At 61.2% G+C, this 57297-nt stretch carries 54 protein-coding genes, 1 tRNA gene and 2 pseudogenes (2 of these 57 cut by a window edge); 24 read left to right on the top strand and 33 right to left on the bottom strand.

The features are described from left to right. The 4 genes from ISX84_RS15570 to ISX84_RS15555 all read left to right on the top strand — a co-directional run. Positions 1–55: the end of a DM13 domain-containing protein gene (locus ISX84_RS15570; RefSeq protein ID WP_195821288.1), read on the top strand. Its footprint begins 332 nt before the window's first position; 55 of the gene's 387 nt are visible here — the last part of the coding sequence; the start codon falls outside the window, past its left edge; the stop codon is at positions 53–55. Positions 56–127: 72 nt separating this feature from the next. Next, positions 128–1102 carry a DMT family transporter gene (locus ISX84_RS15565; RefSeq protein WP_195821338.1) on the top strand — a complete coding sequence of 325 codons (975 nt, stop codon included), beginning with the start codon at positions 128–130 and terminating at the stop codon, positions 1100–1102. A 17-nt stretch (positions 1103–1119) separates the two neighbouring features. Then, positions 1120–1719, top strand: a complete 600-nt coding sequence (cobO, locus tag ISX84_RS15560; protein WP_195821287.1) for a cob(I)yrinic acid a,c-diamide adenosyltransferase — start codon at positions 1120–1122, stop codon at positions 1717–1719. A gap of 40 nt (positions 1720–1759) precedes the next feature. Continuing rightward, a complete protein-coding gene (locus ISX84_RS15555) occupies positions 1760–2371 on the top strand; it encodes a DUF6434 domain-containing protein (protein WP_195821286.1) in 612 nt (203 codons plus the stop codon). On the opposite strand, the gene ISX84_RS15550 is transcribed toward ISX84_RS15555, so the two are convergent. Then, positions 2372–3940 (bottom strand): alkaline phosphatase D family protein, encoded by a 1569-nt coding sequence (locus ISX84_RS15550; protein WP_299860235.1) that lies wholly within the window; start codon positions 3938–3940, stop codon positions 2372–2374. Between the two features lie 134 nt (positions 3941–4074). After that, positions 4075–4944, bottom strand: a complete 870-nt coding sequence (locus ISX84_RS15545; protein WP_195821285.1) for a branched-chain amino acid aminotransferase — start codon at positions 4942–4944, stop codon at positions 4075–4077. A gap of 170 nt (positions 4945–5114) precedes the next feature. Between ISX84_RS15545 and ISX84_RS15540 the strand changes: the two genes are divergently transcribed. The 5 genes from ISX84_RS15540 to dxs all read left to right on the top strand — a co-directional run bounded on the left by ISX84_RS15540 (position 5115) and on the right by dxs (position 9527). Next, complete coding sequence (locus tag ISX84_RS15540) at positions 5115–5627, top strand: MarR family winged helix-turn-helix transcriptional regulator (RefSeq protein WP_195821284.1); 513 nt, start codon at positions 5115–5117, stop codon at positions 5625–5627. Further along, complete coding sequence (locus ISX84_RS15535) at positions 5624–6325, top strand: response regulator (protein WP_195821283.1); 702 nt, start codon at positions 5624–5626, stop codon at positions 6323–6325. The genes ISX84_RS15540 and ISX84_RS15535 overlap by 4 nt, the downstream gene beginning before the upstream one ends. A gap of 146 nt (positions 6326–6471) precedes the next feature. Beyond that, positions 6472–6714: an exodeoxyribonuclease VII small subunit gene (locus ISX84_RS15530; RefSeq protein ID WP_195821282.1), complete on the top strand. Its 243-nt coding sequence runs from the start codon at positions 6472–6474 to the stop codon at positions 6712–6714. A 2-nt stretch (positions 6715–6716) separates the two neighbouring features. Then, on the top strand, positions 6717–7586 hold the full coding sequence (locus ISX84_RS15525; RefSeq protein WP_195821281.1) for a polyprenyl synthetase family protein: 870 nt from the start codon (positions 6717–6719) through the stop codon (positions 7584–7586). Between the two features lie 9 nt (positions 7587–7595). Next, positions 7596–9527: a 1-deoxy-D-xylulose-5-phosphate synthase gene (dxs, locus tag ISX84_RS15520; protein ID WP_195821280.1), complete on the top strand. Its 1932-nt coding sequence runs from the start codon at positions 7596–7598 to the stop codon at positions 9525–9527. Positions 9528–9530: 3 nt separating this feature from the next. Here the strand turns inward: dxs and ISX84_RS15515 are convergent, their stop codons facing one another. The 8 genes from ISX84_RS15515 to ISX84_RS15480 all read right to left on the bottom strand — a co-directional run bounded on the left by ISX84_RS15515 (position 9531) and on the right by ISX84_RS15480 (position 18245). Continuing rightward, positions 9531–10148 carry an exopolysaccharide biosynthesis protein gene (locus ISX84_RS15515; protein ID WP_326838747.1) on the bottom strand — a complete coding sequence of 206 codons (618 nt, stop codon included), beginning with the start codon at positions 10146–10148 and terminating at the stop codon, positions 9531–9533. Next, on the bottom strand, positions 10111–10989 hold the full coding sequence (locus tag ISX84_RS15510) for an SDR family oxidoreductase (RefSeq protein WP_195821279.1): 879 nt from the start codon (positions 10987–10989) through the stop codon (positions 10111–10113). Before ISX84_RS15510 ends, ISX84_RS15515 begins: the two co-directional genes overlap by 38 nt. Before the next feature lie 41 nt (positions 10990–11030). Beyond that, entirely contained in the window at positions 11031–12284 is a 1254-nt protein-coding gene (locus ISX84_RS15505) for a glycosyltransferase family 4 protein (protein ID WP_195821278.1), read from the bottom strand. Positions 12285–12353: 69 nt separating this feature from the next. After that, on the bottom strand, positions 12354–13133 hold the full coding sequence (locus ISX84_RS15500) for a carnitinyl-CoA dehydratase (protein ID WP_195821277.1): 780 nt from the start codon (positions 13131–13133) through the stop codon (positions 12354–12356). Next, positions 13108–15168 carry an acetate--CoA ligase family protein gene (locus tag ISX84_RS15495; RefSeq protein WP_195821276.1) on the bottom strand — a complete coding sequence of 687 codons (2061 nt, stop codon included), beginning with the start codon at positions 15166–15168 and terminating at the stop codon, positions 13108–13110. Before ISX84_RS15495 ends, ISX84_RS15500 begins: the two co-directional genes overlap by 26 nt. Before the next feature lie 56 nt (positions 15169–15224). Next, a complete protein-coding gene (locus tag ISX84_RS15490; RefSeq protein ID WP_195821275.1) occupies positions 15225–16388 on the bottom strand; it encodes an acyl-CoA dehydrogenase family protein in 1164 nt (387 codons plus the stop codon). Positions 16389–16498: 110 nt separating this feature from the next. Beyond that, positions 16499–17515 carry a sterol desaturase family protein gene (locus ISX84_RS15485; RefSeq protein WP_195821274.1) on the bottom strand — a complete coding sequence of 339 codons (1017 nt, stop codon included), beginning with the start codon at positions 17513–17515 and terminating at the stop codon, positions 16499–16501. Next, on the bottom strand, positions 17505–18245 hold the full coding sequence (locus ISX84_RS15480) for a class II aldolase and adducin N-terminal domain-containing protein (RefSeq protein ID WP_229884356.1): 741 nt from the start codon (positions 18243–18245) through the stop codon (positions 17505–17507). The genes ISX84_RS15485 and ISX84_RS15480 overlap by 11 nt, the downstream gene beginning before the upstream one ends. Before the next feature lie 114 nt (positions 18246–18359). Between ISX84_RS15480 and ISX84_RS15475 the strand changes: the two genes are divergently transcribed. Next, the gene (locus ISX84_RS15475; RefSeq protein ID WP_229884330.1) at positions 18360–19232 is read left to right on the top strand and encodes a LysR substrate-binding domain-containing protein; all 873 of its coding nucleotides are present in this window, start codon (positions 18360–18362) and stop codon (positions 19230–19232) included. A gap of 22 nt (positions 19233–19254) precedes the next feature. Here the strand turns inward: ISX84_RS15475 and ISX84_RS15470 are convergent, their stop codons facing one another. Next, positions 19255–19674 (bottom strand): VOC family protein, encoded by a 420-nt coding sequence (locus ISX84_RS15470; RefSeq protein WP_195821273.1) that lies wholly within the window; start codon positions 19672–19674, stop codon positions 19255–19257. A 50-nt stretch (positions 19675–19724) separates the two neighbouring features. On the opposite strand from ISX84_RS15470, the gene ade reads away from it, so the two are divergent. From ade to ISX84_RS15450, 4 genes are all read left to right on the top strand, one after another. After that, the gene (gene ade / locus ISX84_RS15465; RefSeq protein WP_195821272.1) at positions 19725–21527 is read left to right on the top strand and encodes an adenine deaminase; all 1803 of its coding nucleotides are present in this window, start codon (positions 19725–19727) and stop codon (positions 21525–21527) included. Next, complete coding sequence (locus ISX84_RS15460) at positions 21524–22987, top strand: AMP nucleosidase (protein WP_195821271.1); 1464 nt, start codon at positions 21524–21526, stop codon at positions 22985–22987. The genes ade and ISX84_RS15460 overlap by 4 nt, the downstream gene beginning before the upstream one ends. Before the next feature lie 140 nt (positions 22988–23127). After that, positions 23128–23415, top strand: coding sequence for an HU family DNA-binding protein (locus ISX84_RS15455; RefSeq protein WP_195821270.1), 288 nt, complete (start codon positions 23128–23130; stop codon positions 23413–23415). 338 nt (positions 23416–23753) lie between these two features. Beyond that, on the top strand, positions 23754–24320 hold the full coding sequence (locus tag ISX84_RS15450; protein ID WP_195821269.1) for a flavodoxin domain-containing protein: 567 nt from the start codon (positions 23754–23756) through the stop codon (positions 24318–24320). On the opposite strand, the gene ISX84_RS15445 is transcribed toward ISX84_RS15450, so the two are convergent. Next, positions 24317–24907: an ATP-dependent Clp protease proteolytic subunit gene (locus ISX84_RS15445; RefSeq protein WP_195821268.1), complete on the bottom strand. Its 591-nt coding sequence runs from the start codon at positions 24905–24907 to the stop codon at positions 24317–24319. The genes ISX84_RS15450 and ISX84_RS15445 overlap by 4 nt on opposite strands. Before the next feature lie 178 nt (positions 24908–25085). Between ISX84_RS15445 and ISX84_RS15440 the strand changes: the two genes are divergently transcribed. Together ISX84_RS15440 and ISX84_RS15435 are read left to right on the top strand one after the other, a co-directional pair. Next, entirely contained in the window at positions 25086–25955 is an 870-nt protein-coding gene (locus ISX84_RS15440) for a DMT family transporter (RefSeq protein WP_195821267.1), read from the top strand. Between the two features lie 74 nt (positions 25956–26029). Continuing rightward, entirely contained in the window at positions 26030–27013 is a 984-nt protein-coding gene (locus ISX84_RS15435; protein WP_195821266.1) for a GlxA family transcriptional regulator, read from the top strand. A 2-nt stretch (positions 27014–27015) separates the two neighbouring features. On the opposite strand, the gene ISX84_RS15430 is transcribed toward ISX84_RS15435, so the two are convergent. Continuing rightward, a complete protein-coding gene (locus tag ISX84_RS15430) occupies positions 27016–27537 on the bottom strand; it encodes a glutathione peroxidase (protein ID WP_195821265.1) in 522 nt (173 codons plus the stop codon). A gap of 137 nt (positions 27538–27674) precedes the next feature. Here ISX84_RS15430 and msrB point away from each other — a divergent pair, with 137 nt between their 5' ends. From msrB to ISX84_RS15415, 3 genes are all read left to right on the top strand, one after another. Beyond that, positions 27675–28124, top strand: coding sequence for a peptide-methionine (R)-S-oxide reductase MsrB (gene msrB, locus ISX84_RS15425; RefSeq protein WP_195821264.1), 450 nt, complete (start codon positions 27675–27677; stop codon positions 28122–28124). Next, positions 28121–28633 carry a peptide-methionine (S)-S-oxide reductase MsrA gene (gene msrA / locus ISX84_RS15420; protein WP_195821263.1) on the top strand — a complete coding sequence of 171 codons (513 nt, stop codon included), beginning with the start codon at positions 28121–28123 and terminating at the stop codon, positions 28631–28633. The genes msrB and msrA overlap by 4 nt, the downstream gene beginning before the upstream one ends. 108 nt (positions 28634–28741) lie before the next feature. Then, on the top strand, positions 28742–30823 hold the full coding sequence (locus ISX84_RS15415; RefSeq protein WP_195821262.1) for a methyl-accepting chemotaxis protein: 2082 nt from the start codon (positions 28742–28744) through the stop codon (positions 30821–30823). 5 nt (positions 30824–30828) lie between these two features. On the opposite strand, the gene ISX84_RS15410 is transcribed toward ISX84_RS15415, so the two are convergent. The 9 genes from ISX84_RS15410 to ISX84_RS15370 form a co-directional block, all read right to left on the bottom strand. After that, a complete protein-coding gene (locus ISX84_RS15410) occupies positions 30829–32835 on the bottom strand; it encodes a hydantoinase/oxoprolinase N-terminal domain-containing protein (protein WP_195821261.1) in 2007 nt (668 codons plus the stop codon). Positions 32836–32899: 64 nt separating this feature from the next. Then, positions 32900–33940, bottom strand: coding sequence for a tRNA epoxyqueuosine(34) reductase QueG (queG, locus tag ISX84_RS15405; protein WP_195821260.1), 1041 nt, complete (start codon positions 33938–33940; stop codon positions 32900–32902). Between the two features lie 21 nt (positions 33941–33961). Then, complete coding sequence (gene fzlA, locus ISX84_RS15400; RefSeq protein ID WP_195821259.1) at positions 33962–34627, bottom strand: FtsZ-binding protein FzlA; 666 nt, start codon at positions 34625–34627, stop codon at positions 33962–33964. Positions 34628–34683: 56 nt separating this feature from the next. After that, positions 34684–35412, bottom strand: a complete 729-nt coding sequence (mtgA, locus tag ISX84_RS15395; RefSeq protein ID WP_195821258.1) for a monofunctional biosynthetic peptidoglycan transglycosylase — start codon at positions 35410–35412, stop codon at positions 34684–34686. Positions 35413–35463: 51 nt separating this feature from the next. Continuing rightward, entirely contained in the window at positions 35464–39996 is a 4533-nt protein-coding gene (gene gltB / locus ISX84_RS15390) for a glutamate synthase large subunit (protein WP_195821257.1), read from the bottom strand. After that, positions 39996–40475, bottom strand: a complete 480-nt coding sequence (locus tag ISX84_RS15385; RefSeq protein ID WP_229884329.1) for a GFA family protein — start codon at positions 40473–40475, stop codon at positions 39996–39998. Before ISX84_RS15385 ends, gltB begins: the two co-directional genes overlap by 1 nt. Beyond that, a complete protein-coding gene (locus ISX84_RS15380) occupies positions 40472–40900 on the bottom strand; it encodes a GFA family protein (RefSeq protein ID WP_326838746.1) in 429 nt (142 codons plus the stop codon). The genes ISX84_RS15385 and ISX84_RS15380 overlap by 4 nt, the downstream gene beginning before the upstream one ends. Continuing rightward, positions 40893–41591 (bottom strand): hypothetical protein, encoded by a 699-nt coding sequence (locus tag ISX84_RS15375; protein ID WP_195821256.1) that lies wholly within the window; start codon positions 41589–41591, stop codon positions 40893–40895. Before ISX84_RS15375 ends, ISX84_RS15380 begins: the two co-directional genes overlap by 8 nt. 70 nt (positions 41592–41661) lie before the next feature. Continuing rightward, the gene (locus tag ISX84_RS15370) at positions 41662–43095 is read right to left on the bottom strand and encodes an NAD(P)-dependent oxidoreductase (protein ID WP_195821255.1); all 1434 of its coding nucleotides are present in this window, start codon (positions 43093–43095) and stop codon (positions 41662–41664) included. Between the two features lie 222 nt (positions 43096–43317). Between ISX84_RS15370 and ISX84_RS15365 the strand changes: the two genes are divergently transcribed. Then, on the top strand, positions 43318–44121 hold the full coding sequence (locus ISX84_RS15365; RefSeq protein ID WP_195821254.1) for an undecaprenyl-diphosphate phosphatase: 804 nt from the start codon (positions 43318–43320) through the stop codon (positions 44119–44121). On the opposite strand, the gene ISX84_RS15360 is transcribed toward ISX84_RS15365, so the two are convergent. Next, positions 44118–45101 carry a complex I NDUFA9 subunit family protein gene (locus ISX84_RS15360; protein WP_195821253.1) on the bottom strand — a complete coding sequence of 328 codons (984 nt, stop codon included), beginning with the start codon at positions 45099–45101 and terminating at the stop codon, positions 44118–44120. The two genes, ISX84_RS15365 and ISX84_RS15360, sit on opposite strands and share 4 nt — an antisense overlap. A 221-nt stretch (positions 45102–45322) precedes the next feature. Between ISX84_RS15360 and ISX84_RS15355 the strand changes: the two genes are divergently transcribed. Both ISX84_RS15355 and ISX84_RS15350 read left to right on the top strand, forming a co-directional pair. After that, positions 45323–45408, top strand: a tRNA-Leu gene (locus ISX84_RS15355). A 586-nt stretch (positions 45409–45994) separates the two neighbouring features. Further along, a pseudogene (locus ISX84_RS15350) lies at positions 45995–46300 on the top strand (integrase core domain-containing protein); the annotation flags it as partial. Between the two features lie 7 nt (positions 46301–46307). Here the strand turns inward: ISX84_RS15350 and ISX84_RS15345 are convergent. Continuing rightward, a pseudogene (locus ISX84_RS15345) lies at positions 46308–46514 on the bottom strand (transposase); the annotation flags it as partial. 447 nt (positions 46515–46961) lie between these two features. Continuing rightward, positions 46962–47888, bottom strand: a complete 927-nt coding sequence (locus ISX84_RS15340) for a 3-keto-5-aminohexanoate cleavage protein (protein WP_326838745.1) — start codon at positions 47886–47888, stop codon at positions 46962–46964. Positions 47889–48269: 381 nt separating this feature from the next. Between ISX84_RS15340 and yghU the strand changes: the two genes are divergently transcribed. After that, entirely contained in the window at positions 48270–49142 is an 873-nt protein-coding gene (gene yghU, locus ISX84_RS15335; RefSeq protein WP_195821251.1) for a glutathione-dependent disulfide-bond oxidoreductase, read from the top strand. Between the two features lie 33 nt (positions 49143–49175). Here yghU and ISX84_RS15330 read toward each other — a convergent pair whose 3' ends face one another. The 8 genes from ISX84_RS15330 to ISX84_RS15295 form a co-directional block, all read right to left on the bottom strand. Beyond that, complete coding sequence (locus ISX84_RS15330; RefSeq protein ID WP_195821250.1) at positions 49176–50861, bottom strand: ABC transporter permease; 1686 nt, start codon at positions 50859–50861, stop codon at positions 49176–49178. Between the two features lie 20 nt (positions 50862–50881). Next, the gene (locus tag ISX84_RS15325) at positions 50882–51751 is read right to left on the bottom strand and encodes an alpha/beta fold hydrolase (protein ID WP_195821249.1); all 870 of its coding nucleotides are present in this window, start codon (positions 51749–51751) and stop codon (positions 50882–50884) included. Positions 51752–51762: 11 nt separating this feature from the next. Continuing rightward, positions 51763–52962 carry a phenylacetate--CoA ligase family protein gene (locus tag ISX84_RS15320; RefSeq protein WP_195821248.1) on the bottom strand — a complete coding sequence of 400 codons (1200 nt, stop codon included), beginning with the start codon at positions 52960–52962 and terminating at the stop codon, positions 51763–51765. Position 52963: 1 nt separating this feature from the next. Next, positions 52964–53347, bottom strand: coding sequence for a cupin domain-containing protein (locus tag ISX84_RS15315; RefSeq protein WP_195821247.1), 384 nt, complete (start codon positions 53345–53347; stop codon positions 52964–52966). 18 nt (positions 53348–53365) lie between these two features. Then, the gene (locus ISX84_RS15310) at positions 53366–54202 is read right to left on the bottom strand and encodes an ABC transporter ATP-binding protein (RefSeq protein ID WP_195821246.1); all 837 of its coding nucleotides are present in this window, start codon (positions 54200–54202) and stop codon (positions 53366–53368) included. A 60-nt stretch (positions 54203–54262) separates the two neighbouring features. After that, positions 54263–55546: an ABC transporter substrate-binding protein gene (locus ISX84_RS15305; protein ID WP_195821245.1), complete on the bottom strand. Its 1284-nt coding sequence runs from the start codon at positions 55544–55546 to the stop codon at positions 54263–54265. 102 nt (positions 55547–55648) lie between these two features. Continuing rightward, a complete protein-coding gene (locus tag ISX84_RS15300; RefSeq protein WP_195821244.1) occupies positions 55649–56725 on the bottom strand; it encodes a branched-chain amino acid ABC transporter permease in 1077 nt (358 codons plus the stop codon). Then, positions 56726–57091, bottom strand: coding sequence for a GFA family protein (locus ISX84_RS15295; RefSeq protein WP_195821331.1), 366 nt, complete (start codon positions 57089–57091; stop codon positions 56726–56728). It lies immediately after the preceding gene. Positions 57092–57256: 165 nt separating this feature from the next. Here ISX84_RS15295 and ISX84_RS15290 point away from each other — a divergent pair, with 165 nt between their 5' ends. Then, on the top strand, positions 57257–57297 hold the beginning of the coding sequence (locus ISX84_RS15290; RefSeq protein WP_195821243.1) for an SHOCT domain-containing protein. 298 nt of this gene lie beyond the right edge of the window; only the first 41 of its 339 coding nucleotides appear in the window; its start codon is at positions 57257–57259; its stop codon lies off the right edge, out of view.

The raw sequence follows: 57297 nt of genomic DNA, 5'->3' as shown, positions 1-57297 counted from the left end.
CTACATCTGGTGCCTCAAGTTCTCCGTGCCGCTGGGCGTTGCCCCGCTGAGCTAACGGCCCTGCATGGATCAAGCGGGCCGTGCAGGTGCGCTTGATCTTTCCAGCCCGGAGGCGCAAGAGGGCCATATGGCCCAGGACATGACCCAACACAGACCTGGCCGCGCAATTGCATTGAAGCTTTGCGCGGTCTTTCTGTTCATGGTCATGGCGGCCATCATCAAGAGCGTATCAAGCGAGGTGCCGCCGGGCGAAGCCGTTTTCTTTCGCTCCCTCTTTGCCATTCCGATCATTGCGATATGGCTGGCACAGCGCGGGCAACTGCGCGAAGGGCTCATTCCGTCGAACCTCATGGGCCATGTCTGGCGCGGCGTCTTTGGCACCTCGGCCATGGGATTGACCTTTGCGGGCCTCGGGCTGCTGCCCCTGCCCGAGGTTACCGCCATCGGCTACGCAACGCCGATGTTTGCGGTGATCTTTGCCGCCCTGTTTCTGGGCGAACGCATCCGCGTGATCCGTCTCTCAGCGGTTGCTCTTGGCCTAATCGGGGTGATGATCGTAATCGCCCCGCGTCTCAGCATCGGGGCCGATGAGATGTCCCGCGCTGCCACCTTTGGCGCGATCCTGGTGTTGATCGCGTCGGTTCTGCGCGCCCTGGTGCAAATCCACGTCCGTCGCCTTGTGCAGACGGATCACACGGCGGCCATCGTCTTTTACTTCTCGGCGACCGCGACCTGTCTCGCGCTGTTATCTGCCCCCATCGGATGGATTGTCGATCATCCCGCCTTTGTCTGGGTCTGGCCGGAACGCTCTGTCGTCCTGTTGCTGATCACCGCCGGGCTGATCGGCGGTGTGGCCCAGATCATGGTCACCTCGTCCTACCGCTTTGGCGGCGCCTCAATGCTCGCCCCCTTCGACTATGCCTCGATGATCTTTGCCAGCCTCATCGGCTATGTGGCCTTCAACGAGGTGCCTACGGGGCCGATTCTGCTCGGCTCTGCCCTTGTCATTTCCGGCGGTATCCTGATTATCTGGCGCGAACGCCAGCTGGGGCTCGACCGCAGCAAGTCCAAACCCAATCAAACGCCTCCAGGCACCCCCTGACACCAAGGAATAACCTCATGTCGGACACGCAGGACCACAAAGAGAAGATGAAAGCCGTGCAGGCCAAGCAGCGCGCCAAGGTGGCCGAGGCACAGGATCCCGAACGCGGGCTTGTTCTGGTGCACACCGGCAAGGGCAAGGGCAAATCCTCCAGCGCCTTTGGCGTTGTGATCCGGGCGCTGGGATGGAAGCAGAAGGTTGGTGTCGTCCAGTTCATCAAGGGTAAGTGGATCACCGGTGAAAAGAGGTTTTTCGATCAGCTGGGCGACGTGACCTGGCACACGATGGGCGAAGGTTTCACCTGGGACACGCAGGACAAGGACCGCGACATCGCCGCAGCCGAGGCGGCCTTTGCCAAGGCGGTCAATATGATGGAAAGCGGCGAGTTTGACCTCATTGTTCTCGATGAAATCAACATCGCGCTGCGGTACGACTATCTGGATGTGCACAAGGTGATCGAGAGCCTGAAGGGGCGTGACAAACGCACCGGGGTGATCCTGACGGGCCGCGATGCCAAGCCCGAGCTGATGGACTATGCCGATCTGGTCACCGAGATGACGGAGGTCAAACACCCGTTTCAGGCAGGCATCAAGGCCCAGCGCGGGGTGGATTTCTAAGCCACCCGGAACATGTTGCGGGTCACAGAGAGGACCCGTGATGTCAAAAACACGCGAAAATCGGCCCGAAATCACAACCGTCACCAACGGTACAGAACTGCGACGCTGGTATTGGACCAAGTCCGAACTGGTGGCGCAGGCCAAGGCGCTCGGGCTTCGGACCACCGGCGGCAAGTTCACCATCCTCGACCGGCTTGCGCATTACCTCGACACCGGCGAGAAAACCTGGCTAGGAGAGGTTCGCAGCAAGCCTCGCTCGAAATTCGATTGGCACAGCGCGGAATTGACACCAGAGACGGTCATCACCGACAGCTATCGTAACAGCCAGAACGTCCGGCGCTTTTTCAGGGCGCACGCCGGGGATGGTTTCAAGTTCAACATCGCCTTCATGACATGGATGAAAAACAACACCGGCAAAACGCTGGCGGATGCTGTAGAAGAATACTTTCGCCATAAGGCCGAAGCGGCACAGCCCGGCTTTCAAAGCGAAATTGCCCATCACAATCAATTCAACCGATACACCCGCGATTTTCTGGCCGACAATCCAGACAAGACGATGAAGGACGTGCGGAAATTCTGGGCCCTGAAACGCGACATGCCGTCCGAGGATGGACGGCATGTCTATCACAAGTCCGATCTGGACCTCGACTGATTAAAGACTGGCGCCCTTCGGGTCCAGCGTCACCGTGTAAAGCTCTGTATCCGCGCGGTCCATCAGACGGACCTTCATCTGCTGGGTCTGCGCATCGATATCGACAAGACCGAAGAACTGCAGCCCCGCGCTTGGCGGCAGGTTGATCCCCTGCTCTTCCGTTGGCGCTTTGACGTATTTCACCTCCGCCCCGAAGGTCATGTCCATCGCATTCGGACCGAAGGTCCCTGCGTGCAGTGGGCCGGAAACGAACTCCCAGAAGGGCTCGAAATCCTGGAACTGCGCCTTGTCGGGGTTGTAGTAATGCGCTGCCGTGTAGTGCACATCGGCGGTGAACCAGACGGTGTTGTCGATCTTGGCCGTCTTGATGAACCGCAAGAGCTCCGCCACTTCCACCTCGCGGCCCATCGCGGGGCCGTTCACCCCATCCGCGATGCCTTCGGAGCCTGCCTGTTCGCGGAAGTTGTCCCAGACAATCAAGCCGATGGGTTGGTCCGATGCGATCACTTTCCATGTGGCCTTGGAGGCGGCCAGCTCGCGCTTGAGCCAGGCCATCTGCTCGGCCCCCAGCACCCGCTGGTCATCGGTCAGGTCCGTGGTCATCTCCGCCATGTTCGGCCCGCGATAACTGCGCAGATCGAGGAAGAAGACATCCAGCATCGGGCCATAGTTGATCTTGCGGTAAACGCGGTTCGGCTCTTCGGGCGTGATCCGCAGTGGCGTCATCTCGTGGAAGGCACGGGTGGCGCGGGCCTGCAGGACATGCACCGACTTTTCCGAATAGCGATCATCGCCCAACAGATCCTTGCTGTCGGACCAGTTGTTCACGACCTCGTGGTCGTCCCACTGCATGAAGGTTGGCACGGCTGCATTCATCGCGCGCACATGTTCGTCCAGCATGTTGTATTTCCACTGACCGCGGAATTCATCCAGCGTCTCGGCCACCTTGCGCTTTTCGTCCGGCAGAACGACGTTTTTCCAGATCACCGCGCCGTCTTTCTCGACTTCGTCTTTCATCGGGCCATCAGCATAGACCGTGTCGCCGGAATGGATGAAGAAATCCGGCTGGTGCTGCGCCATGGTCGTATAGGTCGCCATACCCGCGTCATCGATCCCCCAGCCCTGACCGGCAGTATCACCGGACCAGGCGAAACGGATGTCACGCCGTGCTGTCGGCGCGGTCCGAAAGCGCCCGATCAAGGGTTCGGAAACAGCATTGATGTCGCTCAGATCGGCGGCGACGAAGCGGTAAAAGATATCCTGATCGGAGGGCAGCCCGCTGACCAGCCGCTTGATCGCCATGTCGCTGGACGGGATGGCATCCATCGACGCAAGACGCCGCACGTTGGCAAAGCTCTCGGTGGTGGAGACTTCCATGGTCACGCGCGCCGGGCGATCCGTCCGGGTCCAGATCATGCCCGAAGACGTGTCGACATCCCCCGACTGCACACCATGTGTGAAGATGGGCCGCGCGGCGGCACGGCTGATGCCCGGCATCGCGAGGCTGGCGGCAAAAGCGGTGGAGCCTGCCAGAACGGCGCGGCGGGTCGGGCGGATAAGTCGTGTCACAAGAATTCTCCATGTGGCGATTGGCTACCGCGCTATGGAACAGGTCTTGTGTAACAAATGCCCGACACCCGGGTAACGGGAAAGGCAAAAGATTGTGACGGGCGACAAACGGCCGACCCGTCACTTTGTCGATGTCAGCTGCGCACCAGCGTCTCGTAGCCTTGCGCGATATCGCGGGTGATGCTACCGACCTCGAAATTATAGTCGCCGATCTGACCCACGGGCGTGACTTCAGCGGCGGTCCCGGTCAGCCAGCACTGCTCGAATCCTTCCAGCTCTTCGGGCATGATGTGACGCTCGTGCACTTTGATCTGGCGGTCTTTCAGCATGCCAATGACGGTCTGCCGCGTGATCCCGTTGAGAAAACAATCCGGGTCCGGCGTATGCACTTCACCGTCTTTGACAAAGAAGATGTTGGCGCCCGTCGCTTCGGCCACATAGCCGCGATAGTCAAACATCATCGCATCAGAACAGCCTTTGGCCTCTGCCGCGTGTTTCGACATGGTGCAGATCATGTAGAGCCCCGCCGCCTTGGCGTGGCTCGGGATGGTCTCGGGGCTCGGGCGTTTCCACTTGGAGATGTCGAGCTTGGCGCCCTTCATCTTTGCATCCCCGTAATACGCGCCCCATTCCCAGGCCGCGATGGCCAGTTGCACCGGATTGCGTGCAGAGGCGACCCCCATGTCCTCGCCCGCGCCGCGCCAGGCGATGGCCCGCACATAGGCGTCCTGCAGCCCGCTGGCCGCCAGAACCTCGACCTTGGCGGCCTCAATTTCATCCACCGTGTAGGGGATTTCGAAGTCGATCATCTGCGCCGAACGCACCAGGCGTTCGGAATGCGCGCGGCTTTTGAAAATCTTGCCGTTATAGGCGCGTTCGCCTTCAAAAACCGAGGAGGCATAGTGCATGGCATGGGTCAGAATGTGGACATTGGCCTCGCGCCATTCGACCATTTGGCCGTTCATCCAGATCTTGCCGTCGCGATCATTGTAAGCGCCTGCCATTGTCTTTCCTTCCAAGGTTGGCAACAAAATTTCCGAATATTGCGCAAATTACGCCCGAACCGGACATAAAGTTGCGCAAAAGATGCGATTCGATAGCCCTTAACCCTTGGAATGTCAACAACACTGACATATGCTGTAACACAATGGCAGGGTGATTATTGAGGCATGTGATGGCAGACGGGCGCGCACCTTCAGCCCAAAGCGGTGAAAACCTTTTGTTTTTGACCGATGAGCAGTTGCGGCAGGGCATCGAGGCGATGTTCTTTGCCTATCGCGGGTTCACGGCCGACCCTGATCGTATCCTCTCGGACATGGCTTACGGGCGCGCCCACCACCGCGCCGTGCACTTCATCAATCGCGCGCCGGGCACCACGGTCAACAACCTGCTCAACATTCTCGGGGTCACGAAACAATCGCTCAACCGTGTCTTGCGCACGTTGATCGAGGATGGTCTGGTTGAGAGCAAGGTCGGGAAGGCGGACAAGCGGGAACGTCATCTGTTCCTGACAGAGGAGGGCCACGCGCTGGAACAGAAACTGTCGGACGCACAGCGGGTACGGATGCGGATGGCCTACCGGGAAGCCGGGCCGGACGCCGTCGCCGGGTTCCGCCGGGTGCTTGAGGCGATGATGGACCGGGAAATGCGCAACGCCTACGGAAGACTTAAGGATAGTGGCACATGAGCGATATGGACGCGCACCTGCTGATCGTCGACGATGACGAGCGGATCAGGACACTTTTGCAGAAATTCCTGATGCGTAATGGGTTTCTGGTGACCGCCGCACGGGACGCGGCGCATGCGCGGCGCATTCTGTCTGGGTTGGATTTCGATCTGATTGTGCTCGACGTCATGATGCCGGGTGAGGATGGTTTGGAGCTGACCAGATCCTTGCGGGAAACCCGTGCCGTGCCGATCCTGCTGCTGACCGCCAAGGGCGAGACCGGCAATCGGATTGAAGGGCTGGAAGCGGGCGCGGATGACTATCTGCCAAAACCTTTCGAGCCAAAGGAGTTGCTCTTGCGCATCAACGCCATTCTGCGCCGTATGCCCGAAGCGCCCGCCGATCAGACCGCGCCCAAGGTGCTGACGCTCGGGGGCATTCGATATGACATGGAACGTGGCGAGATGTGGCAGGGTGAAGACCTCGTGCGGCTGACCGCCACCGAAATGCAGCTGATGAAAATTTTCTCGGCCAGTTGCAATGAGCCGATCAGCCGCGCCAAGCTGGTCGAAGAGCTGGGGCGGGATCGCGGGCAGGCGCAGGAGCGCGCCGTCGATGTGCAGATCACCCGTTTGCGCCGCAAAATCGAGGAAGATCCCAAGCAGCCGCGGTATCTGCAAACGGTGCGCGGGGCGGGGTATATGCTGGCGCCGGAATAGCAAGCAGGGCGTGTGGGGGCTGTCTGCCCCCGGCCCTGACGGGCCTCCCCCGAGGATATTTCTGGCCAGAAGAAACAGGGCGCGGGCTGGCACAGCGCAGAAATACCCGCTAGAAAACCGCCAGCGCAAAGACAGGATTTCCGACCATGACCGATATCCCAGTGGATCAAATGAGCTTTGAACAGGCCATGGCTGAGCTTGAGAAGGTCTTGGGCCAGTTGGAGCGTGGCGACGTGGCGCTGGATGAGAGTATTGCTCTTTACGAGCGTGGTGCGGCCTTGAAAGCGCGCTGCGAGGCCAAGCTAAAAGAAGCCGAAGAGAAAGTCGCCGCCATTACATTGGACGGCGACGGCACACCGACGGGGACGACACCGGTCGAAGGGCTCTGACCATGTTCGAGACCCGTCTGGACGCGGATGCTCAGGCCATTCAAACGCATTTCGACCTGATATTGGGGCGTCTGGGCGATTTGCCCGTGGTGCAGGCCATGGCGCATGCGACTCAGGGCGGCAAGCGTTTGCGGGGGTTTCTGGTACTGGAAAGCGCGCGGCTTCATAACATCGACATCGGGGCGGCGATCTGGCCTGCCACGGCCATTGAGGCGCTGCATGCCTATTCGCTGGTGCATGATGATCTGCCCTGCATGGACGATGATGACATGCGGCGCGGTCGCCCAACGGTGCATCGCAAATGGGACGAGGCAACCGCTGTGCTGGCGGGTGATGCTTTGCAGACGCTGGCCTTCGAACTGGTGACGGGCACCGAGGCAGGCCTGGAGGCACAAGTGCGCGCCGCACTCGCATTGCGCTTGGCCCGCGCCAGCGGGGCGCAGGGGATGGTTCTGGGGCAGGCGCTCGATATTGCGGCGGAAACGGCTCAGCATCCTTTGGCACTGGACGACATCACAGCACTTCAGCGCGGCAAGACAGGCGCCCTGATCGAATGGGCTGCCACCGCCGGGGCCGTGATGGCCGAAGCAGATACCACCGCCCTGCAGGACTATGCGCGCGCGCTTGGCCTTGCCTTCCAGATTGCCGATGATGTTCTGGATGTGACCGGAGACAGTGCGACGGTCGGCAAGGCGGTTGGCAAGGATGCCGACGCAGGCAAGGCAACTTTTGTGTCGCTTCTGGGGCTGGACGCGGCCCGGCGACGCGCCGATGATCTGGTGGAGGACGCCTGCGACAGCCTGGGGGGTTACGGCGCGCGCGCAGACACTCTAAAAGAGGCTGCGCGCTTTGTCGTGACGCGCGCGCATTGAGAGGGGCACATGACCTCAGACAAACCCGAAACACCGCTGCTGGACAGGATCCGGCGCCCTGCGGATATGAAAGCCCTGTCTGATCGGGAGCTGACCCAGCTGGCGCATGAGCTGCGGGCCGAAACCGTCTCTGCCGTCTCGGTGACCGGCGGGCATCTGGGCGCGGGTCTGGGTGTTGTTGAATTGACGGTGGCGCTGCATGCGGTCTTCGACACGCCGCGCGACAAGCTGATCTGGGATGTGGGCCACCAGTGTTATCCGCATAAAATCCTGACTGAGCGCCGGGACCGCATCCGCACGCTACGCATGAAAGACGGGCTCAGCGGCTTCACCAAGCGCAAGGAATCGCCCTACGATCCCTTTGGCGCGGCGCATAGTTCGACCTCGATCTCTGCCGCTTTAGGTTTTGCCGTGGCGCGGGATCTGGGCGGCGTGGTGCCCGAAGGGCTGGGCGACGCCATTGCGGTGATCGGCGATGGCTCGATGAGCGCGGGCATGGCCTATGAGGCGATGAACAACGCGGGCCATCTGGGCAAACGCCTGATTGTGATCCTCAATGACAATGAAATGTCCATCGCTCCGCCGGTGGGCGCCATGTCCACCTACCTCAGCAAACTTTACGCAGAGGAACCGTTCCAGGATTTCAAGGCCGCTGCCAAAGGTGCCGTCAGCCTGTTGCCCGAACCCTTCCGCGAAGGGGCCAAACGCGCCAAGGACATCCTGAAGGGCATGGCCGTGGGGGGCACGCTGTTCGAACAGCTCGGGTTTTCTTATCTCGGGCCCATCGACGGGCACGACATGGACCAGTTGCTGCCCGTCCTGCGGACCGTAAAAGCGCGTGCAACCGGGCCGATCCTGATCCATGTGCTGACCAAGAAAGGCAAGGGATACGCGCCTGCGGAATCCGCGCGGGACAAAGGCCACGCCACGGCCAAGTTCGACGTGATCACCGGCGAGCAGAAAAAAGCACCGTCAAATGCGCCCAGCTATACCCGCGTCTTTGCCGACAGCCTGCTGCAGGAGGCCGCAGAGGACGACAAGATTTGCGCCGTCACGGCGGCGATGCCGGATGGCACTGGCCTCAACCTTTTTGCCGAACGCTATCCAAGCCGGTGCTTTGACGTGGGCATCGCGGAGCAACACGGGGTGACTTTCTCCGCTGCCCTGGCCGCGGGCGGGATGAAACCCTTTTGCGCGATGTATTCCACCTTCCTGCAGCGCGGCTATGACCAGGTGGTGCATGACGTGGCGATCCAGCGCCTGCCGGTGCGTTTTGCCATCGACCGGGCCGGGTTGGTCGGCGCGGATGGGGCAACGCATGCAGGCTCTTTCGACATCGCCTATCTTGCCAATCTGCCGGGCTTTGTGGTGATGGCTGCGGCGGATGAGGCGGAGTTGAAACACATGGTCGCCACGGCGGCGGCGCATGATGATGGTCCCATCGCCTTCCGCTTTCCGCGCGGTGAAGGCAATGGCGTCGAGATGCCGGAGCGCGGCGAGGTGCTGGAGATCGGCAAGGGCCGGATCATTTCCGAAGGCGCGCGCGTCGCCCTTTTGTCATTCGGGACGCGGCTGGCCGAAGTGGAAAAAGCAGCTGAGGCGCTCACCGCGCGGGGCATCCGCCCAACGGTTGCAGACGCACGTTTTGCCAAGCCGCTGGATCGTGATCTGATCCTGCAGCTGGCCGCCGATCACGAGGCGCTGATCACCATCGAGGAAGGTGCCGTGGGCGGTTTCGGCAGCCATGTCGCGCAGCTTCTGGCCGACGAAGGGGTCTTTGATACCGGGCTGAAATACCGCTCCATGGTGCTGCCCGACATCTTCATCGATCAGGCCAGCCCGGCGGATATGTATGCCGTGGCGGGCATGAACGCAGCCGAGATTGAGAGCAAAGTGCTGAACGTGCTTGGTGTTGCGCAGATCGGCGAAGCCCGCGCCTGAGCGTCAGGTCACCGCCACCTGTAGCAGCAGCACCGCACCCAGCGGCACCGCAATCATGCCGATGTAGCCTGCGATGACAAAGTAGCCGTCCCGCGCGAAAAGACCAAAGGCGAAGAGCCCAATGGTCGCCGCCGCCAGCGATGTAACGCCCGGCACCAGTTCCAGCGCGGGCCAGCCCAGTGGGATCACCGCGCATTGCAGCAGAATGATCATGCGCATCGGCCCGCGGGTCAGGTATTGCAAGCGCGGAGAAGAATTCCGATCAATCCACGCGGCCGGGCGACGCAGCCATGCCACGACACGCGTCAGGGTAGAGGCCCCGATGCGCATCCGCATGATGCGCTGGGGCAGCCAGAGCCTGCGTCCCATGAGCCCCTGCACGGCCAGCATCACGATGATGACTGCAGAGATTGTCGGAATGCCCGGCACGCCCGACATCGGGGACACGAGGAAAAGCGCGACCACCAGAATGACGGGTGTGATGGTCCTGTCCCCGATCTCGGACAGGATATCGCGCATTTCGACTTTTTCATCCGTCGCCGCGCGATCCACCGCGTCGAGCAATGTGCTCAGCGGCCAGTCTCTATAGTCCTGAAACGTCCTGATCTCGATTTTCCTCACGCAACAACGCCTCCAGCCCGGTCCGGTAGTCGGGATAAAGCAGCTGGACACCCAACTCCTCTTTGATGCGATCGTTCCGAACTTTTTTACTCTCGGCGTAAAAGCTGCGCGCCATGGGGGTCATCTCTGCCGTCTCGAAATCGACGGCAGGGGGTAGCGGGACCTCCAGTAATTCGGCGGCATAGGCGATGACATCCTGCGGCGGCGCCGGATCGTCGTCGCAAAGATTATAGACCGCACCGGGGTTCGGCTGCGCCAGCGATGCCTCCAGCACTTGTGCGATGTCCTGCACGTGAATGCGCGAGAACACCTGCCCCTGTTTGATGATACGCCGGGCCGTACCCGCGCGCACCTTGGCAAAGGGGCCGCGCCCGGGGCCATAGATGCCAGCCAGCCGAAAGATATGCAGGTTCAGACCCGGTATCGCCTGCCATTCGGCTTCGGCGGCAACCCTTGCCCGGCCCCGTTTCGTGGAGGGCGTCAGGTCGGCGTTTTCATCCACCCAGCCGCCCGCATGATCGCCATAGACGCCGGTGGTGGACAGATACCCGACCCAATCGAGCCGGGGCGCGGCCTCGGTGATCTCCGCCCGCATCTCGGCCAGAACCGGATCGCCCGCCGGCCCCGGCCCGGCGGAGATGAGCACCGCGTCCGCTGCGGCCAACGCATCCGTCACGTCGGCGCCCGGCCAGATCAAAGGTTCCACGCCGGTGGCGGCAATGTCCTCGGCCTTCTCAGCGCTGCGCGTGGTACCGATGACGCGCCAGCCCTTTTGGATCAATCGGGGCGCGAGGGCCCTGGCACTGAACCCGTGCCCGAACGACAGAAGTGTTTTGCTCATAGGCTCAAAGTGGACCGCACCCGCGCCGGGCGCAAGATGCGCTAGGCATCCATTATGATCTCTTTGGCCTTCGGGACCAGACCGTTGATGCGTGCCAGATGCTCCGGCAGGCAGCCGGTCAGAAAATCGTGGTGCTGTACGATATGCGCGCGCGCCGCCGACCCGAGATGGGCAAAGGCACCGGGGTCTGAGACAACATCAATGACCTGCTGCGCCAGCGCATTCGGATCGTGGAAATCGACCAGCATCCCGGTCTCTCCATGGGTGATCACTTCACGCACCGGCAAGACGTCCGAGGCCACGATAGTCGCCTGCATCGCCATCGCCTCCATCAGGGACCATGACAGCACGAAAGGCATCGTCAGGTAGATATGACAGCGGCTGAGCTGCACCAGATTCTGAAACTCCGGATAGGGGATCTGCCCGAGGAAATGCACGCGATCCCAGTCGATGTCCCGCCCCACTTCCTCTTCCATCTCGCGACGCAGACCGCCGGGACGTTCAGACTTGCCGCCGTAGGACACATCATTGCCACCGATGATCAGCACGCGCGCCTTGGGACGTTCCCGCAAAATACGCGGCAAGGCGCGCATCAACACGTGAAACCCGCGTGTCTTTTCCAGATTGCGCGCCACATAAGTGATCACCTCATCCTGCCGCGTGAGCGGATGATCCAACCGGCCCAGAGACAGGGACGCGTCTGCCTTTGGCACCAGCTTATCGGTGCGGATGCCATCGTGGCAGACATACATGCGGTCATGGAAACTCGCCGGGAAGCGGTCGCGCTGCCACAGGGTCGGGCATTGCCCCAGATCGACGGTCTCGATATTGGCCAGCGGCACCGCGTTGCGTGCCTGCATCAGGAAGGGCGCGTGGTCGGACACGGTCTCCGCAGGGTCAAACCCCACCAAACCGCCCTGCAGATTATAGTAGTATTCGAAATACCCGATGATCGGCACATCCGGCCAGACCTGTTTGAAAAACGTAAGCTCCCCCCAGCCGACGTGCCCCACCACGATATCCGGCTTGAAACCGTGATCGCGCTCCAACTTGCGCGCCGCCGCCGCCGCCCCAAAGCCGGAACCCGTGGCCGCCTCCCAGACCTTGGAAAGCCCGTAGGCGTCCTTGCCCGGCACGTGATGCGGTTTGTAGATGACGGTGCGCACGCCATCGAATTTCGGCGGGTTACGGCGCTGGGTCAGAAAGGCGATCTCATGTCCGCCCGCTGCCAGCAGCCATTGCACGATCTCGCGATACTGGCCGGGCATGTTCTGGTGCACAAAAAGCAGTTTCATCGATACTCACACCATTCTTTCAAACCGTCACCTCCCATAGCGGCAGACGGGTGGTTTCGGCAAATCCAATCAGCGGCCTTTCCACACCGGGTCGCGTTTTTCCGCAAAGGCCCGCGCGCCTTCCAACTGGTCTTCGGAAGCATAAAGCCGGTCCACCGTTTCAAGCTGCCGCCCGGTGATCCGGTTCATCGCATCCTGGAACTTGGCATCCTCCGCGTCCCGCACGATCTCCTTGATGGCGGCGTAAACAAGCGGCGGACCGGAGGCGATCAGCTCCGCCAGCGCCCAGACCCGCTGCTTCAGCTCTGTGGCCGGCACAACCTCATTGACCAGCCCCCAGCGGTGCGCCTCCTGCGCGTCAAACCATCTGCCGGTCAACAGCAGTTCCATCGCGATGTGATAGGGAATGCGTTTAGGCAGCTTCACGGACGCCGCATCCGCCACGGTGCCCGACCGGATTTCCGGCAGGGCAAAGGTCGCATGATCCGCCGCCAGGATCATGTCAGCGCTCAGGGCCAGCTCCAACCCACCCCCACAGGCGATCCCGTTCACGGCGGCAATCACCGGTTTGTTCAACCCACGCAATTCCTGCAGCCCGCCGAACCCGCCAACGCCGTAATCTCCATCCACCGCGTCGCCCTCGGCTGCGGCCTTCAGATCCCAACCGGGGCAAAAGAATTTCTCACCCGCACCGGTGAGGATGGCGACACGCAGCGCCGGGTTATCGCGAAACTCGGCAAAGACCTCCCCCATAATGCGAGAGGTTTTCAGATCGATGGCATTTGCCTTGGGTCGGTCCAGCGTGACCTCAAGGATGGCCCCCTTACGAGCAGTTTTGATCGGGTCCATGCCTCTCTCCTTCTGAAATCGCCGACGTATCCAGCACCATCAGCGCATCCGCGGCAACCGCCGATGTCGGTGTACAGATCAGCGGGTTGATCTCAACTTCCGCGATCTCGCCCTGATGCGCAATCACACATCTCTGCAGCGCCATAACGGTCTCGACAATCGCACTCAAATCAACGGGTGGCTTGCCGCGAAACCCAGTCAGCAGCGGGTAGGTTTTGAGGTGGCACAGGGCCTGCCGGACGTCCATCTCGGTCACCGGCAGCAGTAACGACGCGCTGTCCTGCCACAATTCCGTCATGACACCGCCGGTTCCGAGGGTCAGGACGTAGCCGTGTGCGGCATCCACAGTGACCCCGATCAGCAGTTCGGCGATACCGCCCTGCACCATCTCTTCGATCAGCAAACTGCCCTTGGGCAGCGTCCGTGCCGCATCAGGCAGATCACCGTGAGACAGGCCAAGACGCACCGCGCCAACTTCCGATTTATGCGCAATCCCCTGTGCCTTGAGCGCCAAGGGCGCGCGCAGCGCCGTGGCATCAACCTGCAAAACATCCTCGCAGACCAAATGGGCAGGCACGATCACACCAAAGCGTTGCAACAGGCCTTTCGCCTCTGCCTCCTTCAGCATCCGGGGCGTGGCGGGCGGTGACGCAACCAAGGGCGGCGCGACACTAGGCGCGGACAGATGCGCCGCCGCCTCCGCCGCCACCATCGCCTCGCGCAGGCCAAAGAGCGGGGTGACCCCGGCCTGCATCAACGTCGCGGCAACCTCAGCGGGCATCAGTTCCGGCAGCGTCGAGACCACGGCCACGGGCCGCCCGCTGGCCCGGTAAGTCGCAATCGCAGCCTCGGTCGCGCAATGCCAATCCGCAGCATCGGTATGCGGGTAGTCAACGAGTATCAAAACCAATCCGATATGTGCTGCCGCCATCGGGGTCCAGGCCGCCGCCATTTTACGGGCATCCCCCCAGATATAGGTGTGATAGTCCAGCGGATTGGACAGGGCGACCATCGGGCCCAATACCTCCTGCAACGCCGTCTTTTGCTGAGGTTCCAGCGCCGGAAAGGACAGCCGCATGCCCACGGCGGCGTCTGCCGCCAGGCTGGCCTCTCCCCCGGAACAGCTGATGCTCGACAAAGTGGGGTGCTCCAGCGGACCCGCGACATGCAGCAGCTTCAAGGTTTCCAGAAAGCTCGGCAAATCATGCACACGAGCAATCCCCAAACGCGCCAGAAAAGCGGCGGCCCCGGCATCGCTGCCCGCAAGGGAGGCGGTATGCGACAGGGTCGCGCGTTGCGCTTCTTGCGACACGCCCGCCTTCAAAGCCACCAGCGGCACCCCCTTGCCATGTGCTTTTATGGCCAGCGCGTGCCAGGCCGCAGTACCCCCGAACCCTTCAATATGCAGACCAATTGCGGTGATCCGCGGATCATCCAACAGTGCAGAAGCCAGATCCGCCTGCGAGGTCTGGGCCATGTTCCCACAGGTCCCGACAAAGGCAATTGGCAGCCCGCGTTGCTGCATCGTCAGGTTGATCGCGATGTTGGAGCTCTGTGTCAGGATCGCGACACCCCGCTCCACCGACACACAACCATGCTGATCCGGCCAGAGCATTGCGCCGTCCAGCGCGTTGATGAACCCATAACAATTCGGCCCGAGGATGGGCATATCGCCCGCCGCCGCAACCAGAGCCGATTGCAAATCATGGGCGCTGCCATCTTCTCCGGTCGCTTCGGAGAAGCCTGACGCGAAACAGACCGCGCCCCCCGCCCCCATCTGCGCCAAAGCCGACACGACCTGCACGGTCAGATGCCTGTTCACACCAATGAAAACCGCGTCCGGCACACCGGGCAGATCAGCAACCGATGCCACGGCGGCAATCCCCTCCACCCGCGCAGGGTCAGGATGCACCCGCCAGATCTCACCGCCAAACCCCATGCCATGCAGCTGCCGCACCACCTGCTGACACCACATACCGCCGCCGATAACAGCCACGGACCGGGGCCGCAACAAACGATCAAAGTCACGGCTCACCCGAAACCCCCAGCGCTTCTTCTGGCCCAAAATATCCCCGCCGGAGGCATAAAACCCTATGCCCCCAGCGCGCGCAGCAGATCGCGGCTGATGATATGGCGCTGGATCTCGCTCGTCCCATCCCAGATGCGTTCCACCCGCGCATCCCGCCAGAACCGCTCCAGCGGATAGTCATCCATCAGCCCCATGCCGCCATGCACCTGGATCGCCGCATCCGTGACCCGCGCCAGCATCTCGCTGGCATAAAGCTTCGCACTCGCGATCTCGCGGTTTGCGGGCAATCCCCTGTCCAGCCGGTCAGCGCTGGCAAGCGTCAGCAGATCCGCGGCGTCGATCTCCGTGATCATATCGGCGAGCTGGAAACTGACCCCTTGAAATTTTCCGATCTTTTGACCGAATTGCTCCCGCTCTGCGGCGTAGTTCAACGCAAAATCGAACACCCGCCGCGCACGACCCACAGACATCGCGGCGACCGTAATCCGGGTTGCATAAAGCCAGGTGTTCATCACCTCGAACCCGCCATCGACCTCCCCCAGAACCTGCGCGTCCGGCAGACGGCAGTCATCGAAGTCGAGGATCATGTTCTTGTAGCCGCGGTGGCTCACCGACTTGTACCCGTCGCGGATGATGAAACCGGGCGTGCCGCGATCGACCAGAAACGCCGTAATCCGCTTCTTCGGTCCCTTCGGCGTCTGGTCCTCTCCGGTTGCGATGAAGACGATGATGAAATCCGCATGCTCCGCGCCCGAAATGAAATGCTTGGTGCCGTTCACCACCCAATAGCCACCGTCCCGCACGGCGGCGCATTTCATGCCCCGCACGTCCGACCCCGCGCCCGGTTCCGTCATGGCCAGCGCGTCCATCTTCTCGCCCCGCACCGCGGGCATCAGGTAACGCTCCACCTGCGCGCCTTCACAGGCCATCAGGATATTCTGCGGTCGTCCAAAGAAATGATTGAGCGCCATGGAGCCGCGCCCCAATTCCCGCTCGACAAGTGCAAACTCCAGATGGTTCAGCCCTGCGCAGCCAACACTTTCGGGAAAGTTGCAAGCATAGAAGCCCAGCTCAATCGTCTTGCGCTTGATCTCCTGCGCAATCTCAGCAGGCACCTCGCCGGTGCGTTCGACCAGTTCTTCATGCGGGTAGATTTCATTTTCAACAAAGCTGCGGACGGTCTCCGCAATCATCTGATGTTCGTCAGTCAGGCCAAATGTCGTCATCTGTCAGGTCTCTTGCATACGGTGAAAGGAAGGCGGCGCGCGGCCTCACTTCCCCAAGCGCCGCGTACTCGTCCAGCACGACAGATCGTCGATGACCACGCGGACCACCATCAGGTGTACATCTGCTTCTTGCGCGCGCGGGTCTCTTCCGTGGCCTGCGCCGAACCGTCATGGTAGCTGCCAAACCAGCGGTCCCAGGGCATTTCGACCGTGCCGTAGTTGCACTCGAAATAGCGATGGTGCAGCTGATGAAAGAACACGCCCGCCTTGGCCTGTCGCTTGTCCCCGACGACGATCTCCTCGAAGCCGGAATGCGAAAACACCGGGTGGGTGGATTGCACGTAGCCGTGAAAAAGCACATGCAGCGGATGGCTGGGGACGATGAAATGAATGGCAAAGTTGGTGTAGAAGAGCAGGTGTTCAACCGGGTGCATGGAAATCCCCGACCACGGCCCCACGTTCACGTTGCGGTGGTGCAGGGAATGCGCCAGCTTGTAGAGCGGCGGCCAGTGCAACAGCCGGTGAATCCAGTAGAAATGGAAACTTGACCAAATTGGCAACACCACAAAAAACGCCACAAACCAGACCGGATTACCGGGAAAGAGCATGGTTGGCGCATAGCCGTTCGCCATTGCCCAGAAGACCAGTACCTGCGCAGCCGTCCACAGGGTAATCCCGCTGGCGATGTGCCAGAACATATTGTCGTGCACTTGGTTGCCGAAGGTGAAGGTGCCGTTATTGCGCGCCTGATCGCGCGGGTCGTATTTGGTGCGGTCGCCCTGCCCTTTGCGCATGATCAGCCAGTAGTGCAGCATGCCCGCACAGATCACCTGCGGGACCAGATTGGCCAGCCAGACCTTCGCGACCCAACCCCAGGCCAGCACCTGCATCTCCGCCAGTTCCGGCAGAATTGCGAAATAGGCCAGCAGGGCCAGCACAAAGCACAAGGTTGTTGTCGAGATTTCGAGCCAGAAGGCCGCGTACCATTGGAAAATCGCGCGCGGACGCGGCGGCCATTGAAACAGCGGGTTCTGCGCCAGCGGCGTTGGCGGCCGGAAGTTCCAGCGCCCGGCCTCGCGCACCTCCGCGTGGCTGGCTCTCTCCTGGGCTTCTGTATCACTGGGCATACGTCGAGCCCTCCTCATCTAGGATCGCCTTCAATTCCGCCAGATGTCGGGCATCCTGTTCGGGGTAGCTTTCCAGTTCCTGTGCGGTCTTTTCCGCCACCTCATCCGACAACACGCGCAGCGGCTGGCCGGTCTGCAGCGCGAGAATATAGGTCATGCAGGCGCGCTCGAAGTAGTAGAGCCGGTTGAAGGTATCGGCGACGGTGTCGCCAATGATCATGATGCCGTGATTGCCCATGATCATGACCTTCTTTTTTGGATCGTCGAAAAGCTGAGCGCAGCGCGCCCCTTCCTCCTCGAAGGCGAGCCCCCCATAGTTGTCGTCGATCACGTAGCGATTGAAGAAGGTGCAGGCGTTCTGGTCCACCGGCGGCAGACGGCTGTCGGCCAAGGCGGCCAGCGCCGTGGCATAGGGCGAATGCACATGCATGGCGCAGCGGGCGTGCGGACAATGCCGGTGCAAACCACCGTGCAGCCCCCAGGCCGTTGGGTCCGGCGCGTCCGGGCCCTCCATGCTGGTCGGGTCATTGGCATCCACGACGATCAGGTCCGAGGCCCGGATGCGCGAGAAATGCATTTGGTTCGGGTTCATCAGGAACCGCGTGCCATCCTCGTTGATGGCGAGGCTAAAGTGATTGGCCACCGCCTCGTGCATGTTCAGCCGCACGGTCCAGCGGAAGGCGGCGGCGAGGTCAACCCGCTCCTGCCAGTTCTCCATATTCGGGCGCATTTCCGTCACGGGTATCCTCCGGGTCATCTGTCCCCATGACAACATCCAAGCCGCTTGCCTGACCAACGAAAAAAACGCAAGCTGGCCATAAGTAAAACTAATGAAGTGGTTATAATGGTTGACCTGCCCCCTCTGAACTGGCTCCGCGCCTTCGAGGCCTCGGCCCGGACACTGAGCTTTACCGGGGCCGCGCGCGATCTGAACATGACCCAGAGCGCCGTGAGCCAGCAGATCAAATCCCTCGAGGGGTTTCTGGGGCGACCGCTCTTTCACCGGCGCCCCCGCGCGCTGGAGCTGACCCAGACCGGCATCAGCTATCTGCCGGTGGTGCGCGACGCTTTTCGCACATTGGCCCATGGCACCCGCGCCCTGACGCGCAACGAAAGCGATGTCCTGCAGGTTCAATCGAACCTGACCTTTGCGATTCACTGGCTGGCGCCGAGGCTGATCCGCTTTCGGGCCAGGCACCCGGAGGTGCAGATCAATATCGTCACCGAGTTGTGGGAGCCGCGGGATATGGCCGACGGCGCCGATGTGGAAATTCGCTTTTCCCTGCGCCCGTCGGACCGCGTGCACGCCGAAGTGCTGCTGACCGATCACTACTATCCGGTCTGTGCGCCCGACTATCCGGTGACATTACAGACGCTGGCGGACCAGCCGCTTTATGATTGCGCCAACATGATGGGCACTTGGGCGGTCTGGGCGGAAGAGCAGACGCTCGACTGGCCCGATCCACCCATTACCTATGCGACCACCTATTCCGTGCCGCTTTCGGTTGCCATGACCGGTGGCGGGCTCGCCTTGGCGCATGATGCCATTGCGGGTGGACTGATTGAGGCGGGCCATCTGGTCGCCCCCTTTTCCCATCGCGCCCGAATGCAGGAGGCCTATTATCTGATCCAGTCGCCCCGCGCCCATGAGATGAGTGCCGCCCGTGCCTTTTCAACCTGGCTGCGGGAGGAGATCGCGACGCAGAAGGTGGCCTGAAAGCCCACCCTACCTGCCGTTCTCAAAGCGGGCGGCTGGGAACCCAGGCGTAGCCATCGCCGCAGAGGATATAGGCTTCGCGCAGCCCGTGCGGCTTATCGGCCGGGGCCTGCAGGATCATGGCGCCGCACGCCTCCGCCCTGGACGCGGCGGCATCCGGATCGCTGTCATAGAGCCGGATTTCGAGACCTGCGCCGCGCGGCGGGTTCTCAGGGAGCAGACCCAGCAGCGGACTATCCGCATAGGTGCCGTCGCTGTGCAATTGGAACACCTCCTTGCCCGCAGTGATGATGGCGAAGTCGTCGCTGACCCGGTGAGCGTTGAAGTCAAAGACATCCGCGAGGAAGGCACAGGTGGCCCGGACATCGCGCACCAGCAGATTCAACCCGATGCCGCGCAGGCTTTTGCCGAAATCCTCGGCCGTGACCGTTTCGTAATCCATATCCGCACCTCCCTGCTTGAACCTTCCCGAATGCCATGGCACCTAGGGACATGACGCATGCTTCTTTTCCAACATGGCCCGATTCCGCCAGCCGGTTGATCGCCGTTGCCACGGGCCGCGCCCCGGCTGACACCGTGATACAGGGCGGCACATGGGTCAATGTGCACACCCGTGAAATCCTCGACCACCACGATATTGCCATTGTGGACGGTCGCATCGCCTGTGTGGTGCCGGATGCGTCGCATTGCATTGGACCAGACACCCGGATCATCGCGGCGCAGGGGCGGTACATGGTCCCCGGTCTTTGTGACGGGCATATGCACATCGAGAGCGGCATGCTGACCCCGGCGGAATTCGCCCGTGCCGTGATTCCCCATGGCACCACCAGCATGTTCACCGACCCGCATGAGATTGCCAATGTGCTGGGGCTGGAAGGCGTGCGCATGATGCATGACGAGGCGCTGATGCAGCCGGTGAACATTTTCACCCAGATGCCCTCCTGCGCGCCCTCTGCGCCGGGGATGGAGACCACGGGGTTCGAGATCACAGCAGAGGATGTGGCGGAAGCCATGCAGTGGCCGGGCATCATCGGGCTGGGCGAGATGATGAATTTCCCCGGTGTGTCAAACGCCGACCCCAAGATGCTGGCCGAGATGGCTGCGACGCAAAACGCCGGTAAGACCGTGGGCGGGCATTATGCCTCGCCCGATCTGGGCCCCGCCTTCGCAGGCTATGTTGCCGGCGGCCCCGCAGATGATCACGAAGGCACATGCGAAGAAGATGCCATCGCGCGGATGCGGCAGGGGATGCGGTCGATGATCCGGCTCGGGTCCGCGTGGTACGATGTGGAAACGCAGATCACGGCGATCACCGGAAAGGGGCTCGATCCGCGCAACATGATCCTGTGCACGGATGACTGTCATTCAGGCACGCTGGTGAATGACGGACACATGAACCGGGTCGTGCGCCACGCGATAGACTGCGGCTGTGACCCGGTGGTGGCGCTGCAGATGGCCACGATCAACACGGCCACCCATTTCGGGCTGGAACGCGAGATCGGCTCGCTCACCCCCGGCAGACGTGCGGATGTGATCCTGACCTCGGATTTGACCACCTTGCCGATCGAAACCGTCATCGCGCGGGGCCAGATCGTGGCGGAAGATGGCAAATGCCTTGTCGAGTGCCCGCATTACAACTGGCCCGCCAAGGCGCGCCAGACCGTGCATATGGGCAAGGTGCTGGCGGCTGATGATTTCGCCATTCCGGCACCCAGCGGGGCCAATGCGGTCCGCGCCAATGTGATCGGCGTGGTCGAGAACCAGGCACCCACAAAAGCCCTGCAATTCGAACTGCCGGTCACCGAAGGTCGCGTACAGGCCACCGGTGAGGTCTGCCAGATCGCGCTGGTCGAACGCCACCGCGCCACGGGATCGGTCACCAACGCGTTTGTCTCGGGCTTCGGCTACGAGGGACCGATGGCGATGGCCTCTACAGTGGCCCATGACAGCCACCATATGATTGTCGTCGGCACCGATGCCGCCCATATGGCTTTGGCCGCGAACCGGTTGGGCGAAGTCGGGGGCGGTATCGTGATCTTCAAGGACGGGATCGAGACCGCGCTGGTCGAGCTGCCCATCGCCGGGCTGATGTCGGACCAACCGGCGCGGGACATCGCCGCCAAAACCGACAAGATGATGCAGGCCATGCGCGATTGTGGCTGTACCCTCAACAACGCCTATATGCAGCACTCGCTGCTCGCCCTCGTGGTGATCCCGGAACTGCGCATCTCCGATCTCGGTCTTGTCGATGTGCGCAGCTTTGACTTCATTCCAGTAATTGAGCCTCTTTCATGACAGATATCCTGACCCCCGACGCCCCAGAGGCCGAAGAATTCCTCGATGCCAAGGCCGCCGTTGCGCGGTTGGAGCAACTCTATACGCAAGCCACCGACTTCCTGTGCACCCATTTCGTCAAGGCGATGGCCGAAGGCGCACCCGAGGGGCGCATTCGTGCGTTCTATCCGCAGGTCCTCTTCAAGACCTCGACCTTCGCGCAGGTGGACACCCGGCTCAGCTTTGGCCATGTTTCTGCTCCCGGCAGTTTTCGTGCGACCATCACACGGCCCGACCTTTTTCACAGCTACCTGACCCAGCAGATTGGTCTTTTGATCGAGAACCACAACCAGCCGGTGATCATCGGCGCGTCTGAAACGCCCATGCCGGTGCATTTCGCGGTTGCCAATGACGCCAGCATGACCGTGCCGCAGGAAGGCGCCGCCGATTTCACCCTGCGCGATGTCTTTGACGTACCCGATCTGACCACGACAAATGATGACATCGTGAACGGCACCTATGTGCCCGCCGATGGTATCGGGCCGCTCGCCCCCTTTACCGCGCAGCGCGTGGATTACTCCCTGGCCCGCCTGTCCCACTACACGGCGACGGATGCGGCGCACTTCCAGAACCACGTGCTGTTCACGAACTACCAGTTCTATGTTTCCGAATTTGAATCCTATGCCCGCGCGCAGCTGGACGATCCGGAGTCTGGCTATACCGCCTTTGTCTCCACGGACAACGCGACCATCACCCAGGGCGATCAGGCGCTGGCCAGCCCGATAAAAACGCCGCAGATGCCAACATACCACCTGAAACGGGCCGATGGGTCCGGCATCACGCTGGTAAACATCGGCGTCGGCCCCTCCAACGCCAAGACCGCCACCGACCACATTGCGGTGCTGCGCCCGCATGCCTGGCTGATGGTCGGGCATTGCGCCGGTCTGCGGAACAGCCAGGCGCTGGGTGATTTCGTGCTGGCGCATGCCTATCTGCGCGAGGATCACGTGCTGGATGACGACCTGCCGGTCTGGGTGCCGATCCCGGCGCTGGCGGAAATCCAGATTGCGCTGGAGCAGGCGGTGGCACAGGTGACCAATCTCGAAGGCTACGAGCTTAAGCGCATCATGCGCACCGGCACCGTCGCCACCCATGATGACCGCAACTGGGAACTACGCGACCAATCCGGCCCGGTGCAGCGGCTCAGCCAGTCGCGCGCCGTTGCCCTCGATATGGAAAGCGCCACGATTGCCGCCAACGGCTACCGCTTCCGCGTCCCCTATGGCACGCTGCTCTGTGTGTCCGACAAGCCGCTGCACGGTGAATTGAAGCTGCCGGGCATGGCGTCGGACTTCTATAAAACGCAGGTTGCACGGCATCTGATGATTGGAATTCGGGCCATGGAACACTTGCGGACCATGCCGCTGGAACGCATCCACAGTCGGAAACTGCGCTCCTTTGAGGAGACGGCCTTCCTCTGAAAGCCAAAAACCCAATAAAATAGGTTAATTTTGCATGTTTTCCCTTGCATTACTCTACTAATCGTTGTGTTCATACACAACATCCGGGTAGATTTCGGACATGAGGCCCAACTCATCGGGCAGCTAAGGAGAACAAGAACATGGCGAAACCAATGACAAAGACCCAACTCGTTGCGGCACTGGCCGAAGAAATGGGTTCAGACAAGAAATCCGCGGGCGCAGCCCTTGAAGCGGTATGCGACCTGATCACACGCGAAGTATCCGGCGGTGGCGCGGTCACCTTGCCCGGCGTTGGCAAAATCTACTGCCGTGAGCGCCCCGAGCGCATGGTGCGCAACCCTGCGACCGGCGAACAATTCAAAAAAGACGCGGACAAGGTGGTCAAAATGACTATCGCCAAAGCGCTCAAAGACAGCGTGAACGGCTAAACCCGCTCCGCTGAGACTTTCAAGGGTCGCTCTCGGGCGGCCCTTTTTTAGTGCCTGTTCCAGTGATCGCGCCGACACACGGTGATTTGATCTCGAACAAGGTCTACCCTGCCGCCTTGCCCTAACCTTTCGTCAGGTTTCGATCACAGCCCGTGAAAGAGCCTGCGTGATTCTGGCTGCGGCGGCTTTTGCCGAAGGGTCATGCCGATTGATTTCTGTCCCCGGGCGCCATCCGCCCGGGGGCGGGAAAACCGATCTCAGCAGCATCTGCCTAGCCCGCCCCGACGCGGGCAGTTGGTGGCACCGCCAAACGGTGCCGATACACGGAGGAAGCTGCAATGAACGTTCTTATCGTCTTCGCCACGGTCGAAGGGCAAACCCAGAAAATCGCGGAATTCGCACAGAGCCTGGCAGAGAAGGCAGGGTACGATGTGACCCTCTTTGATGCCGCGGACAAAACCGCGCCCTTGTCGCTGGAAGGGATGGACAAGATCATCCTGGCGGCCCCTGTGCACGAAAGGCGCCATCCAGAGACATTCGAGGTGGTGCTTGCCGCGCACCGCGCGGAATTGGCGGAACGCGACACGCTGCTGCTGTCCGTCAGCCTGAGTGCCGCCTTTGAGGACGGTATGGACGAAGCGCAGGAGTACATCACCGAAATGGAAATGCGCACGCGGTTCAAATCCGACCTGAACGCGCTTGTGGCAGGGGCGGTGCGCACCGGCAGCTACGATTACTTTGCCACGCAGGTCCTGCGCCATGTGGTCCTGCGGGATCGCGACTATGACCCCGGCGCAGGGGAACATGAATTCACTGATTGGGACGCGCTGGCGAATGTGCTCGCCACGTTTCTGGAGGCTGAGACAGCGTCAACCCAGCCCCCCAGCAAAGCGTCCTCGGGTTAAAGCTGATCGACCGAGGAGATCACCTGCCCCACCAGCCCGTAGTCCAGTGCCTCTTGCGTGGTCAACCAGAAATCGCGGCCTGTGTCTTCGGCGATCTTTTCGGGTGTTTGCCCTGTGGCGTCGGCAAAGAGCGTATGGAACCGGGCCCGCATGATCCGGATCTGTTCGGCCTGGATCATCATATCGGTGGCCTGTCCGCCGATCCCGCCGCGCGGCTCATGCAGCAAGAACCGCGTGTTGGGCAGGCAATAGCGGTTCTCGGCCGCTGCCCCGACAAAGATCAGCGCCCCCGCGCTGGCCACCCATCCCGACCCGATGGCGCGAACCTTGGGGCGGATGAACTTGATGACATCGTGCACCATGTCCCCGCTTTCCACATGTCCGCCGGGCGAGGAGATGTAGACATTGATCGGATCATCGCTTTCTTCCGCCAGGGCCAGCAGATGCGTGACGGTGCTGTGCGCCAGCTTGTCGGTGATCTCGCCCGTGATGATCACATTGCGGCTTCTGAAGAACAGGGCTTCGATGCGCCCATCACGGGTCTTTTCCGGCGCCTTGCCGGTATCGTCGAGCATTTGGTCAGACATGGAATCCCTCCGCGAATTTAGACCTATGCGGGAAGTCTAACGCGCGCTGCGGGATTGTCTATCGCATCCGACACAAGTGCGGCTTGCGCAAACACGGCAACGCCTCCGGGCGCATCTTGCTCTCCCTGCAGATATGGGAAATGGTCGGCCCGCAGGCAGATGCGTCAGAAAGGCCCCCATGGACATTCGAGCAATTCTGGCAGGGCTCGCCTTTGCCCTGATGTGGTCGTCGGCCTTTACCTCTGCCCGCATCATCGTGGCCGATGCCTCGCCGCTGGCCGCGTTGACGCTGCGCTACCTGATCTCGGGACTGCTGGGCGTCGCAATCGCCCGTGCCTTGGGACAATCCTGGCATCTGACCCCGGCGCAGTGGCGCGCGACAATTCTCTTCGGCATTCTGCAGAATGCGGTCTACCTCGGCCTGAATTTCGTCGCGATGCAGACCATCGAAGCCTCGGTTGCCGCCATCATCGCCTCCACCATGCCCCTGCTGGTGGCGCTGGCCGGTTGGGTCTTTCTGGGTGAAAGGCTGCGCCCGCTCAGCCTCGCCGGACTTGTCGCAGGCGTTGTGGGTGTCGGGCTGATCATGGGCACGCGCATCACCGGTGGCATTGACCTTTACGGGTTGATGCTCTGCGGCATCGGGGTGGTCGCCCTGACCATCGCGACGCTCTCCGTGCGTGGGGCGACCTCGGGCGGGAACTTCCTGATGATCGTCGGGCTGCAGATGCTCGTGGGCTGCCTGACGCTGGCGCTGGCCACCGCGGTGTTCGAGACGCCCCGCCTCAATCCCACGTGGCCGCTGATCGCCGCCTTTGCCTATACCACGCTGGTGCCCGGTCTGGCGGCCACCTTCGTGTGGTTTTGGCTGGTCAATCGCATCGGGGCGACGCGTGCCGCCACCTTCCACTTTCTCAACCCGTTTCTCGGTGTGGCCATCGCCGCCTTGCTGCTGGGCGAGAAACTGGGCGCCCGCGATGTGATCGGCGTGGCGATCATCGCGCTCGGCATCCTCGCCGTGCAGCTTTCGCGACATTCAAAGACGTAAATCGACCAGTCCGCGCATCGCGATCACGTCTAGGGTCAGGTTTGAAACCACCGCCGGCTCTGGACCTGTTGCTGATGACCCCGCGTGATCCACGTATACCATACGCCTTCGTACTGATCCCGGGATTCTCGCAGCTTGGGTTTGCCTGCGCGCTCGAAGCGCTGAGCCTTGCCAACAGGCACCCCGGACAGGGACCGTATTACCGGTGGCGGGTGCTGAGCGAAACGGGCGCCCCGGTGGCGGCCTACAACGGCGTGACCACCGCGGTGGATGGTGCCCTGACCGAACTGGACCGGAACGAAACCATCGTCATCTGCGCCGGTGAAGATGTGGGGCGCAATACGGGCAAACCGTTGATCACCTGGCTGCGCCGCGAGGTGCGCAAAGGCATGGACTTTGGCGCGCTCTCGTCCGGGACCTATGTTCTGGCGCTGGCCGGTCTGGTGGCGGGCAAGCGCGTGACCACCCATTGGGAATACCGCGCAGCGCTCACCGAAATCCTGCCCGATGTGATCATGGAGGACGCGATCTTTTCCATCGACGGGCGGGTCTTCACCACGGCGGGCGGCGCGGCTTCCATGGATATGATGCTGGAGCGGATCAAAGCGGATCATGGCACCGAGCTGGCCACATGGGTTGCCGACCAGATGGTTTACACCGATCCACGCCTGCCCGACCACGCGCAACGCGCCACCCTGCAGAGCCGGACACAGGTGCGCAATGGCAAGCTCGCCACGGCGCTGCAGATCATGGACAACAACATCGAGGATCCGCTGGCCCCGGATGAAATTTCAGACGCAATCGGTCTCTCGACGCGGCAACTTGAACGGCTGTTCGCCAAGTACATTGGCGTGTCGCCCAAGCGCTACTACCTGAAGCTCAGGCTGGAGAAGGCGCGTGATCTGTTGCGGCAAACCGACTTTTCGGTGACGGAGGTCTGCGTCGCCTGTGGCTTCAAATCGCTGTCGCATTTTTCAAAGAGCTACCGCGCCGCCTATGGGATCAGCCCCGGGCTGGAGGGTGGTGATGCCCGTCTGGTCTGGCGCGGCAGCATCTGACGCTATTGCAGCAACGCCTCGATTGCCCCGGTGATTTTCGCGGATTGCGGTTTCGTGGCCGAGCCCCAGGTGCCGATCACATCGCCCTCCGGACCAATCAGAACCTTGTTGAAGTTCCAGCGCGGTGTGAACCCGGTGACCTCGGCAACGTCGCGGTAAAACGGATGTGCTTTTGTGCCCTTAACATGGGTGATGTCAGTCATTGGCAGGTCCAGCGCAAAGTTCAGCTCACAGAATTCCTTGACCTCCTCAGCGCTGCCCAGCTCCTGCCGAAAATCGTCGGAAGGGACCGCCAGTACCACAAGCCCCTGATCCCGGTAGGTATCATAGAGCGCCTGCAGCCCATCATATTGCCCGGTGAACCCGCATTGCGACGCGGTATTGACCACCAGCACCGGTTGCCCCGCCCAATCCCCGGTGTTCAATGTGCCACCATCAATGGATGGGAACACGTGACCGGACATGCCCGCGAAAGCTGCCGTTGCCATCCAGAGGCTCAGGAAAATGCTGCACAGAAGTTTCATAAGGCTCTCCCTATCGGCTTGATGGTACATTTAGGGCGGCTGAACGCAAAGTCATGCCTGCGTGATCGGAGGTGTTTTTCTCTTTAACTCCGACGTTTTTGACCCATTTACTAAGCAAAGGACAAAAGGAGCATCTTATGCCCAAATATGAAAAGACAGATGAAGCGATCTCGCGCCTGTCACTTGAGGAATACCGCGTGACCCAGCAAAGCGGGACCGAGCGCCCGGGCACCGGCAAGCTTTTGAACAACAAGGAGCCGGGCATTTACGTCGATATCGTCTCCGGCGAGCCGCTTTTTGCGTCTGCTGACAAGTACGAGAGCGGCTGTGGCTGGCCAAGCTTCACCAAGCCCATTGAGCCTGCACATGTCACCGAACTCAGCGACACCACCATGGGGATGACCCGCACGGAGGTTCGCTCGACCCATGGTGACAGCCATCTGGGCCATGTCTTTCCCGACGGACCTCGCGACCGGGGCGGGCTGCGCTATTGCATCAACTCGGCGTCCTTGCGTTTCGTGCACCGCGACGAGATGGAGGCTGAGGGCTACGGCGAGTACATGGATCAGGTGGAGGATGTGGCATGAGCCATCAACGGGCCGTTCTGGCAGGCGGATGTTTCTGGGGGATGCAGGATCTGATCCGCAAGCGCGCGGGCGTGATTTCAACCCGCGTGGGCTATACCGGTGGGGACGTACCGCAAGCCACCTATCGTAATCATGGCACCCATGCTGAGGGGATCGAGATCATCTTTGATCCGGCACAGGTGAGCTATCGCCAATTGCTGGAACTCTTTTTCCAGATACATGATCCGACCACCCCCAACCGGCAAGGCAACGACGTCGGCCTCAGCTATCGGTCGGCCATCTACTACGTGGATGAAGACCAGCGGGACGTCGCTCTTGACACGATCGCGGACGTCGAAGCCTCCGGCCTATGGCCCGGCAAGGTCGTGACCGAAGTGGAACCTGTTGGCGCATTCTGGGAAGCCGAACCGGAGCATCAAGACTATCTGGAACGCATTCCAAATGGCTACACTTGCCATTTTGCACGCCCCGACTGGGTGCTGCCCAAGCGCACGGAAGCAGCCGAATAGAATGTGCACCATCCTCGGCCCCGCGACAGGTTAAGCGGGGCCACCCATTTCAATGTTTTTTTAAGGGCACATCATTACACGGTCTCTCACCTTACTTTGGAGAGCCCAATGCTGAGACTGTTCAAAAAGAAGCCAATAGATACGTCGTCGCAAGACGAGACCTCGGCGTTCGTGGCCGCGATGAATCTCAGCCACAACCTGATCTGGTTCGCGCCGGATGGAACAGTTCTCGACGTGAACGACAATTTCTGCCGTCTGTTCGGCTACACGCGTGACGAGGTAATTGGTCAACGCAGGAGTATTTTTCTCGACCAGGAGGATACACAGACCGAAGGCGAGGCGTCGGTTACCCATGGGCTCACGTCCCATGAGCCACGGGCCGCGGTGGTGCGCCGGGTCACGAAATCCGGCGACACGGTCTGGCTTTCCTCGACCTATCTGCCGATCAAAAACGCCTCGGGTGAGGTCATCAAGACGGTTGCTGTCAGCAACGATGTGACCAAAGAAGTCAAACTTGAATCCTGTGCAAAAGACAATCTGCTCAGCCAGATTGACGCGATTTCATCCACGCACGGTCGTATGGTTTACGATCTGGACGGCACAATTCTAGACATCAACGACAAAGCGCTGGAGATGTTCGGATACGACCGGGACGAGTTGATTGGCAAGAAGCACTCCAAACTCGTGCACCCGGATTTCGCGGATACCGACAAGTACCTGACATTCCTTGAGGAAGTCCGTTCGGGCATCATTCCCGCTGGCAACTTCAGAAGGTTCCGTAAGGATGGCGACGGTATTTGGGTGCAGGCGATCTATTCCCCTCAACGCGACGTCGATGGCAACATCGTAAGCCTGGTGTCGATCAAGACCGATGTGACGGCAATTCTAGAAGCCAACGACATCACGAATACGATCACCAAGATTCAGGCCGTGATCGAGTTTTCAGCCGACGGCACCATCCGTCACGCCAATGATATCTTCCTCAATGCAATGGGCTATACGCTTGATGAGATCGTCGGCAAGCACCACAGCATGTTCATGCCTGAAGGCGAGGCCGACACACCGGAGTACATCGAGCATTGGAAAATCCTTCAGGCCGGGAACTTTCATACGGGCGAATACCGGCGCCGGGCCAAAGACGGCTCTGACGTGTGGATTTCCGCAAGCTATACACCTGTGATCGGGCCAAACGGCAAAACCGTCAAAGTGGTAAAATACGCCAGCGACATCACGCCGAGAATCAACGCAATCCGGGCGTTGCGCGACGCGCTTGCGCAGCTGGCTGAAGGCGATCTGCGGCATGAGATCAACAGAGCGTTCGACAAGGATTTTGACCCGCTGAAACAGGATTTCAACGCGGCGATCTCCAAACTGCGTAAAAGTCTGGGCGGCGTGCTCGATGCCAGCCGCGAAATCGGCTCAGGCACAGATGAAATCTCTGCGGCATCCGACGACCTGAGCCGGCGGACCGAAAGCCAGGCCGCCTCTCTGGAAGAGACGGCTGCGGCCATTGCCGAAATGACCGCCTCGGTGAAGTCCACTGCTGAAATTGCCCGCGACACGATGAATGTGGTCGATAAGACCAAGTCACGCGCGACGGCCAGTTCCGAGGTTATGGAAAGTGCGCGGTCTGCGATGGATGCAATCGCGTCAAGCTCGGACGAGATTTCCAAGATCACCTCGATGATCGACGACATCGCCTTCCAGACGAATCTTCTGGCGCTCAACGCAGGTGTTGAAGCGGCGCGGGCTGGCGAGGCGGGACGCGGGTTTGCCGTTGTCGCCTCCGAAGTGCGCGCGCTGGCACAGCGGTCCTCCGAAGCCGCCACACAGATTGCAAACCTCATTGCCACCTCTGCCAGCCAAGTGCATCAGGGTGTCGATCTGGTCTCGAAAACGGGCGAGTCGCTGGCGGAGATCGACAACTATGTAAATGACCTTACGAAGATGGTCGCCGACATCGCCGCAGCCGCGGCGGAGCAATCCAGCGGCCTCGACGAGATTACCACCTCCGTCGACAGCCTCGATGATGTGACCCAAAAGAACGCGGCCATGTTCGAGGAAACCAACGCCGCAACAAGATTGCTGGCAAACGAGGTGGCCTCCTTGGGCAAGATCACCGCGTCGTTCAAGATCGGCTCTGGCGCGTCCGAGACGTCGGTTCAAGACCTGCACCAGATGGCCTCGTAAAGGGGTCAGTCCCTCGCCACCCGCGGTCGGCCGCTGGCCTCGACCGTCAAAATCGCTTCAATGAATACCTCACGAGCCTCAACCCCCGCGACACGAATATCTCTGGTCACATTGATCTGGACATCTTCGGCGCCTGCAGCATGAGCCTGTGCGCCCGCCTCTCGGCGCAACGTAGTCTCCAACAGAGAGAGGGCGGCATCCTGATCCGACAGGTCGACCGGACCCTCCTCAAGGTGCACCCGAAACCGACCGTCGCCTGGCGCCGTCACCGATCCGCTGCGCCGCAGTGTCACCCGGCCGACCACCGCACCAATGGCATTCGCGACATCAGCATGCGGTGGCAGGATCATCTCCGTTCCAACTGAAGCGCCTACGGCGGGGTAATAGTTCGGCGCTGACGCGCCGAGGCCCACCACGGGCAGGTTCAACCCGGTGTTCAGCCGCACCAATCCACGATGCCCGCGCAGCCCCGCCTGCATCAACGCGTGGTGCGCCAGGACGCGTGGTGCATCGCCAAAGTCAGCGTCTTCCTCAGCGAAAGCAGCCTCCAGAAGGGCAGAAACGGTCTGATCTGTGAGTTGATCAATAATCATTCGGGCCAAAGCGTCGGCGCTCGCTGCCAGAACCTCTCCTAACCCTTGACGTTTCCGCGCCATCAAAAGCAGCGCCTTTGTCGCGGCCGATGCGTCCCAGGCCGCAAGTGTGCCCAAGACATGGCTTGCATCAGATGGCGTCACGCCGGAAATCTGGACAAGACCGCGCTCCACAAGCCGGGACAGTGCCCCGAAATCGATCCGAACCCGTATCACATCCGCCAGAGGGCAAACCGCCTCTCCGATACGATCCAGCAACGCGATATCCCGAGGCCCAAGACCCACGCGGCTTCGTCCGCAAATTGCACGGACAAACCGACCGTCATGTTCGCCCGGTACCGCAGCGCGCAATTGCGCATCGAGCGCGTCATGCACGACTTTCGGGGCGTGGGCGGCGAGCAGGGAGACCGGCAACAGGCGACGCGGCCCCAGGCGGAGCCCGCTACTCAAACCCTCGCCAATCACCTGCACTTCGCTGTCCCCCCCGAGACCGGTTGTGCGCATGGCCACCGCCTCGACCATCGTCCGGTGCGGACCGACCTGCGCGCCCCCTGGATCAATGGTAGGTTTCCCATCTCGGAGCAGGGCGATATCCGTGGTTGTTCCGCCGATATCACTGACCAGCGCATGCTGCGCGCCGGTCAGCCAGCGCGCGCCAACAATCGAGGCAGCAGGGCCGCTCAAAATCGTCTCGATCGGACGGTCCCGCGCCTGCGTCGACGACATTAAAGCACCATCCCCACGGACCACCATCATCGGCGCCACAATCCCGAGATCTTGCAGCACATGTTCGGCGCGACCGATCAATTGTCCCATCATGCCGATCAAGCGGGCGTTCAATACCGCCGTAACGGCGCGTTTCGGTCCATTCAACCGTGCCGACAGTTGATGCGAGGCGGAAACCGGACAGCCGGTGACAGCCGCCACGAGGGATGCGGCGCGCACCTCATGCGCCGGATTGCGCGTGGCAAACTGCGCTGCCACGGCAAACCCGCTGACGCCATCTTTATGTGCCTGCAGGAAGTCGGTGATTGCATCCTCGTCCAGTGGCTGCGCTTCCATACCGGCGTGGTCATGCCCGCCCGCGCAGATCAAATGGGGATCGCCCTTCAGCGCATCTGACAGACCATGCGCGTCCAGATCCCGCGGGCGAAATCCGATGTAGATCAGGCCAACGCGCCCACCCTGCCCTTCGACCAGCGCATTGGTTGCAAGCGTTGTCGACAGCGAGGCCAGCGCAATCTTCTCCGGGGCAATTCCTGATGTCTCAAGCACCGCTTTCACGGCCTCGCCAATACCGATGGCAAGGTCTTCGCGGGTCGTCAGCGCCTTCGCGGAGGCAACCACCTCGGTCTCATCTTTCAGCAAGACGGCGTCCGTATAGGTGCCGCCGGTATCTACACCCAACACATATGCCACCACGCGCGCTCCCTAGCTTGCATTGCAGTCGAACCTTTGGACCTGCTCTGCCGATCTTTTTGCGTCATTGCGCGTCCAATTGCGCCACAGCCCAGGAAGCCGCATCCGCGACCGTCGCATCCGGATCGTCGCTCAAGGCGGCAGCCACGGGGCGCAGCTCCGGCAGCCCGGAATTGCCGATCGCATAGAGAACATTGCGCACAAAGCGATCACGCCCGATGCGTTTCACCGCCGATCCGGAAAACAAATCCCGAAATGCGGTGTCATCCAGTTGCGCGAGGTCGGAAAGATGTGGCGCGGTCAATGCCGGTTTGGCCGTCAACCGCATGTCCCGCGCGGCCACCGCGAATTTGTTCCACGGGCAGACCGCGAGGCAGTCGTCACACCCGTAGATGTGGTTTCCCATACGCACACGTATGCTTTCCTCTATCGGCCCTTTGTATTCGATGGTCAGATAGGAGATGCACCGGCGCGCGTCCAACTGGTAGGGCGCCGGGAAGGCGTCCGTCGGGCAGATATCCAGACAAGCCCTGCAAGACCCGCAGTGATCCACTTCTGCCGCATCGGTAGACAATTCCAATGTGGTGAAAATCGCGCCCAAAAACGCCCAACTCCCCCAATCACGGCTCACCAGATTGGTGTGCTTGCCCTGCCATCCCAATCCTGCCGCAGCACCCAGCGCCTTTTCGGGCACCGGCGCTGTATCCACGAAGACCTTGACCTCCGCAGGTTCGCCAGCCTCCGCCAACAGCCAGCGGGCCAGCCGTTTCAGACGTTTTTTGACCACATCATGATAGTCACGGCCCTGCGCATAGACCGAAATGGCACCGCGATCAGGCTCCTGCAGAACGGCCAGCGGGTCATGGGTTGGCGTGTAGCTCTCCGCCAGCATGATGACCGAGCGGGCCTCGGGCCAGAGGGCCGCAGGGTTGCCACGCCAATGCATACGTTCAGCCATCCATGTCATCTGACCGTGATAGCCGGAGGCCACAAAGGCGCTCAGCCTCTCCGCGACCTCGGGCACCGCGTCCGGCCTGCAAATGCGGCACGCCACAAAGCCTGCGGCATCCGCCTCCGCCTTCAACCGCTCGGTCAGGCCAGACAAACCAAGGCCCTTGATATGCGGCTAGAAATCGAGGTCATTGTAGTGTTTCGGGGGCGGAAAGCCTGGCACCTGATCCGCCAGGATGGACCGGAAAGCGGGGCGGGACTTGATCTTGGCGTACCAGTCCTTGACGACCTCGGAGCGGTTCCAATCAACGTCCGAGATATAGTCCAGCGCGCTCAGATGCGCCGCAGCGGCGAAATCGGCCAGTGTCATCACGTCCCCCGCCAGCCAGCGGCGATGGTCGAGCAGCCATGTCATGTAATCCAAGTGGTATTTGATCGCCTTCGCCCCGGCCTTCACGTTGGAACTGTCGGGATAGCCCTGGCCCATCACCTTCTTGTTCACCCGCTCATAGAGCAGTTTGGATGTGACCTCATGGTGAAATTTGTCGTCGAACCAGCTGACCAGGCGGCGCACTTCCTGTCGGGCAACGGCATCCTTTGGCATCAGAGCAGGATCGGGTCGCGTTTCCTCGATGTATTCGCAGATCGCCGCACTTTCGGCCATCATCACCCCATCAAGCCGCAGGACCGGCACCTTGCCCGCCGGATTGCGGCGCATGAAATCCGGGTCCTGCTCCCAATACTTCTCTTCAACCAGCTCGACCTCGATCTTCTTCTCCGCGAGGCTCAGGCGCACCTTGCGACAAAACGGGGAGAGAGGGACATGAAACAGGCGTGCCATCGAGAATTCCGGGTGTTTGCGTAACCCTTCCTCAATGCCCGCAACGCCCGCCGGTTTCAACTCTCGAAACAGGCAGCGCGGCCATCTTTGCTGATTGTTGCTGCCCCGGACAGAATCGCGCGGGCTCTTTTCTGCACAAAGGCAGAGGGTTTGCTGGCGGATCGTCCTTTTGGGTCTGGCAATATGGCCGCAAGCCGTGCGGCCTGCACAGCGGATAGTTGATCCGGGCTGACGCCGAAGTAGTGGCGCGCCGCAGCTTTGACGCCAAAGACCCCTTTGTCGAATTCGGCCACGTTCAGATAGACCTCGACGATGCGGCGTTTCGACCAGACCGCTTCCAGCACTGGCGTCAAAAGCGCTTCCATCGCCTTGCGTGTATAGTTGCGACCGTGCCAGAGATAGACGTTTTTCACCGTCTGCTGGCTCAACGTTGACGCCCCGCGTGTGCCACCATCTTCTATCGCCTGCTTGATGGCGGGCAGATCGAACCCCCAATGCGTGCAGAAATTGGCGTCTTCGGCGGCCACGACCGCACGGGCCATCACCGGGGACACATCGTCAAGGTCCACCCAATCCTGCGACACCCCACCAAGGGCACGGGACTGGGCAAACATGTAAGGTGTCGTCAGCGGGTTCACCACAGCCCCAAGCGCGATCAATCCAAGAACCCCAAGCGCCAGCACAAAAATCGCGCGGGTCAGAAACCGTAAAACCCGCCGCAGCGGGTTTTGACGGGCCGGTGTCTTGCGCGACCGCGTGTTCTTTTTCGTGACGCGTTTTGCCATGCGCCAGCTATAAGCCCGCGCGGCGCGCTTGTGAACCGCCGCGCCGCTTTACTATTCAGCAGGGACCGCCTGATCCTCAATACCCAGCGGTGCAGGCAGGTGCACCAGCATCTCTTTTGGACAGATTTGCAGGAAATGCGCTTTTTCGCTGTCCCAATGCTGCAGGATATCCGCCGTTCGCCGACTGCCGGTTTCGCGCAAGTGCATTTCCAGCAGTTCTTCGAGCTGGCCTTGCCAATGGTCAACTGTGACCGGGCAGGTCACCAATGTCTCCATGTTCATCAAGGCCGGCGCGCGACCCTCGGGATCATAGAGATACGCCATCCCGCCGGTCATGCCCGCGCCGAAGTTGGCGCCAATATCGCCCAGGATCACCGCAACGCCACCGGTCATGTATTCGCACCCGTTCGAACCGCAGCCTTCGATGACCACCTTGGCACCGGAATTCCGCACGGCAAAGCGCTCGCCCGCACGACCTGCAGCAAAGAGGTAGCCGTCCGTCGCACCATACAGTACCGTATTGCCAATGATGGTATTTTTGCCCGCTTCGATGGGTGAGGCCATGGGCGGGCGCACGACGATCATGCCACCAGACAGCCCCTTGCCCACATAGTCGTTGGCATCGCCGGAGACCTCCAGCTTCAACCCGGGCGCCGCAAATGCCCCCAAGGACTGCCCGGCAGAACCGCTGAGCTTCACCGTCAGGTGGTCAGGCTGCAACGTGTTGCGCATCCCAAACTGCTTCACGATATGGCTCGACGTGCGGGTGCCCACCGTCCGATGCGTGTTCTGCACCGCGTAGCTGAGCTGCATCTTCTCGCCCTCTTCGAGGAACCGCGCCGCATCGCGCACGATTTCTGCATCCAGCGTATCGGGCACAACATTGCGCGCCTTGGACCGGTCATAGACGATATCCGCCGCGCCATCGACGGTGATCAGCAGCGGGTTCAGGTCCAGATCATCCAGATGCGCCGAGCCACGGCTGACCTGCGCCAGCAGATCCGCCCGCCCGATCACATCGTCCAAGCTGCGCGCGCCAATCGACGCGAGGATTTCGCGCACTTCGGTGGCGTAAAAGGTGATCAGGTTGACCACCTTATCGGCATTGCCGCTGAACTTGGCGCGCAGGCTCTCGTCCTGCGTACAGACCCCAACCGGGCAGGTGTTCGACTGGCACTGCCGCACCATGATGCAGCCCATCGCGATCAGCGCGGCGGTGCCGATGCCGTATTCTTCGGCCCCCAGCATCGCCGCCATCACAATATCGCGGCCCGTGCGCAACCCGCCATCGGTGCGCAGCGTCACGCGATCCCGCAGGTTGTTCATGCTGAGCACTTGATGCGCTTCGGTCAGCCCCATTTCCCAGGGCAGACCCGCATATTTGATCGAGGTCGCAGGCGAGGCCCCGGTGCCGCCATTGTGTCCGGAAATCAGGATGATATCCGCCTTGGCCTTGGCCACACCGGCGGCGATGGTTCCCACACCGGAAGACGCCACCAGCTTCACCGTCACCTTGCAGCGCGGATTGATCTGTTTCAGATCATAGATCAGCTGCGCCAGATCCTCGATGGAATAGATATCGTGGTGCGGCGGCGGTGAGATCAGCGTCACACCCTTGGTCGAGTGCCGCAGCCGCGCGATCAGGTCGGTGACCTTCATGCCGGGCAGCTGCCCGCCCTCGCCGGGTTTGGCCCCCTGCGCAACTTTGATCTCCAGCTCTTCGCATTGGTTCAAGTATTCTGCTGTGACGCCAAAGCGCCCGGACGCCACTTGCTTGATCTTGGCCGAGGGGTTGTCGCCATTGGGTTCGGGCACGAAATGTGCGGGGTCTTCACCGCCCTCACCGCTGTCGGATTTCGCACCGATCCGGTTCATCGCCACGTTCAACGTCTTATGCGCTTCGGGGGAAAGCGCCCCCAGCGACATGCCCGGCGTGACAAACCGCTTGCGGATCGAGGTGATGCTCTCCACCTCCTCAATCGGCACCGGCGTGCCCAGCGGTTTGATGTCCAGCAAATCGCGCAGATGGATCGGCGGGTTGCTCTGCATCTTCGCCGAATACTGCTTCCACATCTCGTAGGACGCGCGGTTGCAGGCCATCTGCATCATATGCATCGAGGTCGCTTCCCAGGCGTGGGTCTCACCCGACTGCCGCGCCTTGTAAAAGCCGCCGATGGGCAGCACCGAGGCCGGACCGCCCCAGGCCTTCGCGTGCACCTCTTCGGCCTTGCGCTGAATGCCACTCACGCCGATACCGGAAATCCGGCTGGTCATGCCCGGGAAATATTCCGCGACCATCGCGCGGCTCAGGCCCACGGCTTCGAAGTTCAGCCCGCCGCGATAGGAGGAGATCACCGAGATCCCCATCTTCGCCATAATCTTCAAAAGGCCCTGGTCGATGGCAATCCGGTAGCGGTCAATCGCTGTGGTCAGGCTCATGTCCAGCAGCCCGCGGTCGATGCGGTCGGCCAGCGAATCTTCGGCCAGATAGGCGTTTACCGTGGTTGCCCCCGCACCGATCAGCACCGCGAAATAATGCGGGTCCACGCATTCCGCCGACCGCACATTGATCGAGGTAAACGTCCGCAGCCCCTTGCGCACCAGATGGCTGTGCACCGCCGAGGTGGCGAGGATCATCGGCATGCCGACCTTGTCCGCGTCCGACATCTGGTCGGTCAGCACGATGTGCCCGGCCCCTGAGCGCACAGCGTCTTCGGCATCGGCGCGGATTGCTTCCAGCGCCGCGCTGAGGTTGCCACGTCCGGGCGCGAAGGTGCAATCAATGGTCACCACATCCGCATTGAAGTGCCGGATCAGTTCATCGAACTGCGCATTGCCGAGAAACGGGCTGTCGAGCGTGAAAATCTCGGTCTGGCTGCTGTCCTCATCCAGCACGTTCTTGAGGTTTCCAAACCGCGTCTTCAGGCTCATCACCCGGTATTCGCGCAAGCTGTCAATCGGCGGGTTTGTCACCTGGCTGAAATTCTGACGGAAGAAATGGCTCAGGGGCCGGTACTTGCCCGACAACACCGCAGAGGGCGTGTCATCGCCCATCGAGGCCAGCGTCTCCTTTGCATCTTCCGCCATGGGCGCAAGGATTTGTTCCAATTCCTCAACGGTATAGCCAGCCGCCACCTGACGGCGCCGCAGCTCCGCCCCGCTGAACAGGGCCTTTTCGGACACGTCATCGAGCGCTTTTTCGAGGTCGTTGATCTTGCCAACCCAGTCCCCAAACGGCTGCGAGGCCGCCAGCGCATCCTTGATGGCCCGGTCGTGGTAAAGTTTGCCCTCAGCCATATCCACGGCGAGCAGCTGCCCGGGTCCAAGCGCGCCTTTTTCCACGACCGTGGCCTCATCCAGCGGCACCATCCCGGTTTCGGACCCAGCGATGACCATGCCGTCATTCGTCACCACATAGCGCATGGGCCGCAGCCCGTTGCGGTCCAACCCGGCGCAAACCCAGCGCCCATCGGTCATTGCCAGCGCCGCAGGCCCATCCCAAGGCTCCATCACGGAGTTGCAGTAGGAATACATGTCGCGCCAGCTCTGCGGCAGTTCCACCGCCTGCTTCGACCAGCTCTCCGGCACCAGCATTGTCTTGGCCATCGGCGCATTGCGGCCTGCGCGCACCAGCACCTCGAAGACCGCATCGAGCGCCGCCGAGTCAGACGACCCAGACGCGACAATGGGCTTGATGTCCTCCGCCATCTCGCCAAAAGCGCCCGATGCCATGCGGATCTCATGGCTCTTCATCCAGTTCAGGTTGCCCTTCAGCGTGTTGATCTCACCATTATGCGCCAGCATCCGGAACGGCTGCGCCAGCCACCACTGCGGGAAGGTATTCGTCGAATAGCGTTGGTGATAGATCGCAAAGGCGCTCTCGAACCGGTCGTCCATCAGGTCGGGGTAGAATTCCGCCACCTGCTCGGCCAGCATCATGCCCTTGTAGATGATCGAGCGGCAGGACATCGACGCGATGTACAGCGTCGGGACCTGCGCCGCCAAAGCCGCCTTTTCGATCCGCCGCCGGATCACGTAGAGCTCCCGCTCGAACGTGTCCTCATCCACGCCCTTGGCGTTGGAAATCAGGATCTGCTCGATCTCCGGCCGCGTCGCATTGGCCTTTTCGCCCAGGCAGGAGATATCCACCGGCACGTGCCGCCAGCCGTAGATATAGTAGCCCATGCGCAGCACTTCGGTCTCCACGATGGTCCGGCAGGTCTCCTGCGCGCCGAAATCCGTGCGCGGCAGAAACACCTGCCCCACCGCGATCATCTCATCGGTGCGCGGGTCATGCCCGGTGCGCTTCACCTGATCGTAGAAGAACTCGACCGGGATCTGCACGTGGATGCCCGCACCGTCCCCGGTCTTGCCATCCGCATCCACAGCGCCCCGGTGCCAGATCGCCTTCAGCGCCTTGATCCCGTTCTCGACCACGCCGCGGCTCTTGGTGCCATCGACCGACACCACCAGACCCACCCCGCAGGAGGAATGCTCCTCGGAAGGATCGTAAAGCCCGTTCTCGGCCATCATCGCCCGCTTGGCTTCTTCGCGCGCCACCCAGGTGTCGTCATAGATGGTCATCAGTTGTCTCCTTCAACAAATGGGTGGTCCGCCTGCACTTCGGCCCGTGTCTTGCGGCGGTGCTCGCCCGCAAGACAGGCGTAATTCGGCGCCAGGTCGGTATAGATTTCTGACAGCAGCACAAAATCCGCCGCCTCCTTGAAAAGCCCCGGGAACAGCTCGATCTCCGGCTCCTCCGGATCGGTGGAGCGCAGCCAGACGGAACTGCCGCAGGTCTCGCAAAAGCCCCGCTCAGAAAAGGACGAGGACGCGTAACTCCGGACCGGCCCGGTGACGGTGACCGCCTTGGTGTCGGCCACGAAAGAGCCGAAGAGCATCCCGTTCCACCTCTGGCACATGACGCAATGGCAGGCGCCGATGGCGGCCACGTAATTGCCGTCGATCTCGATCTTGACGGCACCACAGAGGCACCGGCCCGACATCCGGCCCGTGCGACGGTGCGGCGCGATCAGCGCGTCTCTTGCCGCTGCGTCCGTCATGCGTCATCCCCGGTAAACATCGCGATGGTTTCTTCGGTGCTCAGCTTCTGGTGATCACCCGTCAGCGCATAGCCCTGCGGGCACTGATCCGCGAAAAACTCCAGCGTCATCTCGCCGAGCGCGGCGCCGTCGAACAGCCCTGCCGCCGGATGGCGCATGCCGTCATGCACCGTGCCGTACCACAGGGTCGAGCCGCAGGTGCCGCAGAACCCGCGCTCGGCCCACTCGGATGAGGCAAAGCTCTGCGCCGGGCCGCTCACCTCCAGCGTGTCGGGCAGCGTGTCCACGGACATGAACATGCCAGAGGTATGCTGGCGGCACATGTCACAATGACAGGCGCGCAGGCGTGGATTGTCCGATTGCACGGTCAGTGTGACCGCACCGCAGAGGCAGCGCCCCTGCAAGGTTTTTACCGCTTCAGTCACAGCCAAACTCCGACATTGTCATCATAAAGCCCGGCTCTCCGGGTCCGTAGATCGCCTGGGGGGTGAAATCGAACTGTTCGCGCGTGCCATTGTTGACAGCCCGGCCCAGGTCCCCCTCGACGACCAGATCACGCGCCCGCGACACGAAGATGTCAGCGGAGAAATTCAGAACCTGATCGGCCCCTTTCCGCGCGAAGGCTCGCTCCGCGAGATAGATGTCAAGGATCTCGCCGCTGATCGTGACCGTTTCACCGGTGGCCTTGGTCTGTCCCGACAGCGTATACGCCTGGTCCTTGATGATGTTGCTGTTCATCACGAAATCGCCCGATGCGGTATGGGATCCCGTCGCGGCGAGGTCTGCGACCGCCATGGCGGAGCCGGTGCCGGGCACGGCAGAGAACTCCATGGCGCCCGCGCCCTCCGTCTCCCATTTGGTGAAATCCCAGCCCTTCTCGTAGTGGTCGGTGCTCATCAACTGGCCGCGCCGATAGCTGAGCGCCTGCCAGCTGCCGTCGGTACACTGCAGGATCGTGGTGGTCACGCAGCTGTTCTTGTGCACCGTTGCCACTGCGGCGCAGCCCTCCGGGACCCGCACAGGTTCATCGGCCACGGCCACGGGGGCCGCGACGCCGAGCCACACCGCCAGACAGGATGACGCCGTGCAAACTGCTCGCTGATCCACTTGGGTCATAGTTGCTGTCCTTAACATAGTCTTACCGTACGCTGCGCACCGACGCGATACCGACAGGGCACAGATGGGGTTATTCGGCGGCCATCACCGACGCATCGCCAAGCCGTTTCAGGATCGCCTCGGCACAGTCGCGCCCGTCGCGGATGGCCCAAACGACGAGGCTCGCGCCCCGTACGATGTCGCCCACCGCATAGACACCGTCGAGGTCCGTGGCACCCGTCGTGAACGCCGCCTTGATCGTACCCCAGCGCGTGACCGGCAGCTCCGGCTGGTCCCAAAGGGTGGGCAGCGCCTCCGGCTCAAAGCCCAGCGCCATGATCACCAGATCGGCGTCTTCCACGTAATCCGCGCCCTCGATCACCTCGGGGGCCTGCCGCCCCGTCGCATCGGGCGCGCCAAGGCGCATTTTCTGCACCATCACGCCCGTGACCGGATCACCCACAAAACCTTTGGGCGCGGAGAGCCATTCGAAGATCACGCCTTCTTCCTCGGCATTCTGCACCTCGCGCTGCGAACCCGGCATATTCGCCCGGTCACGGCGATAGAGGCATTTGACGGACGTCGCGCCCTGCCGGACGGAGGTGCGCACACAGTCCATCGCGGTGTCGCCGCCGCCGATGACCACAACGCGTTTGCCTTCGGCATTCAGCGCCCCGGAATCGAACTCCGGCACCGCGTCGCCAAAGCTCTTGCGGTTGCTGGCCGTCAGGAAATCAATCGCCCGTACAAGGCCGGTCGCGCCTACGCCCGGCGCCTCGATTTCCCTTGATTTATAGACACCTGTGGCAATGACCACCGCGTCATGGCGGCTGCGCAGCTCGTCGAAGCTGATGTCCTCGCCCACATTGGTGTTGAGCTCGAAAGTGACGCCGCCCTGCGCCAGCTGATCGTTCCGGCGCATGACCACGTCTTTCTCCAGCTTGAAGCCCGGGATGCCATAGGTCAGCAACCCGCCCGCCCGGTCATAGCGGTCATAGACGGTCACCTGCACGCCCGCACGGCGCAGCACGTCCGCCGCGGCCAGCCCGCCAGGGCCCGCACCAATGATGCCCACACTCTCGCTGCGTTCGGCCCGCGGCGCGATGGGCTGCACCCAGCCCTGCTCCCACGCCGTGTCGGTGATGTATTTCTCCACCGCACCGATGGTCACGGTGCCGTGGCCCGATTGTTCGATCACGCAGTTGCCTTCGCACAGCCGGTCCTGCGGGCAAATCCGGCCACAAATCTCCGGGAAGGTGTTTGTCGCCTGGCTGACCTCATAGGCTTCCTGCAAGCGGCCCTCGGCGGTCAGTTTCAGCCAGTCGGGGATGTTGTTGTGCAAAGGGCAGTGACTCTGACAGTAGGGCACACCGCACTGCGAGCAGCGGCTCGACTGCTCCTGCGCCTTGGCTTCGGCGTACTCCGCATAAATCTCGTTGAAGTCTTCACGACGCAGGTCAGCAGCACGCTTTTCCGGCATGTCCCGCTCAACAGTCACGAATTTCAACATAGGTTGCTCAGCCATCGCCCGCTTCCTCCACCAAGTTCCCGGACTCGCACGCATACGCGAACTCAAATGGGAAATAAAGTCAGTGCAGCTTACCTATATTAGATTATTTTTGCCGGCCACAACAAATTTAGCCGCTCGGAGCAAAAAATTAGATCCGATTCGGTCCTTTATTGGTGCTTTCCATTTGATTCTCTCGCTTTATACCACAGGTGACGACCGACAGCCCCGGATTGGTTCATGACGCTCTTCCATCTCTTCCTGGTCGCCGCCATTCAGGGCCTGACCGAATTCCTGCCGGTCAGCTCTTCGGGGCATCTGGTCTTGCTGCCAGCGATCACCGGCGGACCGGATCAGGGTCTGGCCATTGATGTAGCCGTGCATGTTGGCACGCTTTTCGCGGTCGTGCTCTATTTCTGGGCGGATGTTAGGATTGCCCTGCAAGGGAGCCTGCGCCTGATCCGCGGACGTGTCGATACCCAAGGCGCGTTCCTCTCGCTATGTCTTGTAGTCGCAACAATCCCGGTCGTCATTGTTGGCGCGGTGATCAAGCTCACTGGGCTTGATGAGATGCTGCGCTCTGTCGCAGTGATCGGCTGGACGATGTTGGGATTCGGCCTGGTCCTATACTGGGCAGACAAAACCGGCACACATGATCGTACGGCGGCTGATTGGCGGCTCAAGGATGCGGTAACGATGGGTTTGGCCCAGGTGCTGGCCCTGATCCCCGGCACATCCAGATCCGGCATCACGATCACTGCCGCCCGGAGACTTGGTTACGATCGCGAAGGGTCCGCCAAGCTGGCGATGCTGATGTCGATACCGACCATCGCGGCCTCAGGCCTGCTGCTCGGCGTCGATGTTATCCAGGAGGCTGATTGGGCGGTTGCGCGCGATGGTCTGATTGCGGCTGCCTTCGCCTTTGTCTCGGCGCTTTTGGCGCTGGCCCTGATGATGCGGTTGCTGCGCAGCGTCAGTTTCACACCATATGTGATCTACCGGGTCATCCTTGGCATCGTTTTGCTGATCTACGCCTACAGTTAGGTGCGCAGGTTCTTCGCGGACTCCTTGATCGCATCATACTGACCCGACGGACGGAAACGCCACAGGTAATCCGGCAAAACCGAGGTCATCGCTATCGGCGATATTCCCAGATCGGCAAAGGTCTTGACGTCTTCGCCGACCACATTGTCATTTGCCAGGTTGCGCACCTGATCCCGCGTGATCATCGAATTGGTGAACAACCCCAGCGTCACGGTCTGCAACATGTCAAACCCGAACGCCATGATGCGCGCGACAAAGAACGGAATGTTCAGCACCAGTCGGCGCCGGTGAATGACCTCCAGCATCTGCTGCATCAACGCGCGGAAGCTTGCGACATCCGGGCCACCAAGCTCATAGATGCCAGCAGGCGCGTGACCGGTCAGCGCCAGTTCCGCCGCCTTGGCGACATCGTCAACATAGACCGGCTGGAACTTGGTCTCCGCGCCGACGACAGGCAGGACCGGGCCGAAACGGCTCATCGACGCAAAGCGGTTAAAGAACTGATCTTCCGCACCGAAAACAATGGAAGGCCGCAGGATAACGGCCTCGGGCATATGCGCGAGAACACCCGCCTCTCCTTCGGCTTTCGTTCGCGCATAGTCACTGTCGGAATCGGCATCCGCTCCGATGGCCGAGACGTGCACCAGCCGGGCAACGCCTTGGGCTGCCGCGATACGCGCCACACGCTCAGCGCCTTCCGCCTGCACAGTGTCAAATTGGTTCTTGCCGCTCTCCGCAAGAATACCCACGCAGTTCACGACGGCATCCGCGCCGGCCATGACCGCCTGCACCGATGCATCATCGCGGATGTTGCAGAGCACTGGCTCGACTTGCCCCACAACACCGTAGGGTTTGACGAAGATCGCCTCGTTCGGTCGCCGTACGGCCACGCGCACACGCCAGCCCGCCTTGGCCATCCGTCGCGCGATGTAACGCCCGACAAAGCCAGACCCCCCGTAGATCGTGACCAGTTTCGACATGGTAAGCCTTTCTCAACGCCGTCTATGATGGATGTACCCCCGCGCACCCTTCGAAACAAGGCGCAAATCGGCGCATGGTGGCCGATCCCGACGTAGGCCGATGTTGCATGCGCGGCCAGTGAATACCGCTCCGATGATTGGATGCGGTTGACGCGGAGCAATCGCTAATTTTCGTTTGACACCCCCGCGCCATAGGCTTAAACGCAGGCTCCACGACACCTGCCCAGGTGGCGGAATGGTAGACGCGCTAGCTTCAGGTGCTAGTGTCCGTATGGACGTGGAGGTTCGAGTCCTCTCCTGGGCACCAAAATATGCATCAACTCATTGATTTTTAAATAAAAACCTCATAGGCGCGCACTCTTTCCCCCGAGTGTTCCCCTGAATTGCTAGCGCTTTAGTTGCTGAGGCTGCTAGGTATTTGGGCATTTTGATCACTCGCTTTTCGTTGTCTGGCTTGCGAGTAAGTGTAAAGAGCGCAGCCCACAGGCTGACTAGCTTAAATCATCCGATTTCTGGCATTCACCCAATTCAATGTCGTCAGCGTCCTCCTTCGCGCTCTGTAGCACCCGGCATCAGCTTTTCCGCTCGCGCAGCACATCGTTCCACGTCTTGCCATCAGGTGCGACCATCAATGATACTTTCCAACCCAAACGGCGCGCCTTAACGGAAAGGCTTTTGGCAAGACTGCGCGCCTGCCGAGTAGATACTGATGAGACCATGAGCTATGAACACCACATTCAGGTGAACCCAGAGTATCTGGAAGGCCCTGAACAGACCCAAGCAGTGAAGCTTTGATTTGGCTTCGCCATAAAGACCAGAGACGAGGGAACCACCCTAGAGTGCACCCTAATAATCTCTCTCTTCCTTGGGTCTCCCAAGGTGGCAAGACCCCCTATCCCTGCATAGTGGTCTCAGACAACGGGACTGAGCTGACCAGCAACGCGATGCTCAAGTGGCAAGAGGATCGCAAAGTCGGCTGGCACTATATCGCGCCCGGCAACCCCATGCAGAACGGTTTCGAGGAAAGCTTAACCGGAAGGATGCACGAGGAATGCCTGAATGAACACCTGTTCCCGTCTCTGCGCCATGCCTGCCACATAATCGCGGCATGGCGCAGAGACGACAACTACACCCGGCCTCACTCCAGCCTCGCTGGCCTGACGCCACACGAATATGCTAACCGGTCGAGGGAAGACTAAAACCTGAACAGAGCCGCCGTGCCGACCGGATGCCGAAAAAGTATCCAACAAGCAACATGCGGATAAGCAGCTAAGGGTCGATAGATGGCCGGCCCGTATGACTGTAGAAATCCGCGAGATGCGCGCGAACGCTGCTGAGATCAACGAAACGATCAATCGATCGCAGCAAGTGATCCTTAGGAACGTGATCTCCCAACGAGAACTCGTAAAACAGCGCTGCCTGTGCTTACTGCCTTGGTCCCATCATGGCTAATCCTCCCGCCCGTTGAGCCGATTGAACCGAGGCCTTGTTCCTCCATCAAGAAAGAGTTTTTCAACGAAATCAGCTCATTTGGGACATTGGCCACATCCTACAAGAAGGTCCGGTTTTCCGTTCATGTCAGACGCAAGACCTCAAGCTCAAAGCTATCTAGCGTTCTACACGGAGCCGATACCTTTGTGCCAGCATCTCCGGCGAAAGACATGGTGCTGGCGTGCACTTCTAGCTTTGATAAAGCCTTCATGAAGAATACAAAATCAATCCTGTCGATGTTGGTATCTGGGATCAGATATTCCAAAACGCCTCGCGCCTTGAGCTAAAAAGTACTGGCATTTCATATGATGCACATGCCCTCTAAACGATCTTTCCGTACTGTCGGGTGGCAATCCCTTTGGCGCTCCGTCAAGTCCGATCCGTTGAGGGGCGCAGCTTGAGGATATCCCGTGCCTCGTCCGGGGTCGCCGGGCGGCACCCGAGCCCTTCGATAAATCGAATTGCTGCACGTACCTGCTCCGCATTGGAGGTGGCGAGCTCTCCGGGTCCGGACCAGAGTGAATCCTCCAAACCCACACGGACATGGCCCCCTGCTGCGGCGACGGTGGCCGCCACGCGCATCTGATGCGCGCCTGCGCCCAGCGCCGACCAAACCAGATCATCACCGAAAAGCCGCACGGCGGTGCGCCGCATGTGAGAGATGTCATCCACATGCGCACCGATCCCGCCCAGCAGGCCAAACACAGTTTGCACGAAGAACGGAGGCTCCACCGCGCCCTGATCCGCAAAATGCGCAAGATTGTAGAGGTGGGCGGTATCATAACATTCAAACTCAAAACGCGTGCCGCCTGCGCGACAGGTTTCCAGCACGTAGGCGATGTCCTTGTAGCTGTTGCGAAACACCAGATCGCGCGAGCCTTCAAGGTGATCATTTTCCCACCCAGGCATTTGCGGGTGACGTTTGAGCATCGGGAAGAGCCCCATGTTCATCGACCCCATGTTGAGCGACGCCAGTTGCGGCGCGAAGTGAGCCGCAGGTTGCAAGCGTTCCTCCACCGTCATGTACGGGCTGCCACCGGTGGTGAGATTGAGCACCGCATCCGTTTGCGCAGCGATATGCGGCACGATGCGACCAAAACCCGCGACACTCTGATCCGGCTTGCCGGTGGCATCGTCTCGCGCGTGCAGATGCAGGATTGCCGCTCCGGCCTCGGCGGCCTCTACGGCGGAGGCGACAATCGCCTCGGACGTTGCGGGTAAATGCGGCGACATGGAGGGGGTATGGATCGCGCCGGTGATGGCACAGGTGATGATAACGGGACGTCTTTGGGCCACGGTGCTCTCCTGACTGGGTATCGGCCCCGTCGTCCTCTTGGATGGGGGCATGCAAGATCGGCAAGGTGATGGCCCATATGGCCGCCTGCCGACAGTGGTCCGAGAGTGCATCCTTGGGCATCCCGGTCAAGCCCGACGAGGGCGGGTAGCACGTCTCGCAGTCCCGTTGCCGTTTCCTCCGGGTCCAAGAACTTCTTACCGGAAGGCCGGAAAAAACACCGCATGCGCGATCCGGGCTTGACACGTCGTCCTGCCGCCCGACACCAACACCCGAAGAGACGGCACAAAGATATGTGACCGCTTACTCTGGCGTCTGCCCTTGCGCTGGATATTATCCGCAATACGTCAGTCCGACATAACTTTGATCAAGAGGCATCTCCCATGAGCGACACGGAAACCTACACCCCCCCAAAGGTTTGGACATGGGAGCAGGAAAGCGGCGGCACCTTTGCCAGCATCAACCGCCCCATCGCCGGGGCGACACATGACAAGGCGCTGCCGGTCGGCAAACACCCCCTGCAGCTATACTCCTTGGCCACGCCGAACGGTCAAAAAGTCACCATCATGCTCGAAGAGCTTTTGGCGCTTGGCATCCAGGAGGCGGAATATGACGCCTGGCTGATCCGGATTGGCGATGGCGACCAGTTCAGCAGTGGTTTTGTGGAGATCAACCCGAACTCCAAGATACCTGCGATGTTCGACACGACAACCGGCCTGCGGGTGTTCGAGAGCGCGGCAATCCTCATGTATCTGGCCGAGAAGTTTGACAACGCCTTCCTGCCCACCGCGTTGAAAGCCCGCACCGAGTGCCTGAACTGGCTGTTCTGGCTGCAGGGTTCCGCGCCCTATTTCGGCGGCGGCTTTGGCCATTTCTATGCCTATGCGCCGACCAAGCAGGAGTACCCCATCAACCGATTTGCCATGGAAGCCAAACGCCAGTTGGACGTGCTCGACCGGCATCTGGCGGATCACGAGTATCTGGCGGGAGAGGACTACACGATTGCCGATATGGTCACCTGGCCGTGGTATGGGCGCACCGTGCGCGGCGAGAGTTATGATGCGGGCGAATTCCTGAGCGTGCATGAGTACCACAACGTGATCCGCTGGGAGAAGCAGATCGGCGCTCGCAAGCCCGTTCAGCGCGGGGTCATGGTCAACCGGGTGAACGGTCCCCTGGAGGGCCAGTTGCACGAGCGCCACGACGCCAGCGATTTTGACACCAGAACGCAGGACAAGATCGGCGAGGACGCGTAGATCAGCGCACGGGGTGGTGGCGCAAGCCCCACCCTACCTGTTGCCGCGACGGCTCACCTGGCGGCAGATCAGGATGACCGGCAGGAGACCAATGGCGACAATCACGAGGCTTGGCACAGCCGCGCCTTCGAGCCGTTCGTCCGAGGCCAGACGGTAGGCCTGTACCGCCAGTGTGTCGTAGTTGAAGGGCCGCATGATCAGCGTTGCGGGCAGTTCCTTCATCACATCGACAAAGACGATCAGCAGGGCGGTCAACAGGCTGGGCGCCAGAATAGGCAGGTGCACCCGGCGCAGCGTACCTGCCGGTGTCTGACCCAGCGACCGCGCGGCGGCATCCATATTCGCGGGCACCATTGCCTGCCCGCCTTCGTAAGCACCCAGAGCCGCCGCGAGAAACCGTACCATATAGGCGGCGACGAGCAGCCAGATTGACCCTGTGATCAACAGCCCCGTCGACAGGTCGAACCGGGCCCGCATAAACGCATCAAAGGCGTTGTCGAAAGCTGCGAAGGGGACCATCAGGCCAACAGCAATGACGCCACCCGGCACCGCATATCCCAACCGCGCGACATAAGCCGATCCGTGCGACAGCCGACCAGGCCGCAACCGCTGGAAAAACCCGACGGTGATCGCAGCGACAACAGTACAAACAGCGGCGACGGAGGCGAGCGTCAGGGAGTTCTGGATAAACCCGAGATAGCGCGGACTCAGGAGGTTCTGCTCCGATCCGAGCCCCATGGAAAAGAGAATGACAACCGGCAGCACCGCCCCCAGCGCCACCGGGATGCCGCAGAGGATTGCGGCCATCGCGGCCCGCGGGCCCTTCAAAACAGCGGGCTCCATACGTTGTTGACGACGCGCCGGATCGTGATACTTGGCCCCGCCCCGCTGCGCCCGCTCAAGCAAGGCCAGCAGCAGGGCAAAGCTGAGCAGGCAAAGCGCTAGCTGTGCTGCACCCGCACGGTCGGCGAGGGAAAACCAGCTGGTGTAGATACCGGTCGCAAAGGTCTGCACCCCGAAATAGGCGACCGTGCCAAAATCCGCGATGGTCTCCATGACGGCCAGCAAAACGCCCCCGGCAATCGCGGGTCGGGCAAGCGGCAGGCTGATCTTGAAAAACGCGGCCCAGGCGCTGGCCCCCAGCGCCCGCGCGGCCAGAAACGTCGTGGCACTTTGCTGCAAGAACGCAGCCCGCGCCAGCAGGTAAACATAGGGGTAAAGCACGAGGATCAGCATGACCGCCGCCCCCCCGACAGACCGGATTTCGGGAAACCAGTAGTCCCGTGGCCCCCAGCCGGTCACATCGCGCAGCAGGGTTTGCACGATACCCGGATGATCCAGAATATGCGTGTAGGCATAGGCCAGCACATAGGCCGGGAAGGCAAGCGGCAGCACCAGCGCAATCTCAAAAAGGCGCACGCCGGGAAACCGGGTCATCGTGACCAGCCAGGCGGCCCCTACGCCGAGACAGAACGTCCCAACCGAGACCAAGGCGACAAGCCATATGGTTGTGCCTGCATAGCGGGGCAGCACGGTCTGCATCAAATGAGTGATGGTCTCCGTGCCACCGCTCAGCGCGGCTATGGCGACGGCCAGCATGGGTAAAGCGCAGATGCTTGCAACCATCACGGCACAGCCCGCCAGAACGCGCAATCCGTCCTGCGCCCGGCGACGGGCCGAGGCGGGCAATGCGGTTGAAACGGGCGGTGCGTCGGACATGAGCGCCTTTTTCGACAATTTTAGTCGGAAAGGCCAGAGGCTTTGCCGGGCTCCGCATCGGTCGCATCAAAGAAGGCGCGCACATCGTCAAAGACCGCCGGATGCGTGAGAAACAACAGATGGCCGTGACCAGCATATTCGCGCAGCTGCACGCGCCCCAGTTTCGCGGCATAGGCCTTGGTGGCCTCTCTTGAGAAGACAGGATCCTCAGCCCCGACGAAGAAGGCCAATCGCTGCAGGTTACGCAGCGGTTTCTCCGGTCCCGGCCATCGTCGCAAACCCCGTGCATGGGCGCGCAGCAACCCCCCGTCAGGATAGACCATATGCTCCAATCGTTTCGCTGTGACGGTGCGGGCGGTTTGCATGATATGATCATCTCTCACCCCGCCCCTGCCGACGAGCAGAGTGTGATAGTAGGCGCGCCAGGCCGAGCGCACGCCAATGGACCGGGCCCGCAGCGCAGACGCGCACAGATCCTTTGTCGTGGCCTTCATCGTCGCCCAGCCCCCGGCGTAGGGCAAGGCGGGGGCAATAGCGGCCGTCTTCACGTCATCACCCAACAATGCAGCAGCCGCGACCACAATGGCGCCCCCTGTCGAGAACCCCAGCAAGCAAATGCGTTTCTTGGCGTATCGGCGGGCAAACTCGGCGATATCGTCTGCGGCCTCCGCAATATCCAAGGGCGGCGATAACGCGCGCCCATCCAACCCCGGAAACGGATAGAAAACAGGCTCCCACCCCTGCGCCCGCCAGTCCAGAACGGCATCAAAAATCTCTAGTCGGGTCAACGCACCGGGCACACAGATGACCAGATGCGTCGCACGTTTGACGGCAGTGGCGTCATAGATCAGGGGAGCATGTGCATCAGAGGTATTTTCAGGTTTGCTCATCGCGCACCTCGCTAGTCGTAGCTGCGCTGATCCTCGATTACCAATCCATCCCGGGGCAGGCTACCTGGCGCCATGATTTCCACCGCACCCTTCATTTTCAGCACGTCTACGACGCTGGCCGAAAACACCTCCGCCGATCCGCCGGCGGCTTCGACCTGCACCGTCATCGCATCCTGTGCGCCGTCCCGGCTGGCAATGACGCGCGCCTTCACGATCTCGTCGTGCCGCGCCACCAGCGCCGCTACCTGTTCTGGCCGCACGAACATGCCCTTGATCTTGGTGGTCTGATCGGCGCGGCCCATCCACCCCTTGATGCGCGTGTTGGTGCGTCCGCAGGGGCTTTGGCCCGGCATCACGGCGCTCAGATCTCCCGTGGCGAACCGGATCAGCGGATAGTCCGGGTTCAGCGTGGTGACGACCACCTCACCGACCTCGCCGGGCGCCACAAGATCACCAGTGCCCGGCGTCACGATCTCCACGATCACGCCTTCGTCGAGGATCATGCCCTCCATCGCGGCGCTCTCGTACGCGATATTGCCCAGATCGGCGGTCGCGTAACACTGCAGGCAGCTGATCCCGCGATCCGCATAGTCCTGACGCATGGCGGGGAAGAGCGCGCCGCCGCCCACCGCCGCCTTGGTGATGTTCAGGGTCACGCCCATCTCGGCGGCCTTGTCGAGGATCACCTTGAGATAATCCGGCGTGCCCGCGTAAGCCGTTGTGCCCACCGCTGCCGCCGCCTGCACCTGCAACTCGGTCTGTCCGGTCCCGGCGGGCAACACCAAGGCCCCCACGGCGCGCGCGCCGCTTTCGAAAATCATGCCCGCCGGGGTCAGGTGATAGCCAAAGCAGTTCTGCACGACATCGTCCGCACTAATCCCTGCGGCATGCAGAAAGCGGCCCATGCGCCACCAGTCATGGCTGACCCCGCCGGGCTCGTAAATCGGCCCCGGCGACTGGAACACATGTGCTGCGTTCGCGACGGGGATCCCGCCAAAGGGAGGTTTCTCTTTCTGCCATTGCGCCAGATCGGATTTGCGCAGCACCGGCAGCTTGGGCAGATCGGAAATCGCCGTGACATCCACGTTGTCGAGCAGACATGTGTCCTCTGCCGCGCGGACCCGCGCAATTTGCGCCATCAAAGAGGTGGTCTGCGCTGCCTCGCGCGCATCCGCACTGCGTGTTTCAAGCTCGTCGAAATACGGGGTCATGTCATTCCGCCGCTGTCTGGAAGGGTTCATCCGCACGCACGATATGGGTGGTGACGATCTCCATCGGTGCCGTGCCGAGATTGGTCACACCGCCATGCACCTGACCTTCCGGAAAGAACATCGGCGTCCCGGCAGCAAATTCCACCTCCTTGCCATTCGGCAAGAGCGCCAACCCGCCCACAACAATCACCGCATGCTCGTCCCCGGGATGTGTGTGCAGGGGAATGCGCCCGCCGGGCATCAGCTTGAGCTCGGAGACAATCACCACCGTGCCCTCCGCCCCGCTCAGCGGCTGCTCGTTCAACACGTTGCGCTGCGCCAGGTCCTCCGCCCAACCCGGCAAAGCCAGCATCAGTGTCGCGAAAGTCAAACCCAACTGTCTCATCGCATTTCCCCCAATTTATCAGGACAGCCAGCGCTTGCGCCGGCGGTAGCTGCGCACGTCGCGGAAGGATTTGCGGCCCTCCTCCGACATGCCCAGATAGAATTCCTTCACATCCGGGTTTTCGCGCAGCTCGGCGGCAGGGCCGTCCATGACCACGCGGCCCGATTCCAGAATGTAGCCGTAGTGTGCAAAGCGCAGCGCCACATTGGTGTTCTGCTCAGCCAGCAGGATCGTCACCCCCTGCTCTTCGTTAATCGACTTCACGATCTCGAAAATCTGCTCCACCAGCTGCGGCGCGAGCCCCATGGAGGGCTCATCAAGCAGGATCGTCTCGGGCTTGGACATCAGCGCGCGGCCAATCGCCGTCATCTGCTGCTCTCCGCCTGACGTATAGCCAGCCTGAGACTTCCGCCGCTCTCTCAGGCGCGGGAAATAGCCATAGACCATCTCAAGATCCGCCTGGATCGCCGCATTGCCATCGCGCCGCGTGTAGGCGCCGGTCAGCAGGTTTTCCTCCACCGTGAGGTGCTCAAAACAATGCCGCCCTTCCATGACCTGCACGACCCCGCGCTTGACGGTCTCCGCCGGATCGGCGTGATGAATGTCCTGCCCGTGATACTTGATTGTACCCTTGGTCACCTCGCCCCGCTCGGAGGCCAGAAGCCCCGAGATCGCTTTGAGCGTCGTGGTCTTACCCGCGCCATTGCCGCCCAGAAGCGCGGTGATGCCGCCTTTGGGCACCGCCAGGCTGACGCCTTTGAGGACGAGGATCACGTGATTGTAGATCACCTCGATATTGTTGACGTCCAGCACCGTGTCGGCGCGAATGTCCTGTTCCTTGGCAGCATCCAGCATGGCCAGTGACCTCAGCATAGAGTTGAATGCCCCGGCAGTGGACCTGCCGGGGCAATGGTTTTAGTTACAATTGCTTTCGATGTTGTTCTCCGCCTTGTAGGCAGCGGAATCCTCATCGATCAGCGGCTGGATGACGTCCATGTCCGTCGGTGCAAAGTCCGAAATCGTCACGAACTCGCCCGCTGCCGCATCCCACTGCGTGACGGCCACCAGCCCCTCGCCCCCGTGGTTCTGGCAGGAGACGGAGAAGGTCGGGCCGAAGTTCGGCAGGCCCAGTTCGGTCATCAGCTCTTCAGTGATCACCAGGTTCTCCATCCCATCGCGCATCTGGCCGGAGGTGATATCATCGGTGCCGTGCATCTTCTGCGCCACTTTCACCGCCTCGGCGGCCAGCATGGCGGCATAGATCCCGCGGTTGTAGGGCACGGTGCCGAGCTGATCGCCCGCGCCTGCGGCTTTGCCCGTATCAACCACGTATTGGCGCAGCTCATCGTAGAGCGGGAAGTCGTCGCCCACCGCCGTCAGCGCCAGCGCCTTGTAGCCATTGGCTTTGTCGCCCGCTGGCTGCACGTCGATCTCCGCACCGGACCACCAGATGCCGATGAAATTCTCCATCGGGAACCGGATGTTTGCCGCTTCCTGCACCGCCACCTGGTTCATCACACCCCAGCCATACATGATCACGTTGTCGGGCTTTTCACGGCGGATCTGCAGCCACTGGGATTTTTGCTCCTGACCCGGGTGATCGACCGCCAGCAGGCTCAATTCAAACCCGTGTTTTTCGGAGAGCTTCTCCAGCGTCCGGATCGGCTCTTTGCCGTAGGCGGAGTTGTGATAGACCAGCGCGATTTTCTTGCCGGAGATATCGCCGCCGTTCAGGTCCAGAATATGGTTGATCGCAGCGGATGCGCCGTTCCAATAGTTGGCCGGGTAGTTGAAGACGTGGCTGAAGACATCGCCATTCGCGGCAGACGTCCGGCCATAGCCCATGGAGTGGATCGGGATGTCATCCGCCGTCGCCTTGGGGATCAGCTGATAGGTGATGCCGGTGGAGAGCGGCTGATAGACCAGCGCGCCTTCGCCCTTGGTGCTCTCATAGCACTCCACCCCTTTTTCGGTGTTGTAGCCGGTCTCGCACTCCAGCACGCGAGTCATGACGCCGCCGATGCCGCCGTCACGTTCGTTGAGCAGGGTGAAGTAATCCGCATAGCCATCGGCAAAGGGGATGCCGCCCGCAGCATATGGCCCGGTCCGGTAGCTCAGTGATGGAAAGACAAGATCCGCCATCACGGGACTTGCCGCCATCAGGCCTGCCACGGCCCATGTTCCCAGTTTATAGTTCATCGGTGTTACCTCCCTTGGTTTTTTCTCCGATGTGCCGGTTGTCCGGCGCTGTTGTTGTCTTGTGCAGGGGTGGCCTGAAAGCCCACCCTACCTGTCCGTTGCCTAGTGCGGGAAAGGCCACAGCCGCAGCTTCTCCTTGGCCACCCGCCAGAGCTGCGCCAGCCCATGCGGTTCCGCGATGAGGAAGACGACGATCAAGCCGCCGACGATCACGAGGTTCAGGTGCGCCACGATATCCGTGGGCCAGCCGAGCCAGTCCACGCCGATGATCTTGAGGAGCACCGGCAGCAGCACGAGGAAGGCGGCCCCGGCGAAGGATCCGAAGATTGAGCCCAGACCGCCGATGATGATCATGAAGAGCACCAGAAATGACTTGGTGATCCCGAAGGCCTCGCCCACTTCCACAGCCCCCAGATAGACCGCGAAGAAAAGCGCGCCGGAGATGCCCACGAAGAAGGAGCTCACCGCGAAGGCCGTCAGTTTAGCTTTCAGCGGATTGACCCCGATGATTTCTGCCGCGATGTCCATATCGCGGATCGCCATCCACTGCCGCCCCACGGACCCGCGGGTCAGGTTGCGCGCGACCACCGCCGAAAAAATCGTAAAGATCAGGCAGAACATATAGGTGGCCCAGGCCTCGGTATTGGGCCCGGTGATCAGGATGCCGAAGGTATCCCGCTCGGGCGCGTTGATCTGGCCGGAGGCGGAGTAATTGTAAAACCAGCTCACCTTGTTGAAGAGCCAGACGAGGAAGAACTGCGCCGCCAGCGTCGCCACTGCCAGATAAAACCCCTTGATCCGCAGGGACGGCAGGCCAAAGAGCACACCGACCATGGCCGTGATCCCCCCTGCCAGCAGCACATGGATGAACATGCTGACCTCGGGAAAGCCCGTCATCAGCTTGTAACAGGCATAGGCCCCCACGGCCATGAACCCGCCGGTACCAAGGCTAACCTGCCCGCAATAGCCTACCAGAATGTTCAGCCCGATTGCCGCAATCGCATAGATCAGGAAGGGCATGAAGATCGAATTCACCCAGTAGTCATTGACCATGAATGGGATGACGACCACGGCGACAAACAGCACCGCATAATACCGCCACCGGTCGAATTTGATCGGAAAGGTCTGGCTGTCTTGCGGGTAGGTGGTGCTGAAATCCCCGGCTTCGCGATAGAACATCTAGGTTTTCTCCTTTACGCCGGGATTGTAACTTACACCGTCCAGCCATGGCACCGGGTCGATATCCGCCGGGTTCACGCCCTCGAGACACCCCACGTTCACGCCGAAATCGGTATTGTCGGAGCTGCGACGATGATGCGTATAGCAGCCGCAGACCTTGCAAAAGTAATGCTCGGCGCCGCGCGGTCCGAATTGATAAAGCGTCAGCGCGTCGCCTTTGATCACCTGCAGGTCCGCCTCGCGGACGGAGACATTCATTGCGCCCCGCCGCCGGCAAAAGGAGCAATCGCAGCGCCGCGCATCTTCCAAACCCGCGGCCAGAAAAACACGCAACTCGTTTGCGCCACAATGGCAGGTTACGCGCATGGGGGTCCGGTCGCTCATTGAACCCGCTCTCGCAGGAACCGGGGTTCGGGTGAAACCGCACCTGAACCGGCAGTTGCGTTAACCAGGTCACAGTCTTTCACATTTTTTCCCAATTTCGCCCCATTTGCCCTGCCACACCCGTGGATGGGGGCAGGAGTGGGACTGATGACGGCCATCCTGAAAGATCTGCGCGAGCTGGACGCCCG

The sequence above is a fragment of the Roseobacter sp. MH60115 genome, from assembly GCF_015644665.1.
Taxonomy (GTDB): domain Bacteria; phylum Pseudomonadota; class Alphaproteobacteria; order Rhodobacterales; family Rhodobacteraceae; genus Roseobacter.
This window is presented reverse-complemented; position numbering and strand designations above follow the sequence as displayed.

Bases quoted from the DNA above. Each gene is read 5' to 3' on its own strand.
- ISX84_RS15545 (WP_195821285.1), bottom strand. From the start codon at position 4,944: ATGGCAGGCGCTTACAATGATCGCGACGGCAAGATCTGGATGAACGGC.
- ISX84_RS15460 (WP_195821271.1), top strand. From the start codon at position 21,524: ATGACAGATATCCTGACCCCCGACGCCCCAGAGGCCGAAGAATTCCTC.
- ISX84_RS15385 (WP_229884329.1), bottom strand. From the start codon at position 40,475: ATGACGGACGCAGCGGCAAGAGACGCGCTGATCGCGCCGCACCGTCGC.
- ISX84_RS15300 (WP_195821244.1), bottom strand. From the start codon at position 56,725: ATGTTCTATCGCGAAGCCGGGGATTTCAGCACCACCTACCCGCAAGAC.
- ISX84_RS15565 (WP_195821338.1), top strand. From the start codon at position 128: ATGGCCCAGGACATGACCCAACACAGACCTGGCCGCGCAATTGCATTG.
- ISX84_RS15500 (WP_195821277.1), bottom strand. From the start codon at position 13,133: ATGGACCCGATCAAAACTGCTCGTAAGGGGGCCATCCTTGAGGTCACG.
- ISX84_RS15435 (WP_195821266.1), top strand. From the start codon at position 26,030: ATGACCCCGCGTGATCCACGTATACCATACGCCTTCGTACTGATCCCG.
- ISX84_RS15505 (WP_195821278.1), bottom strand. From the start codon at position 12,284: ATGAAACTGCTTTTTGTGCACCAGAACATGCCCGGCCAGTATCGCGAG.
- ISX84_RS15365 (WP_195821254.1), top strand. From the start codon at position 43,318: ATGACGCTCTTCCATCTCTTCCTGGTCGCCGCCATTCAGGGCCTGACC.
- ISX84_RS15295 (WP_195821331.1), bottom strand. From the start codon at position 57,091: ATGCGCGTAACCTGCCATTGTGGCGCAAACGAGTTGCGTGTTTTTCTG.
- ISX84_RS15525 (WP_195821281.1), top strand. From the start codon at position 6,717: ATGTTCGAGACCCGTCTGGACGCGGATGCTCAGGCCATTCAAACGCAT.
- cobO (WP_195821287.1), top strand. From the start codon at position 1,120: ATGTCGGACACGCAGGACCACAAAGAGAAGATGAAAGCCGTGCAGGCC.
- ISX84_RS15450 (WP_195821269.1), top strand. From the start codon at position 23,754: ATGAACGTTCTTATCGTCTTCGCCACGGTCGAAGGGCAAACCCAGAAA.
- ISX84_RS15535 (WP_195821283.1), top strand. From the start codon at position 5,624: ATGAGCGATATGGACGCGCACCTGCTGATCGTCGACGATGACGAGCGG.
- ISX84_RS15440 (WP_195821267.1), top strand. From the start codon at position 25,086: ATGGACATTCGAGCAATTCTGGCAGGGCTCGCCTTTGCCCTGATGTGG.
- ISX84_RS15485 (WP_195821274.1), bottom strand. From the start codon at position 17,515: ATGCCCAGTGATACAGAAGCCCAGGAGAGAGCCAGCCACGCGGAGGTG.
- ISX84_RS15490 (WP_195821275.1), bottom strand. From the start codon at position 16,388: ATGACGACATTTGGCCTGACTGACGAACATCAGATGATTGCGGAGACC.
- ISX84_RS15540 (WP_195821284.1), top strand. From the start codon at position 5,115: ATGGCAGACGGGCGCGCACCTTCAGCCCAAAGCGGTGAAAACCTTTTG.
- ISX84_RS15375 (WP_195821256.1), bottom strand. From the start codon at position 41,591: ATGACCCAAGTGGATCAGCGAGCAGTTTGCACGGCGTCATCCTGTCTG.
- ISX84_RS15455 (WP_195821270.1), top strand. From the start codon at position 23,128: ATGGCGAAACCAATGACAAAGACCCAACTCGTTGCGGCACTGGCCGAA.
- ISX84_RS15330 (WP_195821250.1), bottom strand. From the start codon at position 50,861: ATGTCCGACGCACCGCCCGTTTCAACCGCATTGCCCGCCTCGGCCCGT.
- ISX84_RS15415 (WP_195821262.1), top strand. From the start codon at position 28,742: ATGCTGAGACTGTTCAAAAAGAAGCCAATAGATACGTCGTCGCAAGAC.
- ISX84_RS15475 (WP_229884330.1), top strand. From the start codon at position 18,360: ATGGTTGACCTGCCCCCTCTGAACTGGCTCCGCGCCTTCGAGGCCTCG.
- ISX84_RS15320 (WP_195821248.1), bottom strand. From the start codon at position 52,962: ATGACCCCGTATTTCGACGAGCTTGAAACACGCAGTGCGGATGCGCGC.
- msrA (WP_195821263.1), top strand. From the start codon at position 28,121: ATGAGCCATCAACGGGCCGTTCTGGCAGGCGGATGTTTCTGGGGGATG.
- gltB (WP_195821257.1), bottom strand. From the start codon at position 39,996: ATGACCATCTATGACGACACCTGGGTGGCGCGCGAAGAAGCCAAGCGG.
- ISX84_RS15325 (WP_195821249.1), bottom strand. From the start codon at position 51,751: ATGAGCAAACCTGAAAATACCTCTGATGCACATGCTCCCCTGATCTAT.
- ISX84_RS15360 (WP_195821253.1), bottom strand. From the start codon at position 45,101: ATGTCGAAACTGGTCACGATCTACGGGGGGTCTGGCTTTGTCGGGCGT.
- ISX84_RS15555 (WP_195821286.1), top strand. From the start codon at position 1,760: ATGTCAAAAACACGCGAAAATCGGCCCGAAATCACAACCGTCACCAAC.
- ade (WP_195821272.1), top strand. From the start codon at position 19,725: ATGACGCATGCTTCTTTTCCAACATGGCCCGATTCCGCCAGCCGGTTG.
- ISX84_RS15370 (WP_195821255.1), bottom strand. From the start codon at position 43,095: ATGGCTGAGCAACCTATGTTGAAATTCGTGACTGTTGAGCGGGACATG.
- ISX84_RS15430 (WP_195821265.1), bottom strand. From the start codon at position 27,537: ATGAAACTTCTGTGCAGCATTTTCCTGAGCCTCTGGATGGCAACGGCA.
- ISX84_RS15310 (WP_195821246.1), bottom strand. From the start codon at position 54,202: ATGCTGGATGCTGCCAAGGAACAGGACATTCGCGCCGACACGGTGCTG.
- yghU (WP_195821251.1), top strand. From the start codon at position 48,270: ATGAGCGACACGGAAACCTACACCCCCCCAAAGGTTTGGACATGGGAG.
- ISX84_RS15470 (WP_195821273.1), bottom strand. From the start codon at position 19,674: ATGGATTACGAAACGGTCACGGCCGAGGATTTCGGCAAAAGCCTGCGC.
- ISX84_RS15480 (WP_229884356.1), bottom strand. From the start codon at position 18,245: ATGCGCCCGAATATGGAGAACTGGCAGGAGCGGGTTGACCTCGCCGCC.
- ISX84_RS15315 (WP_195821247.1), bottom strand. From the start codon at position 53,347: ATGAGACAGTTGGGTTTGACTTTCGCGACACTGATGCTGGCTTTGCCG.
- ISX84_RS15510 (WP_195821279.1), bottom strand. From the start codon at position 10,989: ATGAGCAAAACACTTCTGTCGTTCGGGCACGGGTTCAGTGCCAGGGCC.
- dxs (WP_195821280.1), top strand. From the start codon at position 7,596: ATGACCTCAGACAAACCCGAAACACCGCTGCTGGACAGGATCCGGCGC.
- ISX84_RS15530 (WP_195821282.1), top strand. From the start codon at position 6,472: ATGACCGATATCCCAGTGGATCAAATGAGCTTTGAACAGGCCATGGCT.
- msrB (WP_195821264.1), top strand. From the start codon at position 27,675: ATGCCCAAATATGAAAAGACAGATGAAGCGATCTCGCGCCTGTCACTT.
- fzlA (WP_195821259.1), bottom strand. From the start codon at position 34,627: ATGGCACGCCTGTTTCATGTCCCTCTCTCCCCGTTTTGTCGCAAGGTG.
- mtgA (WP_195821258.1), bottom strand. From the start codon at position 35,412: ATGGCAAAACGCGTCACGAAAAAGAACACGCGGTCGCGCAAGACACCG.
- ISX84_RS15445 (WP_195821268.1), bottom strand. From the start codon at position 24,907: ATGTCTGACCAAATGCTCGACGATACCGGCAAGGCGCCGGAAAAGACC.
- ISX84_RS15305 (WP_195821245.1), bottom strand. From the start codon at position 55,546: ATGAACTATAAACTGGGAACATGGGCCGTGGCAGGCCTGATGGCGGCA.